Raw genomic sequence first — 41,054 nt, forward strand, 5'->3', positions numbered from 1 at the left:
CCTCAGGTTTAGCGCCGATGATCATGACCGGTAACTGCTGTTTCGCAGCTTCGCGCATCAAAGCTTCCCATAATTCGCAACCGGGAATCCGCGTGTTCTCAACACCTTTTTTGCGCATGGTGCGCACCACGCCGGTGCCATCAGCAAAACGTAATGTCGCGGCATTAATTAAATCGCGCAGATCATCGTCGGCGCGTGCGAGCATCACTTTTTCAGGGTTAATGGCAATGCCAAAGCCTGATGTCACGCTACCGTCCGGTTGAATAATGGACTGAACCGCCTCTGTCATTGAAGCAAAAGGGGTCACCTGAAGTCCGCCGACGCTGACCTGTTTGACAGATGTAGAATGCATGTAAAATAGAATCTCTTAAAGAAGTGCAGGCATTCTAGCTAGGCTTACATGAAACTGCAATGTTGCGACTGATGACAATAACCGAGTCAGTAGTTACACTGTCGCGCTGAATGTGGGTGCAAACAATGGGTAAGAAAAGGGAACGCATGAACATTGTTGTGGTTGGAACAGGCTACGTAGGCCTCTCAAATGCAGTATTGCTGGCGCAGCATCACCCGGTGACCGCGGTGGATATTAACGCCGACAAAGTGGCGCTGATCAATGCTGGCAAGAGCCCGATTCAGGATGCTGATATTGAATACTACCTGCAGCATAAGAACTTGCAGCTGAGCGCGACAACTGAGGCAGCCAGCGCCTATGCAAATGCCGACTGGGTACTCATCGCGACGCCGACCGACTACGACCCTGAAACCAATTATTTCAATACCAGCTCGGTCGATGGGGTTCTTAGTCAGGTACTTGAACACAACCCCGACTGCCCAATTGTCATTCGCTCGACCATTCCGGTCGGCTACGTGGTAAAAAAGCGCGCCGAGCTCAGCACTGACCGGGTAGTGTTCGCGCCCGAGTTCCTGCGTGAAGGTAAAGCACTGCATGACAATCTGTTTCCTTCACGAATAATCGTGGGCGAGCGTTCAGCGCGCGCCGAAACCTTTGCACAACTTTTACAACAAGGTGCCCTTAAGCCGGACGTGCCGGTGCAATATACTGAACCCACCGAGGCTGAGGCGATTAAATTATTTGCCAATACCTATCTGGCCATGCGTGTGGCGTTTTTTAATGAGCTTGATACCTACGCCGCGCACCACGCACTGGATACCCGGCAAATTATCGACGGCGTTTGTCTCGATCCGCGTATCGGCGCACATTACAATAACCCTAGTTTTGGTTATGGCGGCTACTGCCTGCCAAAAGATACACGGCAACTGCTGGCGAATTACGATAACGTGCCGCAGGTGATCATTGGCGCCATTGTCGATGCCAATCGCACAAGGAAAGATTTCATTGCGGATGCTATAGTTGCAAGGCAGCCCAATGTCGTGGGTGTCTATCGCCTGGTGATGAAAGCCGGCTCCGATAATTTTCGCTCAAGTGCTATTCAGGGCATTATGAAGCGCTTGCAGGCGAAGGGTATTGAGATAATTGTCTACGAGCCGACCTTAAAAGAAGAAAATTTTTACAATTGTCGTGTTGAAAAAAATTTACAAAACTTTAAAGATAGGTGCGATATAATCATCAGCAACAGGACTGCTGAGGAATTAAGTGACGTGGCAGACAAAGTCTATACTCGCGACATTTATAACAGCGACTAAGAATAAACAGGAACTCGCGAATACATGAATATCTGGATGGTGTTGATAGCCGCTACCGTGTTATCAAGCGTGTTATGTAACATCTTAATTCCCATGGCCTGGCGCACTGCGCTGGTTGACGTACCGTGCGAGCGTAAGCAGCACGGCGTACCCGTACCGCTGGTGGGCGGGCTTGCCGTTTACGGCACCATGTTGATTATGATGGTAGCGCTGCTGCCGTTAGAGGTCGATATTCGGTTATTCCTCGTTTCATCGAGCTTTATGGTGTTAATTGGCGCCCTTGATGACCGCTACGACATCGACCCTGGCGTTCGTTTTATTGCGCAAATGCTGGCTGCGGCAGTCGTGGTGTTTGGCGCAGACGTGCAAATTACCCAACTCGGCAATTTATTTGGTACCGGCGTGATTGAACTGGGCGCCTTCTCAATGCCTTTCACATTGCTATGTATCGTGGCTGCCATGAATGCCTACAACATGATTGATGGCATTGACGGTCTGCTTGGTGCCATGGCAATGGTGGCCTTTGCCGGTATTGTGTTGCTGGCGTTTATGCACTCACAACAGTTGCCCATGCTGGTCGCGACCATTCTGTTTGGTGCCATGATTCCGTATCTGATCCGCAATATTGGTGTTAAATTCCGTCCGGTACGTAAAATCTTTATGGGCGATTCCGGCTCCATGTTAGTGGGTTTTACTGTGGTCTGGATGTTAGTCATGCTGACCCATCCTGAGCGTATTTTGGAGTCGTGGTTTGAGGCAACGCCTGAGATGAGCGCCGTACGGCCGGTCGCGGTGCTATGGCTAATTGCGGTCCCATTAATGGACATGTTCGCCATTCTTGCACGGCGTGTTTTGAAAGGGCAATCGCCGTTCAAACCGGATCGTGAACATTTGCATCATATGTTTATGCGTGCAGGCTTCTCTGCCCGGCGGGCTCTTGCTATCATCAGTGTCATTGCGGTGGTTAAGCTGGCGTTGGGATTGACACTGGAGTGGATGCAAGTGCCGGAAGCTGTTGTATTAAGCTTATTCGTTGCAATATTTGTATTGTATCTGATAATGCTTAAGCATATCTGGAGAGTCGTCTCCTGGGTACGTCGTCACCGCGACATAGAACCATCTAATTAAAATTATAAAATAGGGGAATTAGCGTGAAAGCATGGTTGCAACAAACGCTAACGGCAGCCGCGCTGGCGTTTGTCCTTTTTACTCCGGTACAGGGCGCTAATGCACAAGACCTGTCGGCCTTAACGCCACAGCAAATTCAGCAAATCCAGAAACTGCCGCGTGCGCAGCAAGAAGCGATAGCGCGGCAGTTTGGCATTAACCTCAGCGACCTTGAATCGCTGATGCAGGGTACGGCGTCCAAGGGCAGTAGTCAGGCCGCAACGCCCGGAGAGCGCACCGCAACGCCAAAAGATCTTGAGAGTACCGATCAGCGCCCGCTAAACGAACTTAGTCCAGGCGAGTTGGCGGACCGTCTAGCCGAGAGTGATAACGAGCTTAAGCCTTTCGGGTATAACCTGTTTCAGGGGGAGCCTAGCACCTTTGCACCCATGACCAATGCTCCGGTACCGGCAAATTATGTGTTGGGCATTGGCGATACCCTGCGCATTCAGCTGTACGGCAAAGAAACCCGCACCATTGACGCCGCCATTGATAACGAAGGCAAAATCGTCATCGAAAATCTTGGCCCTATCAGTGTTGCCGGTCTGCGCTACGACGAAGCAAAAGCGCTGATCAAGAGCACTGTTCGTGATCGCATGATCGGTATGGACGCCGCCGTGAGTATGGGCGAACTGCGTAGCATGCAGATTTTTGTCGTCGGCGAAGCCTATAAGCCGGGTGCCTACACCGTGAGCTCATTGACCACTATGAGCCAGGCATTATTTGTCTCAGGTGGAGTCAGCGACATCGCCTCACTACGAAACGTGCAGCTAAAACGCGGCGGCGAGACCGTCGTAACCTTTGACCTTTATAAATTACTCACCGAAGGCGACGCCAGCAACGATGTACGCTTGCAAGCTGGGGACGTGGTGTTTATTCCGACCCGCGGTGCCATGGTCAGCATTTGTGGTGAGGTATTACGTCCGGCGATTTATGAGCTGCTATTTGATGAAACCCTGGCCGACGCGCTGAATTATGCCGGCGGCTTGTTACCGACGGCCTATCGCAAGTCAGTACAGTTGCAGCGCATCAGTGATGGTTCACGGCGCGTGCAGACCGTTGACTTAACCGCGAAGAAAGTCACCACGCCACTACAAGGTGGTGATGAAATTACCGTGTTGCCGGTTGCCCGGGACACTGTCGACAGCGTAATGGTGGTGGGTGCTGCGGTGCGGCCGGGCGTCTATGAATGGCGTGAAGAGCTGCGCATCAATGACCTTTTATCAAGCGTTGAGGGCGCGCTGTTACCTATCACCGACCTGACCTATGGTATTGTGGTACGAAGCAGCGACGATCGGCGCACCATCAAAGTGTTACAATTCGATGTAGCACGTGCTATTCAGGGTAGCGAAGCGGCCAATCTGAAGTTACAGCCGCGCGATCAGTTGGTACTCTTTAGTCGGTATGAGTCGGCAAAAGCCGAAGAAAATCAGCTCAGTGCCTGGCTGAAGTCAGAGGGCGATCGCCAGCGTGAAGAGCGCGAGCGCGTGCTTGAAGTATACCGCAAGCAATACCTGCAAAAGCTGATCACCGATGATTCTGAGTTCTCACAGTTGCTGGAGCAAGCTACTCCGGTACGCTCAGAAGAGCTTGATAGTCAGCTAAGCTCGCTGTTTGCCGTTGAAGATGGCGACCAGCAGCGCCCCGCCGATTATTACGCCAAATTCTCACGCCATAACCTGCTGCAACCCATTCTGTATCAGTTGCGTAACCAGTACAGTGCTACCGGTACTTTGCCACTGGTATTTGTCGATGGCGAAGTGCGCTATCCGGGTATTTATCCACTGGTAGAAAATGCCACCGCACAGCGCGCTATTGTTGCCGCAGGCGGCTTGAAAGAATCAGCGTATCTGGCCCGTGCGGAGATTACCCGTACGCAATTACGTAGTGGTGAAGCCGAAGCGGTCTATTTGCCGTTTAGCCTGGCGGAAGTCTTACAGGGCGAAGAGACAGTTGCGCTGCAAGGTCGTGACCGTATTCAGATTTTATCGATTCCGCAGTGGCAAAATACGTTGCAAGTACGCCTGGAAGGTGAGGTGCGCTTCCCGGGTACCTATACCATTCGCCGTGGCGAGACCTTACAGGGCTTGCTCGACCGAGCCGGTGGGCTGACCGAGTATGCCTTTATTGGCGGCTCTATTTTTACCCGTGTCGACCTGCGTGATGCTGAACGCCGCCGCTTAGACGAGCTGGCGCAACAATTGCGCCGCGAAATTGCCTCAAATGTGATTACCGACAGTGGCACGCAAATCGCTTATGGCGAAATGAATCAGTTGCTGAGCGATTTGACCAATGTCGATGCTGTGGGTCGTCTGATCATTGACCTTGAGGATGTGATCGGCAAAGGCAAACGCACCGCCGATATTCAGCTAAAAGACGGCGATCGTCTGTTTGTGCCAACAGTGCAAAATACCGTGTCGATTATTGGCGAAGTACAGCTGGCAAGCTCGTATCAGTACGAGTCGGGCGTATCTCTGGAGCAATATATTGAGCGCGCCGGCGGCATGCGCCAGAAAGCAGATGATGAGCGTATTTACATTGTCAAAGCGAACGGCCGCGTGGTGGTGCCCGAGCGCCGTTCGTGGTTCAGCTCCGGCACGACCAATGAGGTCGAGCCGGGCGACACCATTGTGGTGCCCATGGACACCCAGTACATGAACAACATCGAGCTGTGGACCACCGCCACCCAAATCATGTATCAGGTCGGCGTGGCATTGGCGGCGTTAAGCGGACTCTGATGCCGGCCCTGTCGTCGACGGGCCGGGCAACCAATGTACCAACGGATGAACAATGCAAGTAACAACGGACTATTTAAATCTTGACGCAACTTTCCAGGGCCTCTCTGTCTCCGACATTGAGGCCTTTGCGGCAAAGCGTCTGCCAAAACACTTTAATGAAGCCCGCGCGCAACTACTCAAAGGCGAGTACGAAAACCCCAGCGAAGGGCGCAAAGTCAGCCACGTACTTAACCGCAGCCGCCACTCGGTCGTTGCTGCCGGGGGCGGACGCAACCGCTTCAGTGAAATCGTCCGCACCCTGCGCGCTGGCAAATGGCTGGGCGCTACCGGCAAGCCAATCAAAGATGTCGTCAACATTGGCGTGGGCGGCTCTGATCTGGGCCCCATGATGGGCAGCTTCGCCTTAAAAGAATTTGCCGACGACAATGTGAACCATAAGCTCAACGTGCATTTTGTCAGCTCTATGGACGGTGGTCAGCTGTACGCTGTGCTACCTATTGTCGACCCGGAAACCACGCTGTTTATCATTGCCTCAAAAAGCTTCAGCACCATCGACACCCTGGCCAATGTAGATACCGTCAAGCGCTGGGTAGAACCTAAGCTGAACCAGGACCAGTGGCTGGACAAACACGTAATTGGCGTTTCCAGCAACAACAAAGCCATGACCGACTTTGGCATTCCGGCCAGCCAGCAACTGAGTTTTGCCGATTCAGTAGGCGGCCGTTATTCACTCTGGTCAGCTATTGGCCTGCCGATTGCGCTGAGCATTGGCGCTAATCAGTTTGCCAAAATGCTCGACGGCGCGCACGCCATGGACGAGCACTTTGGTAGCGCGCCACTTATGGAAAATATTCCGCTGCTGCTGGCGCTGCTGGGTGTGTACAACCGCGAAGAGCGCGGCCTGAATAACGTTGCAATATTGCCTTACGACGGACGTTTACGCTACCTGCCCAGCTACCTGCAGCAACTTGACATGGAAAGTAACGGCAAACAAAAAGATCGCGACGGCAAGCTCATTGATTACCCCACCGGCCCTATTATCTGGGGCGGTTTCGGCCCGAATGGCCAACATGCGTTTTTTCAGCATCTGCACCAGGGCTATGACAAGTTCACCGCCGACTTTATTGCCGTATTGCACCGCAAGGCACCGGGCTTTAACCCAAGTGTGCAGCAGGGCCTGAAGCAACAGCAAATCTTGTCGGTTGCCAACTGCCTGGCGCACCGCCGGCTGATGTGGTTCGGCGACGGCCCGACCTATCCGGGCAAGCATCCGTCGAATTTGCTGTATGTCGATGAGCTGACCCCGCAAAGCTTCGGCGCATTGATTGCCGCGTATGAGCACAAGATCTTCGCCCAAGGTGTGATCTGGAACCTAAATTCATTCGATCAACCGGGTGTTGAAGAAGGGAAAAAAATTGCCAAATCGGTGCTCGCCGTGTTGAATGGGGAAAGCGACGCGCAGTTTGACGAGAGCACGGACAGTATTATCAAGAGGGTGTAATGAACAGTCCCAAGAAGCATATTCTGTGTGAAGATCCTGTTGTTTACATTATAGATGACTTTTTTACCGAGTCCGAAGGCCGGCAGCTTGTGAACGCCGCTGCGGCGCAGATGGACAGGGCCAAGGTGAGCTCTGATACAGAGGGCGTGTTAAGCAACGCGCGCACTAATCAACTGGCTTGGGTTCGTCACACCCAGAATATGATTATTACTGATCTCGGCGCCCGCATTGCCCGGCAAGTCGGCCTGCCGCTTGGCAACGCTGAAAGCTTTCAGGTCATTCACTACGGGAAAGATCAGGAATACCGCGCGCACTTCGATGCCTATGACATGAATACCGAGCGCGGCAAGCGCTGCACCGCTCGCGGTGGCCAGCGACTGTACACGGCGCTTGGCTATGTAAATTCGCCAGAGGGCGGCGGTTCGACATTCTTCCCCAAGCTCAATATTAACGTGGCGGCGAAGCCCGGTCGCTTGCTGGTATTTAAAAATACGGTTGGCGATACCACCGACGTACACCCCAAGAGTCTGCACGCCGGCATGCCAGTGACCGCCGGTGAAAAGTGGGCCTTTAATTTGTGGTTTCACGAGCGGGAGTTTAAATAAGTGCGACGTTTGTTAGCCGCAGTTGCTCTTTGTTCAGGACTAGTGTCGTTTAGCGCTTCGGTGCAGGCAACCCCCTGGCTGGACGCTGAAGAGCTGCATGTACGCCATTCGCTACAGGTTCTTGCCGACGCAGGCTTATTAAGCGCTCCGGTGACCACTTTCCCGGTTATGTGGCGGCCACTAATTGCTGACCTTGAAGCTATTAACCCCGATCAACTGACCGAGCTGCAGCAAGTGGCCTACTACAAGCTGATGGCGCTGCTGAGTTACCATAAGGGCGGCTCGTACACTGGCCTGCGCCTGGCAGGCGTCACCGACACCGGGGCGCAGCCAAGTTATAGCCGTCCCATGGAAGGTAATGCCTCGGCGGCCATTACGCATGAACAAATTGGCGAGCATGTGGCGGGGCGCTTGCGCGCAACCTATCGCGACAGCTCTTTAAGTCTTAACCCACGGGTCGAAACTGAAAACCTAAGCTGGCAGGGTAGTTATGCCGCCGCCATGATCGGCGACGTTATGGTAAGTGCCGATCAACTGGAAACCTGGTGGTCACCTGGCTCGGCGCACGACGGCCTGCATACGGTCAGCACCTTGCCGCTGCGTGGGGTACGTAGTATTTACGCGCCAAGCGGCGATAACGCATTGAGCTCCTTTTCCTTTGCGGCTTTTTATGGCGAGAGTGAAGAACGCTTTTTGCTCGACCCGGCCACGCAAAACTGGCAGCGCGAAGAGGCCTACGGCGCGCGCCTGGGCTGGCGCGCCCTCGAACGTCTCGAACTGGGACTGCATTACACCGCCTCTGAGCTGGCTGATACCTCAGACAACTGGGTGTTTGATGCGCGACTCAGCCTGCCGTTGCAGCTGAACTTTTACGGCAGCATCAGCGAGCATGACGTCAATGGCCTAAGCGCCAATGGCCATATGGTAGGGCTCGACTGGAGCTTTTCAGAGCCAGCGAAACTTTCGCGGGTGTACGCCGAATACGATCGCAGTGACCTGCGTAGCTTACTGACGCTTGGCTATGCCACCTTTGCCAATAACGGGTTAGGGTATGACTTTCGTATTCAGGACACGCGGGTTCGGCGGCATCATAATGCCTATGGCATGGCCGCGCGCTGGCAACTGAAACCTGAATATCGTCCCGGTATTGAGCGCATTCAGCAGGTGGAGGCGGTCGTTTTCTTCCCGCTCGGCTTTAACAGCATTGCCGAGGTTGGGCTGCAGGGCTGGAAAGAGACCCATGTTGACGGCCGCGAGGATGAGTTCGGTAATATCATCGCTTCATTTGAAGTGCGATGGTAGTCGCTTAAAGCTTCTCTTCTTTGTCATTAACTAACCCGACAAAGTGTTCGAAATCGTTCTCGCTGAGGTCGTCCGTCACTTTTCGGGCGAAAAAATAAGTCCCGCTACGAATCTTACCGATATCTGAGGGGGTTAGATGCCGCGGGAACTGTGGACCTGACTGCCAATCGAGGTAGCGCAGAGCCTGGTGTTGATACTTCGGGTTGTGAACGAAGCGTGTATCAGGTAACGCCTTAATTACGCTGTGGAAGAACACTTCATCACCGCAAAGTGATGCTTCAAAAGACTTGACGAGAGCTGGATTATTATCGATAAACCTGAGCATATCTGCGACGGTGGATTGGGTTAAGGTAACCCAACTGGTTCCTTTGTAAAGTTCTGTTAGTCCAGTTAGATTTCGTTTCGCTGAATGATTGGTAAACCACAGGTGTCGCAGATAACGGTGACTATAAACCAAAAGTTTATCGATAATTGACCTGGGGCGATGGAAAAAGGCGCTGGGGTAACGATAACGAATGCGCTCACTGGCAAGTCGCCGCATCTGCGTCTTGTCTTGCTGAAAGTGAACAAAATCTTTACCTTGATTTTGAATTAGCAGCTTATCCATCATTTGATTCGAACAAGCAGGCACGCATTCGCCGGAAATTAAGAAACAGTAATCGTAGTTTAATGAGTTTGCGTAACGAAATAGCTTTAAACTTGCTTCAATTTGTGAAAAATGCCCCCACTGTACCGCAATCGGATCCGCAATAAACCTGATATTAACGCGATCGGGTAACTGTAATTGTTCGACATTGGATTTTGCATCGTAATGAATAACAATTGTGTTCTCTGGAAATTGCGAAAGGTACTCTACTGTCCATTGCAAAGCCCGGGTCGGTTTATGTGCTGCAATTAAAAAAATTTTTTTCAACCCATGCCCCCCGAAACACATTAAATTTTAGTTTTGCCATCATAAGCCAAACTGTCTCACAATGTCGTCCTGAATAAGCGATATTCTGTTGCGACTTCACGAGTAAATCACAAAACGCTGCGCCATTGCTACGAAAGCCATCCATCATTTGACCTTACCGATGTAAAACCTTGACTAAAGCAAGTCATGGGTGTGGCTAACCTCACACAGTCATGGGATAATCGCGTAGCTAAAACGAATGGAATTCAACTCAAACAAAAAGTACTGCCAATGAAAATTTTAGTTACAGGTGGAGCTGGGTTTATAGGCTCGGCGGTGATCAGGCACATTATAAGTCAAACCAACGACCACGTTGTGAATGTAGATAAACTGACCTATGCCGGTAATCTTGAAAGCCTGGCCGACGTCAAGGCGTCAACGCGCTACGCGTTTGAACAGGTAGACATCTGTGATCAGGCCGCTTTAGCAAAGGTCATTCAAGACCACCAACCCGACGCTATTATGCATCTGGCGGCCGAAAGCCACGTCGACCGCTCTATTGATGGGCCGGCGGCGTTTATCGAAACCAATATCATCGGTACTTACAACTTACTGGAAGTTGCACGTAATTACTGGACCCAACTGGACGCCACACGCAAAGCCAGCTTTCGCTTTCATCACATCTCGACCGACGAGGTGTATGGCGATTTAGAGGGAACGAACGAACTGTTTACCGAAGCCACCTCGTATGCGCCCAGCTCGCCATATTCGGCCAGTAAAGCCAGCTCCGATCATCTGGTACGCGCTTGGGGTCGCACCTATGGCCTGCCAATTTTGATTACCAACTGTTCAAACAATTACGGCCCTTATCATTTCCCTGAAAAGCTTATTCCGCTGATGATTTTAAACGCGCTGGACGGAAAGTCGTTGCCGGTCTACGGCAAGGGAAATCAGGTAAGAGACTGGCTATATGTCGAAGACCACGCGCGAGCACTTTACAAAGTTATTACGGAAGGTAAGGTGGGTGAAACGTACAATATTGGCGGTCACAACGAAAAACAAAATATTGAAGTGGTGCGCACCGTTTGTGCGCTGCTTGAAGAGCTGGCGCCGCAGAAGCCACGCGGTGTGGAAGCTTATGAACAGCTGATTACCTTCGTAACTGACCGTCCGGGACACGATGTCAGGTACGCCATTGACGCAAGCAAGATACAGCGGGAGCTGAATTGGACACCGCAGGAAACTTTCGAGTCAGGCACTCGCAAAACCGTTGAGTGGTATCTGGCGAACTTGCAGTGGTGTCAGCATGTACAGGACGGTAGTTATCAGCGTGAACGATTAGGATCCGTATCATGAAAGGTATTATTTTAGCAGGAGGGTCAGGCACCCGGTTATATCCCATTACTAAGGGCGTCTCTAAGCAGTTACTTCCGATTTACGACAAGCCTATGATTTACTACCCGTTATCAGTGCTGATGCTGGCCGGTATCCGCGAGATTTTAATTATCTCGACGCCCGAAGATCTGCCGAATTTCGAAAAACTGCTGGGTGACGGTTCGCAGTTTGGCGTGCAATTGTCGTACGCCGAGCAGCCGAGCCCGGACGGTCTGGCGCAAGCTTTCATTATTGGCGAGCAGTTTATTGGCAGCGATAGCGTGTGCCTGGTGCTTGGCGATAACATTTTTTATGGCGAAGGCTTCACCAACAAGTTACGCAGTGCCGCCGAACAACCTAGCGGTGCAACGGTGTTTGGCTATTCGGTGAAAGACCCGGAACGCTTTGGCGTGGTTGAGTTTGACGATAAGGCAAGAGTGATCTCGATTGAAGAAAAACCAGCAGAGCCTAAGTCGAACTTTGCCGTGACCGGGCTTTATTTTTACGATAATGACGTGGTGGAAATAGCCAGGAACGTGAAGCCCTCTGATCGCGGTGAGCTGGAAATTACCTGCATCAATCAGGCGTATCTTGAACGCGGCGACTTGCGGGTGAAATTGCTCGGCCGCGGTTTTGCCTGGCTTGATACCGGTACCCATGAAAGCCTGCTGGAAGCTGCACAGTTCGTCGAAACCATCGAAAAACGCCAGGGCTATAAAATCGCCTGTCTGGAAGAGATTGCCTGGCGAAATAAGTGGTTATCGGACGACCAGGTACGTGAACAGGGGCAATCCCTGGCCAAAAACAGCTACGGACAGTACTTGCTTGAGCTTATTGATTAGAAGGACATTATGAGTAAGCCAATTGTTCATGTCGGGCGGTATGATAAATTCATGTCGCCCTTTATTAATTTTGTGAATAAGCATTTTGCGCAGCAACGGCACCTATTTTTTCTATTTGTAGTCAGCTACTCCCACGAGCTCAACGACAGCGGGAATGTGCATTTACATAGTAATAAGCGAGGCTTATTAAAGACCCTGGTGTTTAACCTGCAAACAGCCTGGAAAATGCAGCGTGCCGAGAGAATAATTCTGCATGGCCTGTTTAATAACTCCGTGGTGGCCATTTTATTTTTCATGCCCTGGCTTTTGAAAAAGTCGTACTGGCTAGTTTGGGGCGGCGATGTTTATTACCGGCCTTCAGGCAATCAGTTGCCGCTGAAGATAAAATTCATGCGCATGATGCGCCGACGCGTCATTCGTCAGATGGGCTACATTGTCACTTCTGTCAAAGGTGACTACGAAAAAGCGGTGGAATGGCACGGTACCCGCTCACCGAATTTGCCCTACTTTATGTACACCAACAGTTTGTATCAGTACGTCGCACCGCCAGAGCGCAACACTGCGAAAACTCGTATTCTGCTCGGTAACTCGGCCATGCGATCCAATCATCATGAACAAGCGATGGACATTATTGCACCCTACGTAAACGATGCAGTGGAGATCATCTGTCCACTTAATTACGGTGATCTGGAATACGGCAAAGAAATGGCAAAGTTAGGGGAACAGCGATTTGGCCGGGCGTTTCGCCCGATCTTAGACTACATGCCTTATGACGAGTACATGCAAATTCTTTCCACCGTCGACATTGCCGTATTTAACCATGACCGGCAGCAAGCTATGAGCAGCACGCGGGTCTTGTTAGGTATGGGAACGCGGGTTTATTTGCGTAAAGAAACCACTTCGTATGCAAATCTTACCGGGTTGGGTGCGAAGTTACACGCGATTGAAAATTTCTGCCTTGCGCTTGACCCACAAGAGTCAGCGCACAATATCGGCATCATCAAGACGCACTATTCAGAAGAACGGCTGCGTGCGAATATGGCAAAAATATTCGGCAGCGAAAAGGCACTAAGTTCATGACAAAGAAAGTAGTGGTGTTAGGTATCGGCAACGCGCAGGTCGACTTGCTGCGCTGGTTGCAGCAGCAAGCGGAAATAGAGGTTCACGCTCTGAGTAACACCGACAAAGGGCGCGGACGTCCCTTTGCCGACGAGTTTGAGCTGATAGATATTACTAACCGTGAGCAAGTGCTCGCCTACTGCCAGGAGCAACAGATCGATCTCATTTATTCAATGGGTTCCGATGTGGCGATGCCAACGGTGGCCTATGTCAGCGAGCAGATGAACTTGCCATCTTTTGTGTCGTACGAAACCGCACAAACCTGCAATAACAAAGCGAAGTTCCGTGAACGCTTGCAGCAAAATTATGGTGCCGTACCTTTTGTGGTGGTGACTAGCGCGCAAGAATGTGTCAGCCGTGCGCAACAGCTGCGTTTTCCGGTCATCGTTAAGCCGGTCGACAGTCAGGGGCAGCGGGGGGTGTCGACAGCTGCTACAGCACAGGAGTTGGAGGCTGCATTTAGTTACGCCCGGCAGTATTCGCGGGCAGGTGACGTCATTGTTGAAGAAAAAATTATCGGCGAAGAGATTTCCGTCAACGCCTACGTGAGCGACGGTGCGCTGGCCTTTTTCTTACCCTCGGGACGAGTTGCCTGGCAGGGCTTCGATGGCGGTATCATTCATAAGCATATGCTGCCCGATAATTTAAGCGTAAGCGCCCGCTCGAATGTGAAACGACTGGTGGAAGAAACTTTACAGGAATTAAAAATCAACAACGGGCCAGCGTATTTCCAAATTAAAATGCGTGGCGATGACGCGTTTTTAATTGAGGTTACTCCACGCTTCGATGGCTGCCATATGTGGCGGTTGATCGCGCTGGCGGGTGGGGTGAACTTGCTTGATATCACCATGCAGCAGTTGCTTGGTAACGCGACGGAGCTACCGGTGTCGTTCCAGATTCGTCCGGCCTGCCTTGAGTTCTTGTGCCAACCTCCGGGACGTTATGAACGTGAGCACGTTGTCCATCCTGAAGCAGAGTATTACGAAATGTACGTTGCACCAGGGGACGAGGTTTTGCCGATGAACGGCAAAATGGAAAAGTGTGGCTATCAGATTTACTTTCTGGACGGCACGGCATGAGAATTGTTATTACCGGAGCAAATGGCTTGATTGGCCGCAGTTTTATCGCTCGCTTTGCCGGGCAACATGAACTGGTGGCGCTGTCGCGCAGCGCACAATCGAATTTTGCCCCGGTTGGCTGGCATCAATTTGATGATTCTCCAGAATCGTTGCAAGCCATATTCAGCGGTGCCGAAGGCATTTTACATTTAGCCGCAACCCGGCCCCATGCGATAAGAACCGCAATACAACAATCGCAGGTGTTAAAAAATGAACAGCTTGATGAGCAGGTGTTCGCGGCTGCGCATCGGGCAGGGGTAAAGAACGTGGTTTATCTCTCCAGCCGAACTGTCTATGGCAACGCTCCCACGCCTTGGTCGGAAGCAACGCAGGTTGCGCCAAAAGCAGCATATGCTGAGCAAAAATTAGCCGCCGAGGCGTTGGCACTGAAGTTGAATAAAAGTGCTGCCATGCGAATCAAGGTCATTCGCTTGGCACAGGTGCTCGCTGCAGAAGAATTTGAAGGCGGTCTTATCCGTACATTTTTTGATAATGCTCTGACCGGTCGCCCCCTGAATGTAACAGTCGAGGGTATGCAGCGAGAATATATCTATATTGAAGACGTTGTTTCGGCACTGATGCAGGCACTTTGTTCACCTCAACAGCATGGAATCTTTAACCTGGGCTCAGCGTCGCAAGTGAGTATACTTGAGCTGGCACAATGGCTGGCGCAGGCAGTTCAAAAACCAGAATTGGTGAAATTACAGCAGCCACTTAAGCGTGTTGATGAGAATTCGCTTATGGACTCATCCAAGTTCTATAACACCTTTAACTGGCACCCGCGGTACACCGTACAAACAGCAATTGAAGATGCGATTGCAAGACGCCTGCCGGGCAATAGGGGGCAAGATGGCGAATTATGAGATTATTGACAGCACAGTAGGGCTCTTATGCGCTATTTATCAAGGTGCGAGAGTGAAACAATCGACCTTGGGTGAAGGTTGTGTGGTCGGCAACTTCAGCCGTGTCGATTATACAGAGCTGGCCCATAAAACCCGTATTGATCGCAACAACCATATTTTTCAGGCGAAGCTGGGCCGGTTTAGCTATACCGGCATCAATACGGTGATTATGCACGCCACCATTGGTGACTTTACCTCGATTTCGTGGAATGTCTCTATTGGCGGGGCTGATCATGACTATCAGCGTATGACTCAGCACTCATTTCTCTATAGTGACCATGACGGCATCCGCCCGCCCGAGCAAGCGATTGCCTATGATCGCTTTACCAAGCCGATAACGATCGGTAGTGATGTGTGGATTGCCGCGGGTGCCGTTATTACCCGCGGGGTCACGATAGGTCATGGTGCTGCGATTGGTGCCAATGCCGTCATCACCCGCGATGTCGAGCCTTACACCATTGTCGTAGGCGCCCCGGCAAAAGCGATAAAAAAACGCTTTAGCGATGAAATCATCGCCGCTTTACTGGAATTACAGTGGTGGAACTGGCCGGTAGAAAAAATAAAGCAACACTACGACTTGTTAGCCAATAAGCCCGAGCTTAGTGCCTTGCAACAACTGCTCAGAGAGAACAAAAATGATTGAATTTAACCGCAAGCCTTACACCGGCAACGAAGACCAATACATTCTGGAAGCTCTGCAAAGCCCCAAAATGTCGGGCGACGGCACCTTTACCAAACATTGCCACCAGTGGTTTCAGCAGCAACTAGGCTGCGCCAAAGCATTATTGACGCCATCGTGCACGCACTCGCTCGAAATGGCTGCCTTACTGATTAACGTGCAACCGGGTGATGAAATTATTATGCCCAGCTACACCTTTGTCAGCACCGCCAATGCCTTTGTGCTGCGCGGAGCAAAAATTGTCTTTGTGGATGTACGCCCGGACACCATGAATATTGACGAACAACGGATTGAAGCTGCCATTACCGAGCGCACCAAAGCCATTGTGCCGGTGCATTATGCTGGAGTGGGTTGTGAGATGGATACCATTATGGAGCTGGCTGAGAAGCATGACTTGTTTGTCATCGAGGACGCTGCGCAGGGCATGATGTCGACGTACAAAGGTAAGCCACTAGGCACCCTCGGCCATATCGGCTGCTTTAGCTTTCACGACACGAAAAACTATACCAGTGGAGGCGAAGGCGGTTTGCTGATTGTGAATGATGAGAATCTGGTTGAGCGCGCCGAAATTTTGCGCGAGAAAGGCACCAATCGTAGTAAATTTTTACGCGGGGCGATAGATAAGTATACCTGGGTGGATGTCGGCAGTAGCTTCTTGCCTGGCGAACTGCAAGCCGCATATTTATGGGGGCAGTTACAGCAGGCCGATACTATCAATAAGCAGCGTCGACAGTCATGGCAGCATTACTACGATCGCCTGCAAGACTTACAACAGCAGGGAAGGGTTGAATTACCGCAGGTACCAGACAATTGTGTACACAATGCCCACATATTTTACCTGAAAGCTGCCGATATTGACGAGCGCTCGGCATTGATTGAACATTTAAAGGCGCGCGACATTGCAACTGCATTTCATTACATTCCGCTGCATTCGGCACCGAGCGCTCACACGCATGCCAGGTTCCATGGTGACGATCGTTTTACCACCCAAGAAAGTGAGCGCCTGATACGCCTGCCTATGTGGTATGGCCTGAGTCACGACCAGCGCGAGCATATCATTAACGCTATTTACGAGTTTTACGCTTGAAACTGAGAACGATCATTAGTTTTGCGGTCGGGCCGATAGGCGCAGCTTTGCTGGGCTTTATTACCCTGCCGGTAATTACCTGGTTTTTCTCAAGCGCCGACATTGGGCGTATTGCGCTGCTGCATGTGGTATTAAGTTTTGGCGTGTTGTTGTTTTCCATGGGCCTCGATCAGGCTTACGTGCGCGAGTACCATGAGGACCCAAATCGGCCCACTCTTTTAAAAGTGACGCTGCTACCGGGGTTTGGCCTGTTACTTATGGCGCTGGCACTTACCATGGTCGAGCCGACCTTCCTTTCACGCATGTTGTTTGGCTTGCCCGAGGTTTCCTACAGCATTCTGGTGGCGGTGTGCGTGTTGGCCTCTTTTACCTCACGCTTCTTGTCCCTTATTCTGCGTATGCAGGAGCGGGGACTGGCCTATTCCATGAGTCAGGTACTACCCAAAGTGGTGTTTCTGGCGCTGGTTGGCTTATATGTGCTTTTCGCTGACGAATTTAACTTCGTCAAACTACTGGTAGGGCATACGGTCTCGCTACTGACAGTGGTGGTCATATACAGCTGGAATACCCGTCAGGACTGGCTGCTAAGCGTGCGTGCGCCGTTCTCGGTAGAGCGGTTTAAATTTTTGCTTAGCTACAGCAGCCCGCTGATTCTGGCCTCGCTGGCGTTCTGGGGCCTGACGGCTATGGACAAGCTATTTTTGCGTGGCCTTTCAAGCTTTGAGGAGCTTGGCGTATATTCGGTGGCGGTCAGTTTTGCGGCCGCAGCCACTATAGTGCAGACCATTTTCTCGACCATCTGGGCGCCGCTGGTGTATAAGTGGGCCGCGGCCGGCATTAACGAAGATAAAGTGCGCCAGGTGATAGGCTACGTGCTGGCGGTGGTGTTGGGGCTGTTTGCCGCAGCGGGCTTATTTTCGTGGATCATTTTGTACTTGCTGCCAGAACAGTATGTTGAAGTTCAGTACCTGGTCGTTGCCTGTATGGCTTTCCCACTTTTGTACGCGCTGTCGGAAGCGACCAAAGTGGGTATTGGTATTCAGCGTAAAACCAAGCTGTCAATGATTGCTGCAGTGGTAGCAGCTTTACTCAATCTGGTGGGTAACTACCTGCTGATACCTATATTGGGTGCGCAGGGGGCCGCGCTATCCACCGCGGTAGCGTTTTTTGTTTTCTTTGTACTGCGCACCGAGTTTGCCATTAGGGTATGGATTCCGTTGCCACGCTTGCTGCTGTACGCGCCTACTGGCACTTGTGTCATCCTGAGCATACTTATGGTGCTTTACGGCGAGCACTACGCCAACCTACTGCGCATCGCTTTCGCCGCTATTGCCTTGTTCGCCCTGGCACTTTTCTGGCGTACCCACCGCAGTGGCGGATAGATCACCCCGTAGTAGAACTACGGGCTACCTCAATGATATAATCACGGCCTACGCTAAAAGACGAATTCAGGGAAGCGAATGTCAGCAGCAACGCCACACACTTGGTATGTGATCCAGACGAAGCCGAAGCAGGAGCTTCGCGCCCGTGCCAATCTTGAAAACCAGGCCTTTCATGTGGCCCTGCCCATGCTCACCCTCGAGCGCATCAGGCGCGGCAAGCGCACCCCCAGTACCGAACCGCTGTTTCCGGGTTATATCTTTGTAAAGATTGACGATTACACGCAGAATTTTCATAAAATCCGCAGTACCTTTGGCGTAAATAAGCTGGTAATGTTCGGCGAAACTCCCGCACGTCTTTCAGATGAGCTTGTTGCTCAAATGTTGACCATTGGCGACGATACACCAGAAGTCAAAGAGTTACAGCGACAGCTGGCGCCGCAGGTGGGTGATAAAGTTGAAATTCTCGATGGCCCCTTTAAAGGGCTGCTGGCGGAAATCGTGCAACTTGATGGTGCGTCGCGTTGTATCGTGCTGCTCGATTTCCTGCACAAGCAAATTCGTGCAGAATTTGAGCTATCGAACCTAAAGCGTTAAACAATTGTAGAGAAGCCTTGGAAAAAGTGCGATAATGCGCGCCTTCCAAAAAGGTTCAGAAACTATCTACGCAGTTGTCGATGTCACGGCTGACACTCGACAGTAACAAAAGCGCAGGGAAAAGAAGTACTTCCGCACCCGCGGAGCGCATTTAGGAGCGGCAACCCTAAGGGCGGTAGCGTGTCTTTTGATAATCGGTTGCCGAACCAGCACTCCAATGCTATAACTGTCGGTAACAGCTCAAAAATGATACAATGTTTCCAGCTTCACCCGTAGTAGAACTACGGGCTACCAAATACCAAGCAAAAAGAATCGCATAACAAGGAGTTAGATATGAAAGCAGTGACTACATTATTAGCAGCAGCGGCATTCGCATTCAGCGCATCTGCTGTAGCAAACCCAGAGCCAGCTCCAAAGCCTGAGCCAAAGCCAGCCCCACAGCCAGTGATGCAGGACGCAACTCCAGCTGACAAAATGGTAAGCGTTGGTGGCGTACAAATGACTTACGCAGCGGCCGTAGCAGCAGCTGCAGCTATCGGTGCTGTTATTGTTGTTGTCGCAAGTGACGACGACGGCTCTGCAACAACCGTAACTTTCTCAGACAACTAAGTTTTCATTAGTTGGACGTCACACGGATGCGTGGTGTCACAACAGTCGCTGTATTGCTGGGGGTAACCTCAGTAATTAGCGGCTGTTCGCTTTTGAGCTCGCAAGAAGACACGCAGACAACTGCAGCGACCGAATCGCTGCAGTTTTTGTTTGCCGACGCGCCGAGCGCGCCTGATCGCGAAACGCTCACCCAATTTCCCTATCCGGTTACCTATGTGCAGTTTGCCAAGGGGGGCTCCACGGGCCCGCGCACCATTCTGGTGCTCGCCGCGACCGGCACGCACGGTCAATACTGGTTTTCAGCGGGGAATGAAGCGCTGGTTTTATGGCAGGGAAGGGTGATCCGCAGCAGTCAGTTGCAGGTCGAGAACCGCCTGCATACCGACAATTTACATGCCGATCCGCTGGCATGCTACCTGACCTCAACCAGCGCACCGGCAACGCAAAAAGATGATCCGTGCGCCGGCAGTTGGTCACGTACCATTCAACTCAAACGACCCGTGGCGAACTTTAACCCGCACCAGCCGCAGTACGAAATTGTCTCGCTGGAACTTCAGTCGCAGCTACAACGTAACGGCCGCGATATCAGCGAAACCGGCACCGCCAGCGAAGTGATTGGCGGTGACGTGGGCGCAAGTTATGACTTTACCAACAGCTATCGTCTGAGTACCGACGGTAACTATGTGATCAGCAGCCGTCAGTGGTTAAGCCCACGGCATGGGTATGTTGAGCTTGAGATGGTGAATCTCGCCCAACCCAACGCGCCGCGCGGCGAAGTACAAACCACTGACTTTAAAGTGCCGATCAACGCCTTTAAAGGCTCCGGCGCAGAGCCGCGACTGCGCGAGTTCGTTGAAGCCATGCAGCCGGAATTTTATCCCGACAGCTACTGGCCGGGCCTGCGTATTCACAGCGACAAGCTGGATCAGCGCTTCGCCGCAAAACGCGCCGGCATGATAAAACGCCTGCGCATGCTGGTTGCAACTTACGAGCATGACAAGAACACTAAGCTGGCCCAGGCAGCAAAGCAGCTGCTGAATGATTTCCAACAGTGGCCCCTGCGCGCAAGCTATGTGCACGGAATTGATCCGGCGCAGATGCGCGTGACCTTAAAGCATAATCCGCTACTGAACAGCCATGACGCCAATGAAGCCTATGAGATTGTGCTGGCAGAAGCAGGTACGCAGCAGCTTGGCCTGCAAACCAAGGCACAAGATCTGCCAGAGTATTTAACCGAGCGCTGGCAGATTCAGCCCGATGGCAGCGTGCGGCAGTTACACGCACACGTAAAGCAAACCGCAGAGCAGCCTGGCATTGTGCTGACTAGCATTGCTGAGCGTTATCTGCCCAAAGGCTTTCGCGACATTAACGCGCAGTTGGCCATGTTCTTGCAGCATTGGAACTATGCAGCGAGCGTACAGGAAAGCGCGCAATGAGCCAGCTGATCGGATTGCGCCTGACTGCACTTTCGCTTGCAATGCTCAGCATACAGGGGCTTGCGAGCCATGCCGCGCAGGCAGAAACCCATGACGCCGACCCTTATACCACCGGCGACTTTGGTGGCGTGGGCCTAATGCAAACGCCCACCGCGCGTATGAACAGTGAAGGGCACCTGACCATAGGGTACAGCGACACCGACGACTATCGGCGCACGTCAATTACCCTGCAGTTGTTTGACTGGATGGAAACCACCGCGCGCTATACCGATTTTCGTTACTCGTACTATTCAGACGATTTGGAGTTCAGCGGCGATCAGACCTTAAAAGACAAAGGTCTGGACGTAAAATTCCGGCTGTATAAAGAGTCAAAATGGCTACCTGAAGTGGCGGTAGGCTTTCGCGACTTAGGCGGTACCGGGTTATTTGCCGGTGAGTATTTTGTCGCCAGTAAAGCGCTGGAAACCGAACAGCTAGGTACCTTTGACTTTCATTTAGGCCTGGGTTTTGGTTATTTGGGCCGGCGTGACAACTCCTATAACCCGTTTTGTGAAATTACCGATGAGTTTTGTCGCCGCCCACGCCGAGGAACGCCAGGTGGCGGTGACGTCGAATGGGACAAAATGTTCAAGGGCCCGGCGGCGACCTTTGGCGGTGTGGAGTGGCAAACTCCGTTAACTGGTTTACGCCTGAAAGCCGAGTACGACCCGAACGACTATCAGCGGGAAAGCCTGCCAAACCCGATTGACCCGGAAAACCCGCGCGAAATCATCGTCGACAGCTACTGGAACTTCGGCGCTGAGTACGAATGGAATGACCTGCTCAACTTAAAACTAGGTTATCAGCGCGGCAATACCCTGACCTTTGGCTTTAGCCTGCGCTACAACATGGCGACCGCGTATCAGGTGAAAACCGAAGCGCCACTGCGCGACGCAAAAGTCAGCACCACGCCAAGTTTTAACGAGCTGGACATTCAGCGCTTAAGCCAGGACTTACTGAACGAGACCGGCTTTAAAGTGAAACACGTCGCGCTTGCTGAGAACAGCGTAGGGCAAGAACGCGTTACCTTTTATACCGAACAAACGCGTTATCGTGACCGCGAAGAAGCAGTACAAAAAGCCGCGCGCATTTTAAGTAATGAATTGCCAGAAAGCGTCGATCGCTACGAAATAGCTGAACTGAAAGATGGTCTGGGCATTGTGCAATACAACATCAATGCGCCGTATTACAAAAGCGCCGCCCGCGCGACCCGCTTCTACCGCGAAGAAGCCGACGCCATCACCTTAAGTAACGTGCGCCCTGTTGGGGTAGCCCGTGGTTCCACCACGGGCCAAACCAGCCCCACGGGAAATATCAGCAGCGCACCCAAATTCGGCTACGCCTTCACCCCCACCCTAAGCCAGGCTTTCGGGGGCGCAGAAGACTTTTACATCTACCAGCTCGCGGTCATGGCCGACGGCTTCTATCATTTCAACCCGAACCTGCGTGCCAGCGGTACCATCGGTGTGAATATCGTCAACAACTACGACGAATTTAACTTCCTGGTAGATGACTTAGAAAACCCACTACCACGGGTGCGTACCCGCATTCGTGAATATGCCGACAACCAGTCACTCTGGCTGCAGAACCTGCAACTGGTCTATACCGACCAGGCCAGCAACAACTGGTACTATGCCCTGTACGGCGGCTATTTAGAGCGCATGTTCGGCGGGGTAGGCGGTGAAGCCTTGTACCGTCCGCTGAACAGCCGCTGGGCCTTTGGCATTGACTTAAATTATGTGAAGCAGCGCGACCCGGAGAGCAGCTTCGCGTTGGAAGACTATGACGTAGTAACCGGTCATGCGAGCCTTTACTGGCGTCCGACGTGGCTGGACAGAAGTTTGCTAAAAATCCAGGCTGGCCGGTTCCTTGCCGGCGATGAAGGCGTGCAGTTGGATTTCTCGCATCAGTTTGACTCGGGCGTGCGCGCCGGTGCTTATGCCGCGTTCACCAACGTGTCACGAGAGGAATACGGCGAAGGCGGCTTTACCAAAGGGTTTTACCTAAGCATACCCTTTGACCTGTTCTTTGTACGTAATACGCTGCAGCGCGGCACCATCGGCTGGCAGCCGATTACCCGTGACGGTGGCCAGATGCTGAATCGCAGCATTAACTTATACGAGACAACGGAAGCGCGCGGCTTTAAAGCTGGGCAGAACTAATCAGGAACGCTAATTATGAAAATTAAACTGACCGCAGTATCACTACTCGCTTTACTGCTTGGAGGTTGTGCATTAGCTCCGGGCGGCCATATTCCCGACAGCAGCAGCGGCGGCCTGTTTAGTGACGACAGCCGTAGCGCGTACGAGCAAGAGTTCAGCGAAGCCGAGCTGATGAAGCTGGTCGACGTATACCAAATCTCGCCCATGCTGCTCTCAGAGCTCGCACAAAAGCCCGCCAAGCCAGCCTTTAACAGTGCGCTTGAGCAAGCACGCGCCAACTATGACTATACCGTCGGCCGTGGTGACATTCTGAATGTGACCGTCTGGAACCACCCGGAACTGACTATTCCGGCGGGCTCAATGCGTAGCGCCGAAGAAGCCGGTAACTGGGTACACAGCGACGGTACTATTTTCTATCCGTACATTGGTAAAGTGCAGGTGGCGGGCAAGAAAGTGACTGAAATTCGGGAAGACATTACCCGTAAACTGGCCAAGTACATTGAAAGCCCGCAGGTGGACGTAACCGTGGCGGCATTTCGTAGCCAGCGCGTATTTGTGACCGGCGCGGTACAACAGCCAGGCACCGTACCTGTCACCAATGTGCCAATGACCTTAATTGAAGCGGTGAATGCCGCCGGTGGCCTCAACGAAGCCGCCAACTGGAACAAAGTCACCTTAACCCGTGGCGACATGGTGCGTGAATTTAACCTGCGCGAACTGTACCAGTCTGGCAACACCGATCAGAACATTCTGTTGCAACCCAATGACGTAGTACACGTGGCACGTAACGACGACAACAAAGTCTTTGTACTGGGCGAAGTACGTAAACCCATGTCGTACATGATTGGCCAAAGCGGCATGACCCTAGCTGAAGCGCTGTCAGAAGCAGGCGGCATGTTTGAAGCCACCGCCAACGCCTCGGGTATTTTCGTCATTCGCCAGGCCGAAGATGACAGCGGCAAAATTGCTAAAGTTTACCAGCTGAACGCTGAAAACGCCGTCGCCCTGGTTATGGCTGAGCAGTTTGAAATGCACCAGCGCGACATTGTTTATGTAACAGCCGCACCGATCAGCCGCTGGAACCGCGTGATCAACCAATTGCTGCCGTCCATCACCGGCCTGTACAGCATCGGCCGCTTCTCGGATGACATCGGCAACTAATTCTTTGTGACTAATGGGTAGCCCGTGGTTCTACCACGGGTCCAACCACCCACCATCACGGTGCATGTTATAACCTCTGTGTCCAGCCTTTCACGAACAACGAAAAGCGAAGCGCACGAATAACGAATAACGAAATCTACCCGAATCCAATAAGCTAAAACGACACGCAATGTTCAACAAAATACTCGTGGTTTGCTTAGGCAACATCTGCCGCAGCCCCACCGCCAAATTCATGCTGCAACAAGCCCTGCCCGATAAACACATCGACAGCGCCGGTATTACCGCCATGATCCGCGACGGCAAGCCGTGGAACATGGACGACAAAGCCCGTACCACCGCGAAGCAACGTGGTTACGAATTCGCTGAACATGCCGCGCAGCAACTAAGTCGTGAGCTACTTTCGAACCACGATCTGATTCTGGTTATGGACCACGAGCAACGTAACCATATTGGCAAGCGCTACCCCGAAGCATTAGCAAAAACCATGCTTTTAGGCCACTGGCTTGCGCCAGGCGGAAAGGAAATTCCCGACCCCTATCGTCGAAGCGACGACGTCTATCAACACGTTTTTGATCTCATAGAAAAGAGCTGTAACGAATGGAAAACAAGACTGTGAACACACCCGTGAACCAGCAAAACATGAAAGCCAGTGACCGTAATGAAGACGAAATCGATCTCGGACGTCTGTTTGGCCTGCTCATTGACCGCCGTTGGCTAATTATCGGCGTAACCTTCGTGTTTATGGTGTTTGGCGTGCTCTATGCCATGCTCTCAACACCTATTTATCAGGCCGATGCCTTATTACAGGTTGAAAAGAAATCAAGCGGCCTGCCCGCTTTAGGTGACGAATTCGGGGAAATGTTCACCTCTGACAGTGAAGCCGCCACTGAAATTGAGATCATGAAATCACGTATGGTGATTGGCGCGGTGGTCGATCAGTTAAAACTGACCAACAAGGTTACGCCACAGTATATGCCCATTATCGGCGACTGGCTGGCGCGCCGCACCCCAGGTCAGGACGAACTGAGCATTACCACCTTTCAGGTACCCAAAGCCTACGAAGGCAAGCCGCTAGAGCTTGAATTCGCTGACAACGGCATTAGCTATGAAGTGACTGACGAAGCCGGCGATTTGGTGATTGCCGGGCGGGTAGGGCAACTGGCGGTGCTTGATGGCTTTGAGCTAAACATTACCGATGCGGTATTAACCGACACCGACACTTTCATTTTGGTGAAAGCGAACCGCCTACGCACCATTAAAGACATTCAGCAAAGCTTATCTGTAAGTGAGCGCGGCAAACAAACCGGTATTTTAAACGCCAGCTTCCAGCACCCGGACCGTGAGTACGCGGAAACCGTATTAAACGCAGTAGCACAGGAATACATGCTGCAAAATATTCGCCGCAATGCCGCAGAAGCCGAAAACAGCCTGCAATTTATTGAGCAGCAACTGCCTGAGGTACGTCAGAATTTGACGCAGGCAGAGAATCGTTTGAACCAATACCGGTTACAAAGTCAGTCAGTTGACCTGTCTATTGAAACCGCCAGCTTACTTGAGCGGGTGGTGGAAATTGAAAAGCGCCTGAACGAATTGGAACTAAAAGAAAAAGAGCTTTCGCGTTTATACACCCGCGAGCACCCCACCTATCAGGCACTGCTTGAGCAAAAAGCACAGTTGTTACAAGAGCAAAAACAGATCAACGAGCAAATTGGCAACCTGCCGGAAACCCAGCAAGAAGTACTGCGCATGGCGCGTGACGTTGAAGTGTCGCAAGAGATTTACGTGCAGTTACTGAACCGTATGCAAGAACTGAATGTATTGAAAGCCGGTACTGTGGGTAACGTGCGTATTCTGGACGAAGCCGTCACCAGCCCGGAAGCTGTGGCACCAAAGAAAAGCCTGATTGTAGTGCTGGCGACCATGCTAGGTGGCATGGTGAGCGTTGGTTACGTGTTCTTAATGGCGGCGCTTAATCGTGGCGTGGAGTCACCGGAACAATTAGAAGAGCTGGGCATTAATGTTTACGCATCGGTACCGCTGTCGCCGGTACAAACCGATATGAACGAGCGTTTGGGCAGACTTGTCGGTAAAACTAAAGAAGTCAAAGACTTGCCGTTCCTGGCCCTGGAAGACCCGGCTGACCTTGCCATTGAAGCCTTGCGTGGTCTGCGCACCAGCTTGCACTTTGCCATGCTGGAAGCGAAGAACAAAACCATTATGCTCTCAGGCCCGGCACCTGGGGTTGGTAAGAGTTTTGTGACCTTGAATCTGGCTGCAGTGCTTGCTCAGGCCGGACAAAAAGTCTTGGTCATTGATGGTGACATCCGTCGTGGGTATTTGCACCTATCGTTAGGGATTCAAAATAACTACGGTCTTTCAGACTTCCTGGCAAGTGTCGATAAATCACAAGATGGCGGCGTGATTGATAAGAACAACCTGTCTGAAGTGATTCATAAAACCAAAGTGCCAAATATGCACTTTATCTCACGCGGTACTGCGGCTCCGAACCCTTCAGAGCTTCTTATGCACCCGCGTATGGAGAAAATGCTGGAGAAGGCAAACGAGCATTACGATTACGTGCTGATTGATACACCACCGATTCTGGCCGTAACCGACGCTGCCATTGTGGGCCGCTACGCAGGCACTTCATTGTTAGTTGCACGCTTTGGCGAAACCCCAGCGAAAGAAGTAGAAGCCACTGTAAAACGCTTCGCGCAGAATGGCACCGAAGTTCGTGGGGTTATTCTCAACGGTGTTGAGCGTCGTGCTAGTGGGTCTTATGGATATGGCTACAGCTACGGTTATAGTTACAAGACAAGTGACGCGTAAAAAATCTACAGTTCGGATTACTATATTAATTAGTCAAACTTTATATTAATTCAAAATGCAAAAAATGAAGATTTATTACAATTTTTACGTAATCACACGAACTTTATCATTATTCAAACTGCCGGGATTTCGAATTATAAGACGATGGGCCTATGAAAAAGCCTTCAGAACATCTAATTTATCGATCGGTGACAATGTTTATATTGTAACGCCTCATCTCAATCCGAAGGGTTCGAAAGTGATTTTTGAGCCATTTGTAGAATTAGGCTCTCATAGCTACCTTGATTATAGTGGATCTATTGAAATAAAAGCCAATTCAACGGTATCAGAGGGAGTAAAAATTTATACTCACAATCACTCTGTGGATGGCAAAAAAGATTGGCGAAGAAACGAAATCGTATTCTCTAAATTACTAATCGAAGAAAATTGTTGGATAGGCGCAGGTTCCATTATTACCGCTAGTGTTACAAGGATCGGAGCAGGCGCGATTATCGGAGCCGGCAGCGTTGTAACTAAGAATGTTCTGCCTAATTCTGTGGTTGCTGGTAATCCAGCAAAATTAATTCGAATGCGAAAATGCCGTTGAGGATTTCTAAAAGAAGTGAGTATAGAGGCTTAACATTAAGCTTCATTATTTATGCTCTCGCGTCGTTTTCGCTTGTGATTTTTGATTTTATCGCTATTGATAGTTTCGAAAAGTCCTCTCTGAATGAGATTATCAAACAACGATCAATTGTTCTTTTGACCTTTCCTTTATTATTGCTTGGTTCTGATTATACGATTGTAAAGTTCGGAAAAATTAGTACGTTCCAAAAACGATGGATAACTCTTTTAATTATCCTGTTTTTGATTTTCGTGGTTTTTGCGATTAGTACTAGCTACGATTTCGATAAAATAAATTACTCGCTTATTTTTCTCTCTGTAGTGGTATATGCATTCTGTGTGCTTGGCTCATCAATTTATAGACGAGAATCAAAATTTCTTAAAGCTCAGATATTATTAAACGGATGGAAAATATTATTGCTCATTCTGGGGTTAACGTTTATTATTTCTGACTCTCAAATATTATCTGCCTATATTATTCCCACTACATTTTTAGGGTTAATACTACTTTTAATATTGTCACCTAGAGTATTTCTTTTATTTTTTGAAGAAAACAAAGCTGATATTAATGAGCAAGCTATCACTAATTACGGTTTATTGATGATGCTCTCGTCATTCATTCTCGTTGCAGGGCAGTTTGGAGATCAATTTTTCTCCACCATAGCGTTAAGTGATCAGTCACTACGTAAATATCTCCTCATTATAAATACGTTTGTTTTCCCAGTTGTTTTTTTTGGAACATTTATGGGTTTTATACTCTTACCGAAATGGGTAAATATGTCGGAGTCCCAAGTCAGAAAGGACTTTAATAAAATATTGTTCCTTTTCACTTTTGTCAGCGCACTGTTTTGTTTAATATCATACTATATCGCGAATTACTTGGCGCCGCTATTTTTCGACTCGCCGATTCCGCCTATAACACCTTTTGAAACCCTTGTTATTTATATCATTGCACTGATGAGATCCTTTTATTCGGTATTCTCGACTTACTTTGGTGCGAGGTTTGGAAATAAAAGTCTCGGATATCTGGTTATAAGTAATTTAATTTTTATAATTCTGTTTTCCAGTGTTTTGCTAATTTCATTCCCCGTCCTCTTTGATGCGCAAAATGAAGATAGAAACCTACTATTGTTTTTATGTGTGATTGCCTTTTTCTGGGTTTCAAGGATTGCTTTGAGCATGTTTTTTTATAGAATGTCTGGTTTTGGAAGAGCTTGTTTCAGATGATTTGGATTCTCTGCATTTCTTACTTTCTGTTTACGGTAATTATTGCGGTATTATGCTTGCTTCTCTTGCGGAATAAATTACCGATCTCAAGAATTATCGCTCTTTCAATAGCTTTAGGCTTGGCGACCTTCTGGTTAGTTCATATTTTCATTCCGTCAATTCAATTGTTTTTTTCTAGTCTGAATAGAATAGAGTACGGTTATTCAGTGGGTGTTTATGTCACTTCACTAGTTTCTTCACTTTCCTTTATTCTTACGGCAATTATTACGTTCACAGTTTTAGTGGTTTTTAACTATCAAGGTCGTGGTAGAGAGAAACTGGCAACGAATCTCAGAGGATTTCAGATCGATTATGTTGCTAGCTTTTTGATTATCGGCGCGTGTGTCCCAATTGTTTTCTTTGTCTTTATAGAGATATTGAAAGTTGGCCTTCCTCTTTTTCTTATAAATCGAATTTCAATATTAAAAGATTTTTCTGCATTCACTGTTGTTCTTAATATGCTTATTTTTTTGGGCGCTTCTTTGTTTTTTAGGTATTTACAGATGCGGAACCTAAAGAGTATGATCTTTTTCGTGCTATTTAGTCTTAGCCTATTTATACTTTTTAGTTTGATTGGTTCCCGAAACTCGATTTTTATTTATATCGGAGTTTTGCTTTTCGCATATTTGGTTTGTTTCAGGAAAATATCAATATTTAAATTTTCTGCAGTTGGAGCCTTTTCTTTTTTGAGCTTGGCAGTTGTCGGTTCAATCCGTACTCGTTTAGAAGACCTTAACACCGGAATGCTCAAAGAGTCCATACATAAAAGTTTTGAATCGACAATATCTGTTTTTGGAAACGATGAAATATTAAGATTCCTTATCACCCGTCGAGATGACTTCTCGTTGCAGATGGGTGATACATTTATGTCTGGATTTTTAAGTATCGTTCCTCGATTTTTTTGGGAAGGTAAACCTTTAGGAGCAGGTCCATTGGTAACCAACCTAATTAATCCGAACAGCTATATTTACGGTAGCGAAGGTATATCTTCCTATACGACTGGAATCGTTGCCGAATCATATCTTAACTTTGGAATCTTTGGTGGAATCTTGTGCGGTTTTGTCTGGGCTGTACTGATGTATTTGGTTGGTAAGTACAAAACAAAGAGCTCGTTGACCTTTTATCTTCAAGTTTTCGTGATGTTCATGCTTTCTGCATCAATTTTTTATTCGGAGTTTCTTGGTTTCGCCATTCGTATTTATATTATCAGTATATTTACTTGGTCAGTTTTATTTGTTTCTAAGGCCGTGAGGCGTTTGTCCGTAAGCTTATGAAAAACATTATCATCATCACAAATGGCCCGGTCCTGGGATTCACACCTTTTATGAAAAAGGTATCCAATTATTTCAACGCTGCAAATGTTGGGGTGGAGGTTTGGACGCAGCAACGCATTGATGACTTTTCGCGCGTTGACCGTCTATCTAACGAGCATATGACTCTTGTATCGCGTTGGGGTAAACGTCGGAGTAATCGTATCGTTAAAGGGCTCGGCTTACTTTATTTTACAGCCCGTGTTTTTGTTAAGGCTATATCAAAACGATCTAGTAATACAGTCTTTGTTTGCTCACGATTTGAGAGCACTTTTCCGATTTATTTAGCGTCCTTGTTCACATCGGTTCAATATATTTATTTAGATAGAGACGCGCCGCATCTTACTTACAGATTTTCTGATTGGATCTTGAAGTGCCTTTACGGTCTAGAGAAAAAGGTATCAAAGAGGTCGCTCGTTCATGTTGTTCCTGGTGATTCACGAAACGTGTTTGGAAATAGGAATGTTCACGTCTTGCCTAATCTACCCGATCGTAAATCTTTAGAAATGTCGGTGGAGTTAGTCCACGAATTTGAATCAAAAATTAGATTAGCAGCAAAAGGGCGTTTCGTACTTTTTTGTTCGGGGTGGTTGGTGGAGTCACGGGGCCGAAAGCTTTTAATCGAATTTCTGCGTGATAAGAAAGTTTGTTCTAAAGCATTTTTCGTCTTCGCTGGTGATGCTGATGAGGAAATGAAAAACCTGATAATCAAGTCGGACTCAGCGTTGTGGCTTGGGCGAATTCCATTTGAGGAAGCTTTGGCGGTCACTAGGCTTTCAGATTTTGTTGTAGGCTTTTATGACCCGTCGTATGAAATTAATAAAAGAGCTGAGCCGAATAAGTTTTGGGATGCTTTAGTCCTTAAAAAGGCTGTCATAACTAATAATGGAATTGATACTTTGGAGTTTTTCAGAAAATTCGGTCGATTTTATATGAGTGATTATAAAAGCTTTGACATGCTATCTATTCTCCGTGATGTCAAAGATTTAAAGAAACAAGGGTCTTTGAAGAATGGAATCGAGAATTCTTGGGAAGATGCGTTTACTGAAATTTTAAAAAGAGCGAGTATTCACTGATGTTTAGCAGCAATGACGTACTAATGATAACTGGTGGAACTGGCTCATTTGGAAGTACAGTCTTGAGTAGACTGGCGTTGGAGGATCTAAAAGAAATAAGAATCTTTAGTAGAGATGAGAAAAAGCAGGACGATCTCAGAAAGAGTTTTGGAAGCGACAAAATTAAATTTTATCTGGGTGACGTTAGAGATATTAATTCGGTGTATAACGCGATGAGAGGCGTGACGCATATTTTTCACGCAGCTGCTCTGAAGCAAGTCCCATCGTGCGAATTTCATCCGATGGAAGCGGTCAAAACAAATGTTCTCGGCACTGAAAATGTACTGGAAGCCGCCATTCAGAACCGCGTCAAGCGGGTCGTCTGCTTGAGTACTGATAAAGCGGTGTATCCAATCAACGCAATGGGTATCTCAAAGGCAATGATGGAGAAGGTCATGGTCGCTAAATCGCGTAATGTTGACGACACAAAGACGGTTATTTGTGGCACTCGTTATGGCAACGTCATGGCCTCTCGTGGCTCTGTAATCCCACTGTTTGTCGACCAGCTTCGTGCCGGTAAACCTCTTACGATTACCGACCCAAATATGACGCGCTTCATGATGACACTAGATGATGCCGTTGATTTGGTTCTCTACGCATTTGAGCATGGCAGCAACGGCGATATTTTCGTACAGAAAGCGCCTGCCGCGACAATTGAGACACTCGCCAAGGCTGTTTTATCGGTTGCCGGCAAAGATGAGCACGCAATTGAGGTTCTTGGCACCCGCCATGGTGAAAAATTGTTTGAAGCGCTACTTTCACGTGAAGAAATGGTCTGTGCTGAAGACATGGGCGAATATTATCGTGTACCGCCAGATTTGCGTGACCTCAACTACTCAAAATATGTCGAACAGGGCGATACGCGCATCGACCACATTGAAGACTACAACTCTCATAATACTGAGAGGCTTGATGTTGAAGGTATGAAAAAGTTGTTGATGAAACTTGATTTCATGCGCGCTTTTGCAAAAGGCGAGTATGTAAACCCAGAAGGTTAACGCGTTACCATGCTTAAATTATTGATCACCGGTGCAAACGGTTTTGTGGGACAGAACTTACGAGCTCACATCGATGAAGTGAAAGAAGTGGAGTACAAAACCTACACACGAGAAAATACCATCGAGGATTTACCTAAATTATTGGATGGTGTCCATTGCGTTGTGCATCTTGCTGGTGTGAACCGACCTGATACAGAAGCAGAGTTTGCCGAGGGCAATGTAAACTTTACCAAAGCTCTGCTAAACGGAATTGAATCATCAGGTATGGCTTTACCGGTTATCTATGCATCGTCAATTCAGGCTGAACGACTAAGCCCTTACGGTGTCTCGAAGCGTCAAACCGAACAAGCTGTAACTGAATACGGTAAACGCAATAGCGTTTCGGTTCGCAATTATCGTTTAGCTAACGTGTTTGGTAAGTGGTGCAAGCCGAATTATAATTCGATGGTTGCGACGTTTTGTCACAACATCGCGCGCGATATACCGATTCAAATCAATGATGAAAATGCCGAGGTACGGCTGGTTTATATCGATGATGTTTGTGCTGAGTTTATCAAGATGGCGTCGGATCTCGCCGTATATCGCGCGAACACTAATACATCGATTGCTCAGGTGAAACCAGAATATACAAGTACAGTTGGCGAAGTCGCTGAAGCGCTGAAAACCTTTAAAGAAAGTCGAACCACTCTGGTGACAGAGCGCGTTGGTGACGGTTTTATGCGCAAACTGTATGCGACCTACGTTAGCTACTTACCCACCGAGCGCTTCTCTTACAAAGTACCGAAGTACGGAGACGAGCGTGGCGTATTCGTAGAAATGCTGAAAACCAAAGACTCTGGACAGTTTTCGTTTTTCACAGCACATCCTGGCATCACGCGCGGCGGTCATTATCACCATACCAAGAATGAAAAATTCCTAGTGATAAAAGGTAAGGCACGCTTCTGTTTTCGCCACATGGTCACAGATGAGTTTTATGAACTGTTCACTGATGGCGAAACACCAGAAATCGTCGAGACTGCGCCAGGCTGGAGCCATGACATCACCAACGTGGGTGACGATGAAATGGTCGTAATGCTCTGGGCCAATGAAATATTTGATCGTGAAACCCCTGATACGTACGCCGCACCTGTGCAGCCTCCAGCACTTAAACAATAAGAATTTAATTAAGAGTTATTAGGCATGAAAAAGCTAAAGGTAATGACGATTTTGGGGACGCGCCCTGAAATTATTCGTTTATCGCGCGTAATGGCCGCGTTAGACCAAGTTGTAGACCATAAAATTGTTCACACGGGCCAAAATTATGACTACGAACTAAACGATGTGTTTTTTGAAGAGCTTGGCGTACGCCAGCCTGATCACTTTTTGAATGTTGATACTTCAAGCTTAGGTAAGAGTCTTGGTGAAATCTTAATTAAGACAGAACAGGTGATCTTGGAAGAAAAACCTGATGCAGTGCTGGTATTAGGCGATACCAATAGCGCAGTGGCCACAATGATGGCCAAGCGTATGAAGGTGCCTACCTATCATATGGAAGCCGGTAACCGTAGCTTCGACGCGAATGTACCAGAAGAGATCAACCGCAAATTAGTTGACCACCTTGCCGACTTTAATTTGGTTTACACCGAGCATGCGCGTCGTCATTTGCTGAGTGAAGGTTTGTCGCATCGATTTATCTATTTAACTGGCTCGCCAATGCGTGAAGTCTTAGAGCATGTACTACCTTCAATTGAAGCCTCGAACGTGCTTGAACAGTTAAAACTAGAAGCTAAAAAGTTTTTCATTGTCAGTGTGCATCGTGAAGAAAACGTCGATAGCAAAGAGAATTTATACAAAGTCGTGGAAGCCCTAAAGGCGTTGCACAAAGAATACGGTTACCCAGTGGTTGTATCAACGCATCCGCGCACGCGCAACCGACTTGAGAAACTTGGACTTGCAGAGTCTAGTGAAGGCATTCAATTTTTAAAACCCTTCGGCTTTTTTGATTACAACAAGCTGCAAATGGAGGCGTTTTGTGCCATTTCTGACAGCGGAACTATTAGCGAAGAGTCATCAATTCTTAACTTCCCTGCAGTAACCTTGCGTCGTTCGATTGAACGCCCAGAAGCTTTGGATACCGGTGCGATTGCACTCACCGGACTTGATGTTGACACCCTTATTGAAGGTGTGCGAATTGCAGTAGCGCAACGTGATGTATTCTCTGGTATGGAACGTGAAATTCCTGAAGAGTACAAGATCCGAAATACCTCTGAGCGTGTGGTTCGGTTAATCACCGGCACAGCTAAATTAACGCCGCATTGGAGGAATATGGATAGTTTTTCTAGATACGATTGGTCTTAAGAGCATCAGATGAAACGTATTTTCGATGTTGTTAGTGCCGCAATTGGTATTCTACTGCTGTCTCCTGTGTTTCTTGCTATCGCCGTTTGGATAAAACTTGATAGTCCGGGTCCGGTTTTCTTTCGGCAAGTTAGAGTTGGAAAAGACGGTGAGATATTTAGAATTCACAAATTTCGCTCTATGAGAGTCGACGCTGAATCAAAAGGGAAACTAACAGTCGGTAAGCGAGATAAAAGAGTCACACATTCAGGTAACTTTATCCGAAAATTTAAGATTGATGAGTTGCCACAGCTTTTTGACGTGTTCTTCGGGGACATGAGTTTAGTGGGGCCAAGACCAGAGGTGCCTGAGTATATTGCTTGTTATGAGCCAAACATTCGCGAAAAAGTTCTCTCCGTTCGTCCAGGCATTACCGATAACGCTTCTATTTTGATGGTTGACGAAAATGAAATTCTTGAAAAATACGATGACCCTCATGCTGCTTACATCGAGCATATTTTACCAATAAAGCAGAAGCTGTATGTTGATTATGTTGATAATCAAAGCTTCGTAGGCGACCTTGTAATTATATTTAAAACCGTGATTAAAGTGATAACACGATGAAAAAGCGAATCATTTTTCTATCTCAACTTTTTGATCCGGAGTATTCGATTAAGGGGTTGGCGCTTTGTAAGCACCTAAATAATCTAGGCTACGAAGTAGAGGTTGTGACAACCTTTCCGAGTTATCCCAAAGGTAAAGTATTCGATGGCTATCGGAGTCGACTGAAAAATACAGATTGTGAGGGCGCTATTAAAGTTACAAGGCTTTGGAGTTATATCACTGGAAGCAAGGGTAAACTGTCCCGCGCATTAAACTATTTCAGCTTCTTCATAACGTCTTTAAGTTACCTTTTGTTCTGCAAAAAGGCTGATGTGATATATGCCTATCATCCTCAGATCACTACTGGGGTAAGTGCAAGTTTTATTAAGCGCATTCGTCGCACGCCATTCATATCTGATATCCAAGATCTCTGGCCAGAATCGCTTATCGCCGAAGGTGCATCCGCTGGCTCTAAAGCTTCGAGAGTCATCAGGCGGATGGTTAATTTCTCGCTTAAAAATGCGTCAAAAGTGGTGGTGCTATCTAATGGGTTTAAGACTTACCTGGTCGAGCAGGGAACACCAGAAGACAAAATAAGTGTTATTTATAACTGGTGTCCAGAGGAGAGACGATATCTCGAAATGACACTAAAGAGCTCTAGTCAGCATGACGGAGAGCCAAAGGTTTTCTTATATACAGGTAATCACGGCCCGTTGCAGTCGTTAGAGTCCGTAATTAAAGCATTCGCATCGGTACCGAAAGAGCTCGCTAAATTTGTATTAGTAGGTCAAGGAGCAGAGAAATCTCAATTAAAAGCTCTAGCCGCAGAATTGAACATTGAAAATGTCATCTTTAAGGATTTCGTTGCTCCGGATATGCTCGTTGGGTTGGTGCGAGATGCCGATGTGATGGTTTGCCATCTCAAAAATGACCCACTGTTTGATATTACAATCCCCTCAAAAGTTCAAGCTTACCTGTGTTCAGGCAAGCCGATACTGATTGCGACTGGTAGAGAAGCGAATGAGCTTGTGAGACGAGCAAAAGCAGGCCTTTCAGCCGAACCGGAAAATGCCGAGAGTATTGCAAGCGCAATAAGGAGATTTGCTGAAATGTCTGACAATGAACTGTATCAGATGGGACGCTCAGGTCAGGAGTTTTATCAAAGTGAGCTTCGACAGAGTAGTGGCTTCAAAAGTGTTACAAGAGTGATCGAAGAATGCCTCTAGTACGTCATGCACAACAGAAAGACATTAAAGGTATTGTATCTGTTCACACGAATGCCTTCGAAGGATTCTTTTTAACCTTACTTGGACAGCGCTTTCTAAGTAAGTTTTATAGTGTGTTTCTTGAGCATCCTTCCGCTTCATTAATTGTATGTGAAGATGACCAAAGGATTGTAGGTTTTGCTGCCTACACAAGTTCCCCTGATGTGTTTTTCAAATTCATGAAAAAAAGGCATGGTGTCGCTCTCGGTTTTATGATGCTCCCAGCAATCCTGATGCATCCTCTGCAGACGTCTAGAAAAGTAATTCGAGCAGTGAGGTACCGCGGTGACCAAACAGGATCGATGTCTGGCTTTGCGCTGTTGAGCAGCATAGGAGTTCATCCGTGCGTCAAGGGCAATGGGATTGGTTCACAATTAATTGACTTTATGAATACCGACCTCAGTGCACGTAAGCTTAATGCGGTCTATTTGACGACTGATGTCCACGATAATACCGCAACTCTGGCATTCTATAAAAAGCTTGGTTTTTCTGAACATTCAAAGTTTCTTCAAAGTGGTGAGCGAGAAATGTATAGACTAACAAAGACGTTGGATAGCTAAATGAGCACAACTAATTTTTTACCCTTTGCTTTACCCGAAATTGGGGAGGAAGAGATAGCCGAAGTTGTAGATTCTCTTCGTAGTGGTTGGGTTACTACCGGTCCCAAAGCCAAGAAATTCGAAGAGTCATTTTCAGAGTTTCTAGGGGGCGAGGTGCATTCCCTCGCAGTAAACTCAGCTACGTCTGGCCTGCATTTAGCTTTAGAAGCATTGGGCGTCGGTAAGGGTGACGAGGTCATTATTCCTTCGTATACCTTTACTGCGACTGCTGAAGTAATACGCTATCTTGGCGGAGTCCCCGTTTTTGTTGATGTTAACGAGCACGACTTTAATATATCTGTCGATGCCATTAGAAAGGCGATAACTTCGCAGACCAAAGTAATTATGCCAGTTCACTTCGCAGGCCAGGCTTGTGATATGGACGAGATCATTCAGTTGGCTCGTGAGCATGAATTAAAAGTCGTCGAGGACGCAGCACACGCTCTTCCAACGACCTACAAGGGGCGTCTAATAGGGCAACTTGACACTGATGTCAGTGTTTTTAGCTTTTATGCGAATAAGACAATGACTACTGGTGAAGGTGGAATGCTGGTCACAAAGAATGAAGAGATCCTCGCACGTTGTAAAATAATGCGATTACACGGTATTAGTAGGGATGCATTCGATCGGTACACTTCAAGCAAGCCTGCTTGGTTTTATGAGATTGTAGCACCTGGCTTTAAATATAATATGCCGGATATTAGTGCCGCAATCGGTATTCACCAATTGGCGAGGTTACCTCGTTTTCTGGAGCGACGAGTAGAAATTGCCGAAAAGTATGCACAGAGTTTGTCTGATCTTCCGTTGACTTTACCCAAGCAATATCGAAGCGATGACCAACACGCATGGCACCTTTATCCAGTTCTGTTAGAGCCTGAAGCAAACATTACTCGTGACGACTTCATTATTAAAATGGCTGAATACGGCGTTGGATGTTCAGTGCACTTCATACCGTTGCATTTACAACCATATTGGCGTGATCAGTACTCACTGAAACGTCAGGACTTTAAAGTATCACAATCTCTTTTCGAACGAGAAGTAAGTCTGCCTTTGTATACAAAAATGACAGACTCAGATGTAGAAAAAGTCATTAATGCCGTGAAATCAATTTTAACAATCTGAAGACACATAAATTTCAAGTTTTTTATGGAGATGTAATGACAAAGGATATCTGTATCGTAGGCCTAGGCTACATCGGCCTACCCACAGCCGCACTTCTCGCAAATCAAGGTTTTCAAGTTCTCGGCATCGATATTTCGGAAGAAGTAGTAGATACCGTGAATAAAGGTGATATTCATATCGTCGAGCCTGAGCTTGATGCCTATGTTGCCAAAGCAGTCAAAGACAAAACGCTGACTGCCTCGCTTAAGCCTGCCCCTGCGGATGTATTTGTATTAGCTGTACCGACGCCGTTTCACGATGGCCATGTACCGAATATTGACTATGTTGAGGCTGCAACGCGCTCAATAGCTCCAGTTGTGAAAGCTGGCAACATGGTTATTTTAGAATCTACCTCACCAGTCGGCACAACTGAACGAGTTGAGGAAGTTTTGCGTGAAGAGGGCGTCGACACCTCAGAAATTCATATTGCGCATTGTCCAGAGCGTGTTCTACCGGGCCACATTATGCGTGAATTGGTAGAAAACGATCGTATTGTCGGTGGTATCACACCAAAAGCCACAGAAGTAGTTGCAGATTTTTATCGCTCATTTGTTTCTGGCGAAGTGTTAATGACCGATGCACGCACTGCTGAGATGGCAAAGCTAACCGAAAATAGTTTCCGCGACGTAAACATCGCTTTTGCCAATGAGCTTTCCATTTTATGCGACAAGTTTGGTATTGATGTCTGGGAGCTTATCCGCTTAGCTAATCATCATCCACGCGTTAATATTCTGCAGCCAGGTACCGGCGTAGGCGGTCACTGTATCGCCGTTGATCCCTGGTTTATTGTGCATGCCGGAGGTAAAGACGCTCGCTTGATTCGCGCTGCGCGTGAAATTAACGACTATAAAACAGGCTGGGTCGTTGAGCGAACGTTAGAGACTGTGCGTGAGTTTCGTATCGAGCATGGCCGCGAGCCAACGGTCGCATGTATGGGGCTAGCTTTTAAACCTAACATTGATGACCTGCGTGAGTCGCCAGCACTGTCGGTTTTCCAGTCCCTCGTGATGGAAGAGGTTGAGGCGTTGGCTGTTGAGCCAAACCTTAAGTCTCATAAAAGCATTAAGTTAACGGATTATCATGAAGCAGCTGAAAGTGCGGATATCGTCGTTTATTTAGTTGCTCATAACGAGTTTAAAAATCTGAAAGTGCGTGGCGAAGTTTTGGACTTCTGCGGCGTAACTGTTGCTGCAACAAAATAGGCCGAAGCAAATGAAAGTTTTATTAGCCTTTGGCACGCGCCCGGAAGCCATCAAAATGGCCCCTTTGGTCAAAGCCTTTGAGGCCGATCCACGTTTTGAGGTTGTCGTTGCCGTTACCGCACAGCATCGGGAAATGCTCGATCAGGTGTTGGCGCTGTTTGAGATCACGCCAGACTACGACCTGAATATTATGAAAGCAGGGCAAGACTTGTACGATGTGACTTCATCGGTATTGCTCGGTATGCGCTCAGTGCTTGCCGAAGCTCAGCCAGATTTGGTTCTTGTTCACGGTGATACGGCGACTACCTTTGCAGCTTCATTGGCGGCATTTTATGCACGCATACCAGTGGGACACGTTGAAGCTGGCCTGCGTACGCATGACTTATACTCGCCATGGCCCGAAGAGGCGAATCGTCAACTGACCGGTCGCTTGGCTCTCTGGCATTTCGCGCCCACCGAGCGCAATCGCCGTGACTTATTAGCCGAGCAAGTAAATGACGCATCGATTCTGGTTACTGGTAACACCGTAATTGATGCACTGCAATGGGTGACCTCGAAGATTGAATCCTCGACTGAGCTTCGGGAGGCGATCCTTGCGAAGTTGGCGAGCGCTGGCTTATCGGTCGATTTAAGTGATAAACGCTATGTGCTCATTACAGGCCATCGCCGCGAAAATTTCGGTCAGGGCTTTGAGAATATCTGCTCTGCACTTCGTTCTCTTGCCGAGGCACATCCTGACGTTCATTTTGTCTACCCGGTTCATTTGAACCCAAATGTGCAAAAGCCAGTGAAAAGCTTATTGGGTGGTGTAGATAATGTACATCTTATTGAGCCGCTTGGTTATGAGCCGTTTGTCTGGCTCATGCAAAAATGCTATCTGGTTCTTACCGATAGCGGTGGCGTACAAGAAGAAGCTCCGGGACTCGGTAAACCTGTGCTGGTGATGCGTGATACCACTGAGCGCCCAGAAGCTGTTGATGCTGGAACGGTTCGTTTGGTTGGTACATCTGAATCAGCCATCGTTTCGTCAGTATCGTCATTACTTACGGACAACGATGCCTATGCTGTGATGTCTCGCGCGCACAACCCTTATGGCGATGGGAAGGCTTGCGAGCGTATTTGTGAGTTTTTGGCAGCTAAGCCTTAGTTGTTGAAGCCGTTAAATGAACTTAGTTTTATGCGTTATCAGCCGGGTAGGTAAACAATTATTTCAATCACACTCTCAGCTCAAAAAAATGTAGTTGCCCCCGCTAAAACGGACAGTTTAACTTGCCACTTTGAGAGCGCGATACTCTCGCGGTGACATCATTTTCAATCCGCTGTGCGGATGGTAATTGTTGTAATCTTCGAACCATTCAGCGAGCTTGGTTAATACCGTAGCTGCATCAGGGCGGTCATTCAGATATACATAAT

36 protein-coding genes and 1 pseudogene (1 of these 37 cut by a window edge) are annotated in these 41,054 nt (G+C 48.7%); 34 read left to right on the forward strand and 3 right to left on the reverse strand.

Annotated features, from left to right (window positions below; all coding sequences use genetic code 11):
* A protein-coding gene (locus CWI71_RS04075) for a WecB/TagA/CpsF family glycosyltransferase (RefSeq protein ID WP_126753982.1) crosses the window boundary here: on the reverse strand, window positions 1-352 show its beginning. It extends 374 nt beyond the left edge of the window; only the first 352 of its 726 coding nucleotides appear in the window; its start codon is at window positions 350-352; the stop codon falls past the left edge of the window.
* A 146-nt stretch (window positions 353-498) separates the two neighbouring features.
* Here CWI71_RS04075 and CWI71_RS04080 point away from each other — a divergent pair, with 146 nt between their 5' ends.
* The 6 genes from CWI71_RS04080 to CWI71_RS04105 are packed head-to-tail and all read left to right on the forward strand — an operon-like array spanning window position 499 to window position 8,978.
* The gene (locus CWI71_RS04080) at window positions 499-1,665 is read left to right on the forward strand and encodes a nucleotide sugar dehydrogenase (RefSeq protein WP_126753983.1); all 1,167 of its coding nucleotides are present in this window, start codon (window positions 499-501) and stop codon (window positions 1,663-1,665) included.
* Between the two features lie 24 nt (window positions 1,666-1,689).
* Window positions 1,690-2,793, forward strand: coding sequence for a UDP-N-acetylglucosamine--undecaprenyl-phosphate N-acetylglucosaminephosphotransferase (wecA, locus tag CWI71_RS04085; RefSeq protein WP_126753984.1), 1,104 nt, complete (start codon window positions 1,690-1,692; stop codon window positions 2,791-2,793).
* 23 nt (window positions 2,794-2,816) lie between these two features.
* A complete protein-coding gene (locus CWI71_RS04090; RefSeq protein ID WP_241967616.1) occupies window positions 2,817-5,570 on the forward strand; it encodes an SLBB domain-containing protein in 2,754 nt (917 codons plus the stop codon).
* Window positions 5,571-5,622: 52 nt separating this feature from the next.
* Window positions 5,623-7,071 carry a glucose-6-phosphate isomerase gene (gene pgi / locus CWI71_RS04095; RefSeq protein WP_126753985.1) on the forward strand — a complete coding sequence of 483 codons (1,449 nt, stop codon included), beginning with the start codon at window positions 5,623-5,625 and terminating at the stop codon, window positions 7,069-7,071.
* Complete coding sequence (locus tag CWI71_RS04100; RefSeq protein WP_126753986.1) at window positions 7,071-7,676, forward strand: prolyl hydroxylase family protein; 606 nt, start codon at window positions 7,071-7,073, stop codon at window positions 7,674-7,676. The genes pgi and CWI71_RS04100 overlap by 1 nt, the downstream gene beginning before the upstream one ends.
* Window positions 7,677-8,978, forward strand: coding sequence for a hypothetical protein (locus CWI71_RS04105; protein ID WP_126753987.1), 1,302 nt, complete (start codon window positions 7,677-7,679; stop codon window positions 8,976-8,978).
* Between the two features lie 4 nt (window positions 8,979-8,982).
* Here the strand turns inward: CWI71_RS04105 and CWI71_RS04110 are convergent, their stop codons facing one another.
* Complete coding sequence (locus CWI71_RS04110; protein WP_157981047.1) at window positions 8,983-9,891, reverse strand: beta-1,6-N-acetylglucosaminyltransferase; 909 nt, start codon at window positions 9,889-9,891, stop codon at window positions 8,983-8,985.
* A gap of 270 nt (window positions 9,892-10,161) precedes the next feature.
* Between CWI71_RS04110 and rfbB the strand changes: the two genes are divergently transcribed.
* The 28 genes and pseudogenes from rfbB to wecB (CWI71_RS04250) all read left to right on the forward strand — a co-directional run bounded on the left by rfbB (window position 10,162) and on the right by wecB (CWI71_RS04250) (window position 40,788).
* Window positions 10,162-11,226, forward strand: coding sequence for a dTDP-glucose 4,6-dehydratase (rfbB, locus tag CWI71_RS04115; protein WP_126753989.1), 1,065 nt, complete (start codon window positions 10,162-10,164; stop codon window positions 11,224-11,226).
* Entirely contained in the window at window positions 11,223-12,086 is an 864-nt protein-coding gene (gene rfbA, locus CWI71_RS04120; protein WP_126753990.1) for a glucose-1-phosphate thymidylyltransferase RfbA, read from the forward strand. The genes rfbB and rfbA overlap by 4 nt, the downstream gene beginning before the upstream one ends.
* A gap of 9 nt (window positions 12,087-12,095) precedes the next feature.
* Complete coding sequence (locus CWI71_RS04125) at window positions 12,096-13,166, forward strand: TDP-N-acetylfucosamine:lipid II N-acetylfucosaminyltransferase family protein (protein ID WP_126753991.1); 1,071 nt, start codon at window positions 12,096-12,098, stop codon at window positions 13,164-13,166.
* Window positions 13,163-14,284: an ATP-grasp domain-containing protein gene (locus tag CWI71_RS04130; RefSeq protein WP_126753992.1), complete on the forward strand. Its 1,122-nt coding sequence runs from the start codon at window positions 13,163-13,165 to the stop codon at window positions 14,282-14,284. The genes CWI71_RS04125 and CWI71_RS04130 overlap by 4 nt, the downstream gene beginning before the upstream one ends.
* Window positions 14,281-15,186 carry an NAD-dependent epimerase/dehydratase family protein gene (locus CWI71_RS04135; protein ID WP_126753993.1) on the forward strand — a complete coding sequence of 302 codons (906 nt, stop codon included), beginning with the start codon at window positions 14,281-14,283 and terminating at the stop codon, window positions 15,184-15,186. The genes CWI71_RS04130 and CWI71_RS04135 overlap by 4 nt, the downstream gene beginning before the upstream one ends.
* Before the next feature lie 52 nt (window positions 15,187-15,238).
* Complete coding sequence (locus CWI71_RS12160) at window positions 15,239-15,868, forward strand: CatB-related O-acetyltransferase (protein ID WP_157981048.1); 630 nt, start codon at window positions 15,239-15,241, stop codon at window positions 15,866-15,868.
* Window positions 15,861-16,991, forward strand: coding sequence for a dTDP-4-amino-4,6-dideoxygalactose transaminase (rffA, locus tag CWI71_RS04145; protein ID WP_126753995.1), 1,131 nt, complete (start codon window positions 15,861-15,863; stop codon window positions 16,989-16,991). The genes CWI71_RS12160 and rffA overlap by 8 nt, the downstream gene beginning before the upstream one ends.
* Entirely contained in the window at window positions 16,988-18,373 is a 1,386-nt protein-coding gene (locus CWI71_RS04150) for a lipopolysaccharide biosynthesis protein (protein ID WP_126753996.1), read from the forward strand. The genes rffA and CWI71_RS04150 overlap by 4 nt, the downstream gene beginning before the upstream one ends.
* 78 nt (window positions 18,374-18,451) lie before the next feature.
* The gene (gene rfaH, locus CWI71_RS04155) at window positions 18,452-18,967 is read left to right on the forward strand and encodes a transcription/translation regulatory transformer protein RfaH (RefSeq protein WP_126753997.1); all 516 of its coding nucleotides are present in this window, start codon (window positions 18,452-18,454) and stop codon (window positions 18,965-18,967) included.
* Between the two features lie 333 nt (window positions 18,968-19,300).
* On the forward strand, window positions 19,301-19,576 hold the full coding sequence (locus CWI71_RS04160) for a hypothetical protein (protein ID WP_126753998.1): 276 nt from the start codon (window positions 19,301-19,303) through the stop codon (window positions 19,574-19,576).
* 26 nt (window positions 19,577-19,602) lie between these two features.
* Complete coding sequence (locus CWI71_RS04165; RefSeq protein WP_126753999.1) at window positions 19,603-21,012, forward strand: YjbF family lipoprotein; 1,410 nt, start codon at window positions 19,603-19,605, stop codon at window positions 21,010-21,012.
* A complete protein-coding gene (locus CWI71_RS04170) occupies window positions 21,009-23,213 on the forward strand; it encodes a YjbH domain-containing protein (protein ID WP_241967617.1) in 2,205 nt (734 codons plus the stop codon). The genes CWI71_RS04165 and CWI71_RS04170 overlap by 4 nt, the downstream gene beginning before the upstream one ends.
* 15 nt (window positions 23,214-23,228) lie before the next feature.
* Complete coding sequence (locus tag CWI71_RS04175) at window positions 23,229-24,374, forward strand: polysaccharide export protein (protein WP_126754000.1); 1,146 nt, start codon at window positions 23,229-23,231, stop codon at window positions 24,372-24,374.
* 169 nt (window positions 24,375-24,543) lie between these two features.
* Entirely contained in the window at window positions 24,544-24,990 is a 447-nt protein-coding gene (locus CWI71_RS04180; RefSeq protein WP_126754001.1) for a low molecular weight protein-tyrosine-phosphatase, read from the forward strand.
* Complete coding sequence (locus CWI71_RS04185; RefSeq protein ID WP_126754002.1) at window positions 24,972-27,203, forward strand: polysaccharide biosynthesis tyrosine autokinase; 2,232 nt, start codon at window positions 24,972-24,974, stop codon at window positions 27,201-27,203. The genes CWI71_RS04180 and CWI71_RS04185 overlap by 19 nt, the downstream gene beginning before the upstream one ends.
* Before the next feature lie 421 nt (window positions 27,204-27,624).
* A pseudogene (locus tag CWI71_RS12165) lies at window positions 27,625-27,789 on the forward strand (DapH/DapD/GlmU-related protein); the annotation flags it as partial.
* Window positions 27,780-29,033, forward strand: coding sequence for a hypothetical protein (locus tag CWI71_RS04195; RefSeq protein WP_126754004.1), 1,254 nt, complete (start codon window positions 27,780-27,782; stop codon window positions 29,031-29,033). The pseudogene CWI71_RS12165 and the gene CWI71_RS04195, both read left to right, overlap by 10 nt.
* Window positions 29,030-30,346, forward strand: a complete 1,317-nt coding sequence (locus CWI71_RS04200; protein ID WP_126754005.1) for an O-antigen polymerase — start codon at window positions 29,030-29,032, stop codon at window positions 30,344-30,346. The genes CWI71_RS04195 and CWI71_RS04200 overlap by 4 nt, the downstream gene beginning before the upstream one ends.
* Window positions 30,343-31,458, forward strand: coding sequence for a hypothetical protein (locus CWI71_RS04205; RefSeq protein ID WP_126754006.1), 1,116 nt, complete (start codon window positions 30,343-30,345; stop codon window positions 31,456-31,458). The genes CWI71_RS04200 and CWI71_RS04205 overlap by 4 nt, the downstream gene beginning before the upstream one ends.
* A 23-nt stretch (window positions 31,459-31,481) precedes the next feature.
* A complete protein-coding gene (locus tag CWI71_RS04210) occupies window positions 31,482-32,495 on the forward strand; it encodes a polysaccharide biosynthesis protein (RefSeq protein ID WP_275069746.1) in 1,014 nt (337 codons plus the stop codon).
* A gap of 9 nt (window positions 32,496-32,504) precedes the next feature.
* Window positions 32,505-33,650: a UDP-2-acetamido-2,6-beta-L-arabino-hexul-4-ose reductase gene (wbjC, locus tag CWI71_RS04215; protein WP_126754008.1), complete on the forward strand. Its 1,146-nt coding sequence runs from the start codon at window positions 32,505-32,507 to the stop codon at window positions 33,648-33,650.
* Window positions 33,651-33,674: 24 nt separating this feature from the next.
* Window positions 33,675-34,832 carry a non-hydrolyzing UDP-N-acetylglucosamine 2-epimerase gene (gene wecB, locus CWI71_RS04220; RefSeq protein WP_126754009.1) on the forward strand — a complete coding sequence of 386 codons (1,158 nt, stop codon included), beginning with the start codon at window positions 33,675-33,677 and terminating at the stop codon, window positions 34,830-34,832.
* A 9-nt stretch (window positions 34,833-34,841) separates the two neighbouring features.
* Window positions 34,842-35,435: a sugar transferase gene (locus CWI71_RS04225; protein WP_126754010.1), complete on the forward strand. Its 594-nt coding sequence runs from the start codon at window positions 34,842-34,844 to the stop codon at window positions 35,433-35,435.
* Window positions 35,432-36,640, forward strand: coding sequence for a glycosyltransferase family 4 protein (locus tag CWI71_RS04230; RefSeq protein ID WP_126754011.1), 1,209 nt, complete (start codon window positions 35,432-35,434; stop codon window positions 36,638-36,640). Before CWI71_RS04225 ends, CWI71_RS04230 begins: the two co-directional genes overlap by 4 nt.
* On the forward strand, window positions 36,631-37,239 hold the full coding sequence (locus tag CWI71_RS04235; protein WP_126754012.1) for a GNAT family N-acetyltransferase: 609 nt from the start codon (window positions 36,631-36,633) through the stop codon (window positions 37,237-37,239). Before CWI71_RS04230 ends, CWI71_RS04235 begins: the two co-directional genes overlap by 10 nt.
* On the forward strand, window positions 37,240-38,400 hold the full coding sequence (locus CWI71_RS04240; RefSeq protein ID WP_126754013.1) for a DegT/DnrJ/EryC1/StrS family aminotransferase: 1,161 nt from the start codon (window positions 37,240-37,242) through the stop codon (window positions 38,398-38,400). It begins immediately after the preceding gene.
* A gap of 35 nt (window positions 38,401-38,435) precedes the next feature.
* Entirely contained in the window at window positions 38,436-39,641 is a 1,206-nt protein-coding gene (gene wecC / locus CWI71_RS04245) for a UDP-N-acetyl-D-mannosamine dehydrogenase (RefSeq protein WP_126754014.1), read from the forward strand.
* 10 nt (window positions 39,642-39,651) lie between these two features.
* A complete protein-coding gene (wecB, locus tag CWI71_RS04250) occupies window positions 39,652-40,788 on the forward strand; it encodes a non-hydrolyzing UDP-N-acetylglucosamine 2-epimerase (protein ID WP_126754015.1) in 1,137 nt (378 codons plus the stop codon).
* Window positions 40,789-40,905: 117 nt separating this feature from the next.
* Here wecB (CWI71_RS04250) and CWI71_RS04255 read toward each other — a convergent pair.
* A partial coding sequence (locus CWI71_RS04255; RefSeq protein ID WP_157981051.1) for an integrase core domain-containing protein occupies window positions 40,906-41,054 on the reverse strand: 149 nt, incomplete at its 5' end.

It is taken from the genome of Pseudidiomarina insulisalsae (assembly GCF_003987065.1).
GTDB classification, from domain to species: domain Bacteria; phylum Pseudomonadota; class Gammaproteobacteria; order Enterobacterales; family Alteromonadaceae; genus Pseudidiomarina; species Pseudidiomarina insulisalsae.

Coding starts and splice junctions, on each gene's coding strand:
- CWI71_RS04225 (WP_126754010.1), top strand. CDS start 34,842: ATGAAACGTATTTTCGATGTTGTTAGTGCCGCAATTGGTATTCTACTG.
- CWI71_RS04205 (WP_126754006.1), top strand. CDS start 30,343: ATGAAAAACATTATCATCATCACAAATGGCCCGGTCCTGGGATTCACA.
- CWI71_RS04175 (WP_126754000.1), top strand. CDS start 23,229: ATGAAAATTAAACTGACCGCAGTATCACTACTCGCTTTACTGCTTGGA.
- CWI71_RS04230 (WP_126754011.1), top strand. CDS start 35,432: ATGAAAAAGCGAATCATTTTTCTATCTCAACTTTTTGATCCGGAGTAT.
- wecB (WP_126754009.1), top strand. CDS start 33,675: ATGAAAAAGCTAAAGGTAATGACGATTTTGGGGACGCGCCCTGAAATT.
- wbjC (WP_126754008.1), top strand. CDS start 32,505: ATGCTTAAATTATTGATCACCGGTGCAAACGGTTTTGTGGGACAGAAC.
- CWI71_RS04135 (WP_126753993.1), top strand. CDS start 14,281: ATGAGAATTGTTATTACCGGAGCAAATGGCTTGATTGGCCGCAGTTTT.
- CWI71_RS04080 (WP_126753983.1), top strand. CDS start 499: ATGAACATTGTTGTGGTTGGAACAGGCTACGTAGGCCTCTCAAATGCA.
- CWI71_RS04180 (WP_126754001.1), top strand. CDS start 24,544: ATGTTCAACAAAATACTCGTGGTTTGCTTAGGCAACATCTGCCGCAGC.
- wecA (WP_126753984.1), top strand. CDS start 1,690: ATGAATATCTGGATGGTGTTGATAGCCGCTACCGTGTTATCAAGCGTG.
- CWI71_RS04185 (WP_126754002.1), top strand. CDS start 24,972: ATGGAAAACAAGACTGTGAACACACCCGTGAACCAGCAAAACATGAAA.
- rfbA (WP_126753990.1), top strand. CDS start 11,223: ATGAAAGGTATTATTTTAGCAGGAGGGTCAGGCACCCGGTTATATCCC.
- pgi (WP_126753985.1), top strand. CDS start 5,623: ATGCAAGTAACAACGGACTATTTAAATCTTGACGCAACTTTCCAGGGC.
- CWI71_RS04165 (WP_126753999.1), top strand. CDS start 19,603: ATGCGTGGTGTCACAACAGTCGCTGTATTGCTGGGGGTAACCTCAGTA.
- CWI71_RS04170 (WP_241967617.1), top strand. CDS start 21,009: ATGAGCCAGCTGATCGGATTGCGCCTGACTGCACTTTCGCTTGCAATG.
- CWI71_RS04100 (WP_126753986.1), top strand. CDS start 7,071: ATGAACAGTCCCAAGAAGCATATTCTGTGTGAAGATCCTGTTGTTTAC.
- wecB (WP_126754015.1), top strand. CDS start 39,652: ATGAAAGTTTTATTAGCCTTTGGCACGCGCCCGGAAGCCATCAAAATG.
- rfaH (WP_126753997.1), top strand. CDS start 18,452: ATGTCAGCAGCAACGCCACACACTTGGTATGTGATCCAGACGAAGCCG.
- CWI71_RS04235 (WP_126754012.1), top strand. CDS start 36,631: ATGCCTCTAGTACGTCATGCACAACAGAAAGACATTAAAGGTATTGTA.
- CWI71_RS04210 (WP_275069746.1), top strand. CDS start 31,482: ATGATAACTGGTGGAACTGGCTCATTTGGAAGTACAGTCTTGAGTAGA.
- CWI71_RS04240 (WP_126754013.1), top strand. CDS start 37,240: ATGAGCACAACTAATTTTTTACCCTTTGCTTTACCCGAAATTGGGGAG.
- rfbB (WP_126753989.1), top strand. CDS start 10,162: ATGAAAATTTTAGTTACAGGTGGAGCTGGGTTTATAGGCTCGGCGGTG.
- CWI71_RS04200 (WP_126754005.1), top strand. CDS start 29,030: ATGATTTGGATTCTCTGCATTTCTTACTTTCTGTTTACGGTAATTATT.
- rffA (WP_126753995.1), top strand. CDS start 15,861: ATGATTGAATTTAACCGCAAGCCTTACACCGGCAACGAAGACCAATAC.
- wecC (WP_126754014.1), top strand. CDS start 38,436: ATGACAAAGGATATCTGTATCGTAGGCCTAGGCTACATCGGCCTACCC.
- CWI71_RS04130 (WP_126753992.1), top strand. CDS start 13,163: ATGACAAAGAAAGTAGTGGTGTTAGGTATCGGCAACGCGCAGGTCGAC.
- CWI71_RS04160 (WP_126753998.1), top strand. CDS start 19,301: ATGAAAGCAGTGACTACATTATTAGCAGCAGCGGCATTCGCATTCAGC.
- CWI71_RS04125 (WP_126753991.1), top strand. CDS start 12,096: ATGAGTAAGCCAATTGTTCATGTCGGGCGGTATGATAAATTCATGTCG.
- CWI71_RS04195 (WP_126754004.1), top strand. CDS start 27,780: ATGCCGTTGAGGATTTCTAAAAGAAGTGAGTATAGAGGCTTAACATTA.